40 protein-coding genes (2 of these 40 running past the window's edge) are annotated in these 57,671 nt (G+C 58.3%); 24 read left to right on the top strand and 16 right to left on the bottom strand.

The genetic code is table 11. The annotated features are described in order from the left end of the window. Window positions 1-1,187, bottom strand: partial view of an extracellular solute-binding protein gene (locus G1C97_RS02950; protein WP_169240463.1) — the 5' portion only. 1,069 nt of this gene lie to the left of the window's left edge; only the first 1,187 of its 2,256 coding nucleotides appear in the window; its start codon is at window positions 1,185-1,187; its stop codon lies off the left edge, out of view. A 189-nt stretch (window positions 1,188-1,376) separates the two neighbouring features. Here G1C97_RS02950 and G1C97_RS02945 point away from each other — a divergent pair, with 189 nt between their 5' ends. The 3 genes from G1C97_RS02945 (at window position 1,377) to trpD (ending at window position 6,357) form a co-directional block, all read left to right on the top strand. Continuing rightward, window positions 1,377-3,392 (top strand): glycosyl hydrolase 115 family protein, encoded by a 2,016-nt coding sequence (locus tag G1C97_RS02945; protein WP_169240462.1) that lies wholly within the window; start codon window positions 1,377-1,379, stop codon window positions 3,390-3,392. Between the two features lie 180 nt (window positions 3,393-3,572). Next, window positions 3,573-5,138 carry an MFS transporter gene (locus G1C97_RS02940; RefSeq protein WP_169240461.1) on the top strand — a complete coding sequence of 522 codons (1,566 nt, stop codon included), beginning with the start codon at window positions 3,573-3,575 and terminating at the stop codon, window positions 5,136-5,138. Between the two features lie 172 nt (window positions 5,139-5,310). After that, entirely contained in the window at window positions 5,311-6,357 is a 1,047-nt protein-coding gene (gene trpD, locus G1C97_RS02935) for an anthranilate phosphoribosyltransferase (protein WP_169240460.1), read from the top strand. Window positions 6,358-6,366: 9 nt separating this feature from the next. Here the strand turns inward: trpD and G1C97_RS02930 are convergent, their stop codons facing one another. After that, window positions 6,367-7,611 carry a LacI family DNA-binding transcriptional regulator gene (locus G1C97_RS02930; protein WP_169240459.1) on the bottom strand — a complete coding sequence of 415 codons (1,245 nt, stop codon included), beginning with the start codon at window positions 7,609-7,611 and terminating at the stop codon, window positions 6,367-6,369. Between the two features lie 36 nt (window positions 7,612-7,647). On the opposite strand from G1C97_RS02930, the gene G1C97_RS02925 reads away from it, so the two are divergent. The 5 genes from G1C97_RS02925 (at window position 7,648) to G1C97_RS02905 (ending at window position 14,405) form a co-directional block, all read left to right on the top strand. Continuing rightward, on the top strand, window positions 7,648-9,195 hold the full coding sequence (locus G1C97_RS02925) for an MFS transporter (RefSeq protein WP_169240458.1): 1,548 nt from the start codon (window positions 7,648-7,650) through the stop codon (window positions 9,193-9,195). 109 nt (window positions 9,196-9,304) lie between these two features. After that, complete coding sequence (locus G1C97_RS02920) at window positions 9,305-10,858, top strand: glycoside hydrolase family 28 protein (RefSeq protein WP_169240457.1); 1,554 nt, start codon at window positions 9,305-9,307, stop codon at window positions 10,856-10,858. Window positions 10,859-11,044: 186 nt separating this feature from the next. Further along, window positions 11,045-11,977 (top strand): carbohydrate ABC transporter permease, encoded by a 933-nt coding sequence (locus tag G1C97_RS02915; protein ID WP_335341324.1) that lies wholly within the window; start codon window positions 11,045-11,047, stop codon window positions 11,975-11,977. 55 nt (window positions 11,978-12,032) lie between these two features. Continuing rightward, on the top strand, window positions 12,033-12,962 hold the full coding sequence (locus G1C97_RS02910; RefSeq protein WP_169240456.1) for a carbohydrate ABC transporter permease: 930 nt from the start codon (window positions 12,033-12,035) through the stop codon (window positions 12,960-12,962). A 129-nt stretch (window positions 12,963-13,091) separates the two neighbouring features. Continuing rightward, window positions 13,092-14,405 carry an ABC transporter substrate-binding protein gene (locus tag G1C97_RS02905; RefSeq protein ID WP_169240455.1) on the top strand — a complete coding sequence of 438 codons (1,314 nt, stop codon included), beginning with the start codon at window positions 13,092-13,094 and terminating at the stop codon, window positions 14,403-14,405. Between the two features lie 39 nt (window positions 14,406-14,444). On the opposite strand, the gene G1C97_RS02900 is transcribed toward G1C97_RS02905, so the two are convergent. Beyond that, a complete protein-coding gene (locus tag G1C97_RS02900) occupies window positions 14,445-15,080 on the bottom strand; it encodes a hypothetical protein (RefSeq protein ID WP_169240454.1) in 636 nt (211 codons plus the stop codon). 50 nt (window positions 15,081-15,130) lie between these two features. On the opposite strand from G1C97_RS02900, the gene G1C97_RS02895 reads away from it, so the two are divergent. Beyond that, window positions 15,131-15,850: a lysophospholipid acyltransferase family protein gene (locus G1C97_RS02895; RefSeq protein ID WP_169240453.1), complete on the top strand. Its 720-nt coding sequence runs from the start codon at window positions 15,131-15,133 to the stop codon at window positions 15,848-15,850. Window positions 15,851-16,052: 202 nt separating this feature from the next. Here G1C97_RS02895 and G1C97_RS02890 read toward each other — a convergent pair whose 3' ends face one another. After that, complete coding sequence (locus G1C97_RS02890; RefSeq protein ID WP_169240452.1) at window positions 16,053-18,218, bottom strand: Stk1 family PASTA domain-containing Ser/Thr kinase; 2,166 nt, start codon at window positions 18,216-18,218, stop codon at window positions 16,053-16,055. A gap of 200 nt (window positions 18,219-18,418) precedes the next feature. Then, on the bottom strand, window positions 18,419-19,501 hold the full coding sequence (locus tag G1C97_RS02885; RefSeq protein WP_169240451.1) for a polyprenyl synthetase family protein: 1,083 nt from the start codon (window positions 19,499-19,501) through the stop codon (window positions 18,419-18,421). A 200-nt stretch (window positions 19,502-19,701) separates the two neighbouring features. On the opposite strand from G1C97_RS02885, the gene G1C97_RS02880 reads away from it, so the two are divergent. From G1C97_RS02880 to G1C97_RS02870, 3 genes are all read left to right on the top strand, one after another. Continuing rightward, window positions 19,702-20,379: a DUF4192 domain-containing protein gene (locus G1C97_RS02880; RefSeq protein WP_169240450.1), complete on the top strand. Its 678-nt coding sequence runs from the start codon at window positions 19,702-19,704 to the stop codon at window positions 20,377-20,379. A gap of 179 nt (window positions 20,380-20,558) precedes the next feature. Further along, window positions 20,559-21,956: an RNA polymerase sigma factor gene (locus G1C97_RS02875; protein ID WP_169240449.1), complete on the top strand. Its 1,398-nt coding sequence runs from the start codon at window positions 20,559-20,561 to the stop codon at window positions 21,954-21,956. A 66-nt stretch (window positions 21,957-22,022) separates the two neighbouring features. After that, window positions 22,023-24,395, top strand: a complete 2,373-nt coding sequence (locus tag G1C97_RS02870) for a DNA gyrase/topoisomerase IV subunit B (protein ID WP_169240448.1) — start codon at window positions 22,023-22,025, stop codon at window positions 24,393-24,395. Between the two features lie 65 nt (window positions 24,396-24,460). On the opposite strand, the gene G1C97_RS02865 is transcribed toward G1C97_RS02870, so the two are convergent. After that, window positions 24,461-26,059, bottom strand: coding sequence for an alpha/beta hydrolase (locus G1C97_RS02865; protein WP_169240447.1), 1,599 nt, complete (start codon window positions 26,057-26,059; stop codon window positions 24,461-24,463). Between the two features lie 179 nt (window positions 26,060-26,238). Beyond that, window positions 26,239-27,669, bottom strand: coding sequence for a DUF4153 domain-containing protein (locus tag G1C97_RS02860; RefSeq protein ID WP_169240446.1), 1,431 nt, complete (start codon window positions 27,667-27,669; stop codon window positions 26,239-26,241). Window positions 27,670-27,892: 223 nt separating this feature from the next. Between G1C97_RS02860 and G1C97_RS02855 the strand changes: the two genes are divergently transcribed. The 3 genes from G1C97_RS02855 (at window position 27,893) to G1C97_RS02845 (ending at window position 35,279) form a co-directional block, all read left to right on the top strand. Next, a complete protein-coding gene (locus G1C97_RS02855; protein ID WP_169240445.1) occupies window positions 27,893-29,089 on the top strand; it encodes an MFS transporter in 1,197 nt (398 codons plus the stop codon). A 179-nt stretch (window positions 29,090-29,268) separates the two neighbouring features. Continuing rightward, window positions 29,269-30,231, top strand: coding sequence for a ribokinase (locus G1C97_RS02850; protein ID WP_100495468.1), 963 nt, complete (start codon window positions 29,269-29,271; stop codon window positions 30,229-30,231). Window positions 30,232-30,380: 149 nt separating this feature from the next. Further along, window positions 30,381-35,279, top strand: a complete 4,899-nt coding sequence (locus G1C97_RS02845) for an Lhr family ATP-dependent helicase (protein ID WP_169240444.1) — start codon at window positions 30,381-30,383, stop codon at window positions 35,277-35,279. Between the two features lie 61 nt (window positions 35,280-35,340). Here the strand turns inward: G1C97_RS02845 and G1C97_RS02840 are convergent, their stop codons facing one another. The 6 genes from G1C97_RS02840 to G1C97_RS02815 all read right to left on the bottom strand — a co-directional run bounded on the left by G1C97_RS02840 (window position 35,341) and on the right by G1C97_RS02815 (window position 42,789). Then, a complete protein-coding gene (locus G1C97_RS02840; RefSeq protein WP_169240443.1) occupies window positions 35,341-36,006 on the bottom strand; it encodes an O-methyltransferase in 666 nt (221 codons plus the stop codon). Window positions 36,007-36,081: 75 nt separating this feature from the next. Then, window positions 36,082-37,062 (bottom strand): succinate dehydrogenase/fumarate reductase iron-sulfur subunit, encoded by a 981-nt coding sequence (locus G1C97_RS02835; protein ID WP_169240442.1) that lies wholly within the window; start codon window positions 37,060-37,062, stop codon window positions 36,082-36,084. A 119-nt stretch (window positions 37,063-37,181) separates the two neighbouring features. Continuing rightward, window positions 37,182-39,053 (bottom strand): FAD-dependent oxidoreductase, encoded by a 1,872-nt coding sequence (locus G1C97_RS02830; protein ID WP_169240441.1) that lies wholly within the window; start codon window positions 39,051-39,053, stop codon window positions 37,182-37,184. A gap of 41 nt (window positions 39,054-39,094) precedes the next feature. Further along, entirely contained in the window at window positions 39,095-40,594 is a 1,500-nt protein-coding gene (locus G1C97_RS02825) for a DNA-processing protein DprA (protein WP_417852201.1), read from the bottom strand. A gap of 119 nt (window positions 40,595-40,713) precedes the next feature. Then, window positions 40,714-42,246 (bottom strand): YifB family Mg chelatase-like AAA ATPase, encoded by a 1,533-nt coding sequence (locus G1C97_RS02820; RefSeq protein ID WP_169240440.1) that lies wholly within the window; start codon window positions 42,244-42,246, stop codon window positions 40,714-40,716. Window positions 42,247-42,276: 30 nt separating this feature from the next. Next, on the bottom strand, window positions 42,277-42,789 hold the full coding sequence (locus G1C97_RS02815) for a YraN family protein (protein ID WP_169240439.1): 513 nt from the start codon (window positions 42,787-42,789) through the stop codon (window positions 42,277-42,279). 238 nt (window positions 42,790-43,027) lie between these two features. Here G1C97_RS02815 and G1C97_RS02810 point away from each other — a divergent pair, with 238 nt between their 5' ends. The 6 genes from G1C97_RS02810 (at window position 43,028) to G1C97_RS02785 (ending at window position 49,160) form a co-directional block, all read left to right on the top strand. Continuing rightward, complete coding sequence (locus G1C97_RS02810) at window positions 43,028-43,774, top strand: response regulator transcription factor (protein WP_169240438.1); 747 nt, start codon at window positions 43,028-43,030, stop codon at window positions 43,772-43,774. Beyond that, a complete protein-coding gene (locus tag G1C97_RS02805) occupies window positions 43,771-45,186 on the top strand; it encodes a sensor histidine kinase (protein ID WP_169240437.1) in 1,416 nt (471 codons plus the stop codon). The genes G1C97_RS02810 and G1C97_RS02805 overlap by 4 nt, the downstream gene beginning before the upstream one ends. 153 nt (window positions 45,187-45,339) lie before the next feature. Further along, window positions 45,340-46,083 carry a hypothetical protein gene (locus G1C97_RS02800; RefSeq protein WP_169240436.1) on the top strand — a complete coding sequence of 248 codons (744 nt, stop codon included), beginning with the start codon at window positions 45,340-45,342 and terminating at the stop codon, window positions 46,081-46,083. 30 nt (window positions 46,084-46,113) lie between these two features. Further along, the gene (locus tag G1C97_RS02795; RefSeq protein ID WP_169240435.1) at window positions 46,114-47,301 is read left to right on the top strand and encodes a biotin/lipoyl attachment domain-containing protein; all 1,188 of its coding nucleotides are present in this window, start codon (window positions 46,114-46,116) and stop codon (window positions 47,299-47,301) included. 1 nt (window position 47,302) lies between these two features. After that, window positions 47,303-48,004, top strand: a complete 702-nt coding sequence (locus G1C97_RS02790) for an ATP-binding cassette domain-containing protein (protein WP_169240434.1) — start codon at window positions 47,303-47,305, stop codon at window positions 48,002-48,004. Continuing rightward, on the top strand, window positions 47,997-49,160 hold the full coding sequence (locus G1C97_RS02785; RefSeq protein WP_169240433.1) for a hypothetical protein: 1,164 nt from the start codon (window positions 47,997-47,999) through the stop codon (window positions 49,158-49,160). Before G1C97_RS02790 ends, G1C97_RS02785 begins: the two co-directional genes overlap by 8 nt. 136 nt (window positions 49,161-49,296) lie before the next feature. On the opposite strand, the gene G1C97_RS02780 is transcribed toward G1C97_RS02785, so the two are convergent. Further along, complete coding sequence (locus tag G1C97_RS02780) at window positions 49,297-50,169, bottom strand: pyridoxamine kinase (protein WP_100495528.1); 873 nt, start codon at window positions 50,167-50,169, stop codon at window positions 49,297-49,299. A 387-nt stretch (window positions 50,170-50,556) separates the two neighbouring features. On the opposite strand from G1C97_RS02780, the gene G1C97_RS02775 reads away from it, so the two are divergent. From G1C97_RS02775 to G1C97_RS02765, 3 genes are all read left to right on the top strand, one after another. Continuing rightward, window positions 50,557-51,870 carry an O-acetylhomoserine aminocarboxypropyltransferase/cysteine synthase family protein gene (locus G1C97_RS02775; RefSeq protein WP_169240432.1) on the top strand — a complete coding sequence of 438 codons (1,314 nt, stop codon included), beginning with the start codon at window positions 50,557-50,559 and terminating at the stop codon, window positions 51,868-51,870. Window positions 51,871-52,284: 414 nt separating this feature from the next. Then, entirely contained in the window at window positions 52,285-53,202 is a 918-nt protein-coding gene (locus tag G1C97_RS02770) for an ABC transporter ATP-binding protein (protein ID WP_169240431.1), read from the top strand. Window positions 53,203-53,221: 19 nt separating this feature from the next. Then, window positions 53,222-55,882, top strand: coding sequence for an ABC transporter permease (locus G1C97_RS02765; RefSeq protein ID WP_169240430.1), 2,661 nt, complete (start codon window positions 53,222-53,224; stop codon window positions 55,880-55,882). A gap of 140 nt (window positions 55,883-56,022) precedes the next feature. Here G1C97_RS02765 and G1C97_RS02760 read toward each other — a convergent pair whose 3' ends face one another. Together G1C97_RS02760 and G1C97_RS02755 are read right to left on the bottom strand one after the other, a co-directional pair. Further along, window positions 56,023-56,775 carry a response regulator gene (locus tag G1C97_RS02760; protein ID WP_169240429.1) on the bottom strand — a complete coding sequence of 251 codons (753 nt, stop codon included), beginning with the start codon at window positions 56,773-56,775 and terminating at the stop codon, window positions 56,023-56,025. 104 nt (window positions 56,776-56,879) lie between these two features. Continuing rightward, window positions 56,880-57,671: the 3' end of a sensor histidine kinase gene (locus G1C97_RS02755; protein WP_169240428.1), read on the bottom strand. 1,728 nt of this gene lie beyond the right edge of the window; the window shows 792 of its 2,520 coding nt (coding positions 1,729-2,520); the start codon falls outside the window, past its right edge — the gene reads right to left on this strand; its stop codon occupies window positions 56,880-56,882.

The raw sequence follows: 57,671 nt of genomic DNA, 5'->3' as shown, positions 1-57,671 counted from the left end.
CAATACAACGCCAGCGTGTTCTCCTGGGTGCGGCCTTCAATCGGATCGATGACGATATGCGGATGTGTGCGCATAAACTCATTGATGCGCGGCATGGTTTCATTGAACGCATTGGACAGCACAGTAAGCACAATGGTGTCCGTGGAGCGCCTGATCTCCGCATATGGGCCGAGTTTCATAGTAGAGCGCTTGTGCGTGCTGATTGAGTCGCGAGACTTGAACGAGGCGTCCAGCACGATGGGCGCTGGGCGCACGAAGGTGTTGCGCACTGCGTTTATCAGAGCATCTGTAGCGCTGGCAGCCACATGGTCCTCACGCATGTCGATGGTGGCGAGTGAGGGTGTGAGCAACGAGCCCATCTGCGTATTGTCGAATCCGATTACGGAAACATCTTCCGGAATGCGTAATCCGTTGCGTCTTGCGGATGCGATGAAGCCTGAAGCCAACGCATCGTTGAAGGCGATAACGGCATCGGTCGGGTGAACGAGGTACTGTTCCACGGCCTTTGTGCCGCCACCAACATTCGGGTCACATTCTCTCACCACGCGGTAGACCATATCGTAGCGGAATGCCGCGGCGCGAATATAGCGACGGCGGTACTCGTTCGCCCATGAACTTGCTGGACCGGACAGATAGGTCAATGAGGAATGGCCTGTTTCTTTGAGCCGGCGCACCGCATCATCCACGGCCCGAGATACGTCCACTGTGACACTGGGGAGCCCCGGAATCGCCCTGTTGAGCAATATCACCGGTCGGACCAAGGCAAGGCGACGGATATCCGGCTCGCTCAGTCGTGGTGAAATCAATGCCACACCGTCTGCATTGCGCATGGCGTAGGACATCATTTTTCGCTCTTCAGCGGGTGCCTCATTGACGTTCAATGTGATGAGGCCATAGCCTTTCGACTCCAGCCGGCGCTGCATGTCGCTGATGACGTTCGCATACAGCGGATTGGTCAATGTGGGGACGATGGCCGCCAACATTCCCGTGGCGGGCAACGCTTCGGCGGAAGAGTCGGAATCGCTGATGGTCAGATACCCGAGTTGCTCGGCGATGCGACGAATGCGGAATTCGGTTTTGGCGGCCACCCTGCCTGGTTGATTGAGTGCGCGGGAGACCGTAGAGGGGTTGACCCCGGCTTCCCGGGCGATGTCGTAGATGGTGGCTTTATGCTGCGGCTGCGCCATGGTCGGACTTCCTTTCAGCGGCATTGCCTAGGCGAACAAGCATTCGGCAATATTATGGCAACCTTTGGCAACAAGCGCAATGGTCTTGCCGAGATGCACGAACATGAATCATGTCAGCAATGCGAGGCGCGTGGAAGCGCTCAACATCGCAGAAGCAAAAAGCAACAGACAAGTTCACTTGGAGGAACCATGTCTATTTCCATCACAGCCACCACGAAGGTTGTGGGCGCGGCGCCGTCCAAAGCCGTGGCGTTTGCGGTCGAGGACATCGAGCGTGACCTGAAAGCAACGGTGCTGCCGTCCGAACGGCAGGGTGCGAACATCGTGCTGGTTGAAGGACCCCATAATCCGGAAACCTATGAAGTGCGTGTGTCGGACGGCAATCTTGAGATTCATGCCGGTGACGACTTCGGGTTCATCTACGGTCTGTATGCGGTCAGCCGCGAAGTGCTTGGCGTCAAGGATTTTTGGTTCTGGAACGATCAGCGTTTTGAGCCGGCGCCCAGCATCGAAGTCGCCGATGATTTCGCTCTGACCAGCAAGCCGACCGCCGTCAAATACAAGGGTTTCTTCATCAACGATGAAGTGTTGTTGGAAGACTGGAAATTCGACAACGATTCAGACAAGACATGGCGACTGGCGTTCGAAACCGTCTACCGTCTTGGCGGCAACATGGTCATCCCCGGTTCCGGCCAGCGCGGTGAGCCGCATCTGAAGCTCGCCCAAGACATGGGCTTCTACATCAACCAGCACCACGCCTGCCCGCTTGGCGCCCGCATGTTCGCCGCCGCCTATCCGGGCGTGCAGCCAAAGTGGCCTGAAGAGGAACCTCGTTTCGAAGCCTTGTGGCGTGAGGCCATCGAGGCGCAGAAGGGCAAGCGCACCGTGTGGACCTTGGGCTTCCGAGGACAGGGCGATCAGCCGTTCTGGAACTTCGACCCGCGTTACGCCACCGACGAGGCTCGCGGCAAGCTGCTCTCCGAGATCATCCAGCGCCAATACGACATGGTGCAGGACGCCGACCCGGGTGCGCAATGCTGCATCTACCTGTATGGCGAAGCCATGGAGCTCTACCGCGCAGGAGTCCTGACCTATCCGAAGCAGGTCGCCAAGATCTGGGCCGACAACGGCTTCGGCCGCATGGTCTCCCGTCGCCAGGAAAACAACAATCCGCGCGTGCCCGCCATGCCCACCAACGACGGCGACAACGGCATCTACTACCACGCCAGCTTCTACGACCTGCAGGCCGCCAACCACACCACCGATATCACCAACGATCCGCGTCTTGTGTCCAAGGAACTGGAGAACGTGATCGTCAACGGTGGCGACGACGTGTGGATCGTCAACGCCTCCAACATCAAGCCGCATGTCTACTTCCTGAACTTCATCGCCGCCATCTGGCGCGAAGGCAAGATCGACTTTGAGAAAGTCGCCAAGCAGTACATCGCCGACTATTACGGCGAAGAGAACGTGGATGCCGTCTTCGACCTGTACGAGGAGTACTGGAAGGTCGCCGTGCAGTACGGCCCGAACTGGGACGACCATGCCGGCGAGCAGTACTTCAACCATGTGCCGCGTATGCTCATCACCCAGTGGCTACGCGACAAGCAGGCCCCCGCACAGGATCTGCGCTGGATGCATGACGGCAAGAACCTCAAGGAACAGATCGAGTTCTACCGCAATCTCATCGCTCCGGCCGTCAAGCGTTACGCCGATCTGGCCGACAAAGTGGAACTTGCCGCCATCTCCGCCGAACTTCGGGGTGAGGAGGACGCTGCAGAGCTCATTCGCGACTCCATCGGCGTGGAAGTCGGCATCTACGAGCATTCGGTGGCCGCATCCGTGCATGTGTGCGATGCATTGCTCGCCGGATACGAGGAAGACTGGCAGCACGCGTTCTACGATGCCGGACTCGCGGCCGAGGAATTCACCGCCGGCGACCATGCGATGCGTGACCGCGAACACGGCAAGTGGGAAGGCTTCTGGCGCAACGACTGCCTGACCGACATCAAGCAATCCGCATGGGTGTGCGAGCAGCTCATGGGCTACCTGCGTTGCGTGGGCGACGGCCCGCACTACTACCAGTGGTTGCGTGATTTCTGCTACCCGGATTGGGAAAAGAACGTGTTCGTCATCATGAACATGGAAAACCACCCGACCGACCGTGAGATCTTCGCCGCCATGAAGGCCAAGTGGGACAAGTAGCGTCCAGACCATAGTCCCCTCTGATGAGGGGCGCAGCGGATGGGGGAGTCCCATTCAACGATGTGAGACTTCCCCGGAATCACACTTCCCTCTCCGGTTTCTTGCACACAGAAGCGGAGGAGTAAGAAAAAGAAAAACCGGACTTGGATTCCAAGCCTGGATGGAGAAAGGAATGCTGTAATGTCACAGCAGACAGCAGCTCCCGAGGCTAAGGCGCCTCAGGGACGCAAGATCAAGCTCATCAACGCGATCGGATACGCGTTCGGTGATTTCTACGGCGGCGGCTTCGGCCAGATCGCCACATTCCTCACCTTGTTCTGGACCACATTCGCCGGACTGAAGGTGGCGCAGGCCCAGTCCATCGTCGGTATCGCGACGATGCTCGCCGCATTCTCCGCCCTCATTTTCGGCACGCTGTCCGACAACTTGTACAAGTGGAAGATCGGCCGCAAGTTCGGACGCCGTCGCTTCCTGATCCTGCTGGGCGTGCCTGTCCTGCTGGTCACCATACTCATGTACGTTCCGGGCCTGCCGGTATGGGGATACTTCGTGGTGTACGCGCTGTGGATCATCGCCAATCAGCTCATCATGACCCCGTACTCGGTGCTTCCGAACGAGATGACCACCGATTTCAACGGCCGCACGATGCTGTCCACCACCCGCATGCTGTTCTCCGGCATCTCCACCGCCGTGATCCCGCTGGGCGCTGCCGCGTTCCTCAAGGCGCTCGGTGAGAAGCAGAGCTCGTCCTACACCATCGCCATGGGCTTCTTCATCGTGCTGTTCGCGGTGTTCGTGTTCATCGCCTACAAGTCCACCTGGGAGCTGACCCCGGAGGAGGCCGGCTTCGACGAGGCGGCCATCGAGGCCGAGAAGAAGGAGCCGTTCAACTTCGGCAAGTGGCTCAAGGGCGTGGGCGACATCTTCGTAGGCTATTTCTCCACCCTGCGCAACAAGACCTTCCGCAAGCACATCCTCATCTACCTGCTCGGCCAGTCCTTCTTGGACATCTTCGGCCAGGTGTGGCTGTTCTTCGTGCTCTACAACCTCAACAAGCCGGTCGCCTTCGGCACCGCCCTGCTCGGCATGGCCCTGATCGGCGAGCCGCTCAAGCCCGTGTTCGGCTGGATCTTCTCCAAGCTCGGTCCTCGCAAGATGTTCTCCCTGAACTTCGCCGGCGCCATCCTCGGCCTTCTTGGCCTGTGGGGCCTGTGGCAGACCGCCTCCCAGAACAACACCGCCGTCTGGAACACCGCGCTGTACGTGGTCATGGTCTGGTGGCTCATCTTCCGCGCCATGACCTGGTTCATCCCGTGGAACGTGTTCCCGTTCATCCCGGACGTCGACATGATTATGGCCGGCGAGAACCGCGGCGGCCTGTACATCGGCTTCCAGCAGTTCGCCCGCAAGATCACCGCCGGCCTGTCCGCCATGGCCTGGGGTTGGTACCTCGGCGCCAACGGCTTCGTCGAGACCGCCTTCAAGGCCGGCAAGCCGCAGCCCGAGCAGGCCGTGAACGCCATCGGTACCGTGCTGGTGTGGTGGATCATCGCCGGTCTCGCCGTGGCCTGGATCATCTCCTTCACGATGAAGCTCGACAAGAAGACCGACGCCGTCCTGCTCGCCGAAATCGACCGTCTCAAGGCCGGCGGCAAGAAGAAGGACGTCGATCCCGACACCAAGAAGGTCGTCGAGCAGCTCACCGGCATCAAGTACGAGCAGTGCTGGCCGCAGACCACCGAGTGAATTTCGATGACTGCTGATTGCTAGACAATCGCTGAATGAGGCTCTCCTCTCCACCGGAGGAGAGCCTTTGCCTCATTTTGCAATATGGAAGTTTGCGTCTCGAGAAACGTATGGCCATTACAATGAGCCGCGTTACTAGCTATCGGGCGCTAATGTGCGTCAAGGAGGAACAATGGCAGAGATCACATGGAAGTCGATTCTCACCAAGCTGGTCGGGGGAGACCACCTGAGCGCCGAGGAATCCGAATGGTTCGTGGACGATCTGATGAAGGGCAACGCGAACCCGGCCGCCGTGGGTGCCGCGCTCGCCATGCAGCAGCAGCTGGGCCTGACCGCCGAGGAGGTGTCCGGCGCCGCCAAGGCCATGGTCTCGCACGCCATTCCGCTCAAGGTCTCTGGTGAGACCACGGACATCGTGGGCACCGGCGGCGACGGCTTCGCCACGGTGAACCTGTCCACCATGGGTTCCGTGGTGGCCGCCGCGGCCGGCGTGAAGATCGTCAAGCACGGCAACCGCGCCGCCTCCTCGAAGTGCGGCGCCGCCGATGTGCTCGAGGCGCTCGGCCTGCCGCTGGACCTCAAGCCCGAAGCCGTGGGCGAGGTCGGCGACGAGGTGGGCATCACCTTCGCGTTCGCCCGCACCTTCCACCCGGCCATGCGCTTCGTGGGTCCCGTGCGCGCCGCGCTCGGCATCCCGTGCGTGTTCAACGTGCTCGGCCCGCTGACCAACCCGGCCAAGCCGGCGCACGTGGCCATCGGCTGCGCCAACCGCGCCATGAGCCCGATCATGGCCGCCGCCTACGCCGCGGCCGGCCAGTCCGGCATGGTCTACACCTCGCACGAGGGCATGGACGAGCTCGCGCCCACCGGCCCGGTCTCCGTGTGGGAGATCCGCGATGGTAAGGTCACCGAGACCGATTTCGACCCGACCGTGGATCTGGGTCTCGCCAAGATCGACGTCGCCGACCTCAAGGGTGGCGAACCCGAGGTCAACGCCGCCGCCTTCCGTGACTTCCTGGCCGGCAAGGACGTGCCGTCCCGCTCCACCGCGCTGCTCAACGCCGCCTCCGCCATCGTGGCCGACGGTCATCTGGTCGGCGAGGGCACGCTCGCCGAGCGCTTCGCCGAAGGATACAAGATCGCCGAAGATGCCGTCGACTCCGGCAAGGCCGAGGCCCTGCTGAACAAATGGATCGAAACCGCCAAGTCCAAGGCATGATTGACCCGCTTAAGACATTGACAGGCTTATTCCTGCACATGATATGCAGGAATAAGCCTGTTTCGTTTCGTGGCTATGGAGTGTCCCCGTCGCACTGTCTGACGCTGATGTCAGTGTGCTCGTGCTCATGGCTTTTGTGGCGTGGATGCTGCCACGCTCGATGAACATCGCCTGTTCCGTCACGGTTTGCGCCCCGCCCATGTTGGAGCGTCGTATTCTATGTAGCAGCAACTGGGCGGCGTTGTGGGCGTTCTGCTCCACCGGCAGGTGAATCGTGGACAATGTTGGATTGGTGAATGCGGACATGGGAATGTCGTCGAATCCAACCACTTTTACATCGGCTGGTATATGCATGCCATTGCCTTGCGCGGCAGCCATGAAACCGATTGCCATGATGTCATTGAAAGCGAACAATGCATCTGTGGGATGCCTGAGGAATTTGCCGATGGCTTTGAATCCGCTTTCCATGGTGGGCTGAGTTGCTTGAATATGCGTTACCGACATACCCAGATGTTTCGCCTCATGAACGATAAGGTTATGTCGATTGCTGTCGGACCAAGATGATGAAGGCCCGGCTAGATACGTGATGGTGGATACGCCTGCAACCTGCAGAGAAAGCACCGCCTGGCGTACGGCATTCCGCGTATCGGAAAGCACTTGATCGATGCCTGGCACGGATCTGTTGATTATCGTCAGCGGCATGGTATCGGCGATTTTATGCAGTTCCGCTTCTCCGGTTCTGGGGGCGATGAGCACGGCTCCGTCAATCTGTTGCATCCACACGTTGCTCAGCAACTTATGCGCAAGCATGTTCTCCATGGTGTCTGAAACGATGACCGTGTATCCATGGGAGGCCATCACGTTCTGCACCACTTTGATGCAGGTCGATTGGAATGGATTGGCGATATCCGGTGCAACGACCGCGACCAAACCGGTACGTTGCGTTGATATGGTTGCGGCGGCCGAATCATCGAGCTGTCGGATTCGCTTGGGTGTATCGTAGCCGAGCCGTTCCGCGACGGACCGGACGTTGGCGATGGTGACGGAGGATACGAGTCCCGGCCGGGACAGGGCCCGTGACACCGTCGCTGGGCTGACGCCGGCCTCCTTGGCGATGTCGTAGATTGTTACTTTCTTGTGCATCACTAGTTGATTATGATTTGTAATGAAACTTTTTGCAACAAAAAATGCGGGCGCGCGATTCTTGCGAGACTGATCGTGTTCTGATTCACAGAGGATTCCACACAGTGTCAATGAAGTTGTGGGGAATCGAAAGAGAAAGAAGCAATCATGTCTCAGGCAATCAGTGCGACCTTGCCGCGAACGCGCAAGGTCACCATCGGCAGTGCGCTTGGCTACGCCATCGGTGATTTCTACGGCGGCGGCTCCACCACTCTGACGGGCACGTATCTGGCCCTGTTCTGGACCACGTTCGCCGGACTGGACATCGCCCAGGCGCAGAGCATCATCGGCGTCGCCACCATCGTCAGCGCCGTGTCGTCCATCATCTTCGGTTCCCTGTCCGACAACTTCTATCGCTACAAGCTCGGCCGCAAGTTCGGTCGTCGTCGCTTCTTCCTGCTGCTGGCCTCCCCGCTGGTGCTGATCACCTCGCTGATGTGGATTCCGAGCCTGCCGTTCGTTGCCTACTTCGCGCTGTACACGCTGTTCATCGTCGTGCTGCAGATGTTCCTGGTCTCCTACTCCTCGCTGCCCACCGAAATGACCAGCGATTACAACGGACGTACGCTGCTGTCCACCGTGCGCATGATCGTGTCGGGCGTCTCCACGGTGGCCATCCCCGCGGTCGGCGGATGGATGCTGTCGACGATCGGCGAGGACAGGGCCATCTCCTACCAGACCTTCGCCATCGGCATCACGGTGCTGTTCGCCATCGTCCTGTTCATCGTCTCCCGCACCACATGGGAGATGACGCCGGAAGAGGCCGGATACGATGTCGCCAAGATCGAGGCCGAGCAGAAGCAGCCGTTCAGCTTCTCCCGCTGGTGCAGGAACGTCGGCAAGCTCGCCGTGGACTACATCTCGACCTTCCGCATCTCCTCGTTCCGCAAGTTCATGGGCATCTACCTGCTGAGCCACTGCATGATGGACATCTTCGGCCAGACCTTCGTGTTCTTCGCGATCTTCTGCTGGGGCAAGAACACGGCCTTCGCCTCCATGCTGCTGTCGTTCGCCGTCATCGCCGAGTTCTTCAAGCCGGTCTGGGGCCTGCTGTTCGCCAAGATCGGCCCCCGCAACATCTTCCAGCTCGCCTTCGGACTGGGCATCGTCGCGCTCGGCGGCCTGTTCGCCACGTGGAAGCTGCAGCCCACCATGGATGACGGGCAGTTCGTCGTGGTGGCGATCGCCGCCTGCATCTTCTGGTTCATCGCCCGCGGCCTCATCTGGTTCCCCTGCTGGACGGTCTTCCCGTTCATCCCGGATGTCGATGAGATCGTCTCCGGCAAGAACCGCACCTCCATCTTCACCGGTTCCACCTACTTCATCGCCCGCATCCTGAAGGGCTTCGTGTCCATGGCCATCGGCGGCTATCTCGCCTATGTCGGCTTCGATTCCAAGGCCTCCACCGCCAGCGCCGGCGTGCAGAACGGCATCGTGTTCGTGATGATCGGCTGGACGGTCATTGGTCTGGTGCTCTCCTGGATTATCGCCCTGACCTTCAAGCTCGACAAGCGCACCGACGGCATCCTGAACAACGAGATCAACCGTCTCAAAAACGGCGGCAGCAAGGCCGATGTGACCAGCGAGACCAAGCAGGTCGTGGAAAGCCTCACCGGCGTGCCGTACGAGAAGTGCTGGCCGCAGGCACAGGCCTGACCTGATACCCAGGTGGCGGGACCGTGAGTCCTGGCGGTGCATCCCGCGGACGGAATGGTCCCGCCACCTTTTTCATATCATTGACTCATCGTGATGAAGGAATGAAATCATGACAACCGATACCCATGAATTCGACCACGACATACTGGTCACGGACACCACACTGACCGTGTGGCGGCTGCTGCCCGACGACGCGACGCCCGACCGTCGCTTCCATGTGTCCCTCGACGGCGGTGAGCCGGTGGAACTCACCCTGACGCATTACACCTTCGAGGATCTCGAACCCTCCAGCGCGCATACGGTGGAGGTCGGCTATGACGCCGATGGCTCCGGACGATTCGTGCCGCTGCTGACGGAGCATGCCGTCACCGCCCCCGTGAAGCAGCGCCTTGACGTGAGCCAGCCGCCATACAACGCCGTGGGCGACGGCGCCACGCTCAACACCGCCGCCATCCAGCGCGCGCTGGACGACTGCGACGCCGAACATCAGGTGGTCATCCCCAAAGGCGTTTTCCTCTCCGGCGCCCTGCGCCTGCATTCGAACACCGAACTGGTCATCGAACATGGCGGCGTGCTGCAGGGAAGCTCCAACCCGGCCGACTATGAGCCGCGCATCTGGAGCCGATTCGAAGGCATCGAAGGGGAGCGGTATTCCAGCCTGCTCAACATCGGCGTGCTCGACCATTCCTCGTCGTACAACTGCGAGAACATCGTCATCCGCGGCCATGGCTCCATTCTCGGAGGCGGCGTGGAACTCATGCAGTCCACCATCGACCAGGAAATGGAACGGCTGAAGGACCAGCTGATCGCCCTGGGCGACAGGATTGCGGAGTTCGAGAAACCCACCACATTGGCCGGCCGAGTGCGTGGTCGCCTGATCAATGTGTCCAACGGACGCAACATCGTCATCAGCGGCCTGACCGTCGGCATGGGCCCGGCATGGAATCTGCATTTCGTGTACAGCGATCACGTCACGGTCTCCGACTGCACCTTCGTCTCTCGCGCCGTGTGGAACGGCGATGGCTGCGATCCCGACTCCTCCACGAACGTCGCGGTGTTCGGCTGCGCGTTCGAAACCGGCGATGACATGGTGGCCATCAAATCGGGTCGCAACCCGGAGGGAAACGTCATCAACCGTCCCACCGAACACGTGCGAATCTTCGACTGCAATTCGTTGTTCGGCTGGGGCATCGCCATCGGCAGCGAGATGTCGGGAGGCGTGAGCGACGTGGAGGTCTGGGACTGCGACATGTCCCGCACCGCCTATGGTCTGGAGGTCAAGGCCACGAAGAAGCGCGGCGGATATGTGCGCGGCGTGCGCATGCGCCAGTGCAGGACCTCTCGCATCATGATTCATTCGGTGGGGTACAACGACGACGGCGAGGGTTCCGATGTGCCGCCGGTGTTCGAGAACATGGAATTCCGCGATGTCCATCTCCTCGACCGGTTCGACCCGAGCACGGTGTCCGGTGGTTCGATCGGCGATATCGACTGCGACATCGATGTGCAGGGCTTCGACGTGCCCGGATACGAGGTGCGGAATGTGGCGTTCCATAACATCGGCTTCACCATCGCACCGGACCGCAAGACGTCGGATGAGGACCATATGAGTATCCGTCTTCGCCACACCAGGAACGTCGTGTTCGACGATATCCAGTCTTGAGCGGCATCGCGAAGTCACTCCGGATTGCATTGCCAATGATGCCGTGATTCCATGAGAGGGATTGTGGCGTCATTGGCATGACTCTATGAGTGCAACTTTGGCAACAAGTGGCAACGCTGGATATTGCGGCGGTAGGCTATGACGCAGATTCGGCCGATGACGGCTTAGATTCGTGGGAGGAACATCGTGAGTTCGTTTTCGGAATTCGGCTCGCTGGTCAAAAACCGGCATAAGCCGAAAGACAAGCCGACCGACACCAAGGTGGCATTGGGCTTTCTGGCACCATGGCTTATCGGCGCGATATGTCTGAGCCTGATTCCCATGGTGTATTCCCTGGTGATTTCGTTCACCAAATACAACATGATCAAACCGCCTCAATTCGTGGGGCTCATGAACTATCGGCATATGCTTGCCGATCCTCGATTCATGAACTCGCTTACGGTCACGTTGGTGTATGTGATAGTGTCGGTGCCGTTGCAACTCATTGCCGCATTGGCTCTGGCGGCATTGCTAGATCGCGGCATGCGCGGGCTTTCTTTCTATCGTTCCGCCTTCTATCTGCCGTCCATGCTCGGCGGCTCGGTAGCCGTGGCGGTGCTGTGGAAGATGGTGTTTGGATCGGATGGTCTATTCAACGCGTTCCTGGGATTGTTCGGCATCGATACCGCTATGAGCTGGATTGCGAACCCGGACACCGCCAACTGGACGTTGATCGCGCTGCACGTGTGGCAGTTCGGCTCCCCGATGGTGATCTTCCTGGCCGGTCTGCGCCAAATTCCACGTGAACTCTATGAGGCGGCCAGCGTGGACGGTGCCGGCAAATGGCGTCAATTCCGCTCGATCACCTTGCCGATGCTCTCTCCAATCATCTTCTTCAACTTGGTGATGAGCATTATCAACTCATTCCAAACATTTACGCAAGCCTACGTGGTTTCCGGCGGCACCGGTGGCCCCAGCGACTCCACGCTGTTCTACACGCTGTACCTGTACCAGCAAGGTTTTGCTTCGCTGCGCATGGGATACGCCTCCGCGCTGGCATGGATCATGGTGGTGATCGTGGCATTGCTGACGGGAGTCAATTTCGCTCTATCAAAGTTCTGGGTGCACTATGACGACTGATACCATGACAACGAAAGCCATATTCAATCCTCCTGAATCCGTCAAGAAAGGGACCATGCATGATGTGCGTGATGATTTGCGTGCGCAGCAGCGTCAGCGGGCGTATGCGGAACTTGGCTCGCAGCGTGGCCTGAACGGGAACAGCAAGCGCGCCATATCGCGTGTGGTGGTAAGCGTCGTCAAGCAGGTCGTGGTGCTGCTGCTCGCGATCATCATGCTGTATCCGATTTTGTGGATGATCGCCAGCTCCCTGCGCCCGCAGGATGAGATTTTCACCAATATGGGGCTCGTGGTCACCAAACCGGTCTGGCAAAACTACGCGGCTGGTTGGAACGCGTTGAGCTACCCGTTTGGCCGTTACATTCTGAACTCGCTGATCATCGTGGTGTTCGCCATCATCGGCAATATTCTCACCTGTTCGATGGCGGCATACGCGTTCGCGCGACTGAACTTCCGATTTCGTGGGGCGCTCTTCGGCTTCATGCTGCTGATGCTTATGGTGCCGATTCATGTGATCGTGATCCCGCAGTACATTATGTGGAATTCATTGCATCTCATCAACACATTCGTACCGTTGATCCTGCCGAAGTTCCTCGCGATGGATGGGTTCTTCACCTTCCTCTTCTACCAGTTCTTGCGTGGACTCCCACGCGATCTGGACGAGGCGGCGAAGCTGGACGGCGCCGGTCACATCCGTATCTTCTTCCAGATCCTGCTGCCGCTTATGAAACCGGCCATCGGCACCTGCGCGGTGTTCACCTTCATCTGGACGTGGAACGACTTCTTCAGCCAACTGCTGTACCTGACTAAGCCAGATATGTACACCGTGCCGATCGCCCTGCGTACGTTCATCGATGCGCAATCCCAATCCAGCTACGGCCCGATGTTCGCGATGAGCGTGGTCTCTTTGATTCCGTTGTTCCTCGTGTTCACGTTCGGCCAGAAGTATCTCGTTCAGGGTATCGCCACAACCGGAGGCAAGTGATGGCGGAAAACATGGATGGAGCGTTATCTGCGTTGCGGTCTCCTCGACGTACCTTTGTACGCCTTCGTCGCCGCGCCTTGATTCCGCACGCATCCATGTTCCCGGCTTCCATACGGAGGAAGAATTGATATGACGCGTATATGGAAGAAAGCTTTGGCAGCTGGATTGGCTGCAGTGACGTTGTGGACCACCGCTGCATGCGGCAGTTCAGTTGGTACCTCTGATGTGCCGGTCGTGCCGGCCGAGGGTGATGTGACCATCCGCCTCAACTGGTGGGGTGGTGACGCTCGCATCAAAGCCACTGAGCAGGCGGTTAAGGGTTTCGAAGCCGAGCATCCGAACATCCATGTGGATATGGAGTACTCCGATTGGACCGGCTACTGGGATAAGCTCGCCGTGCAATCCGCAGGCGGCAATGCGCCCGACGTGATGCAGATGGACCAGCTCTATCTTGCGTTCTATGGTTCGATGAATGCTTTGCTGGACATGAACAAAGCGTCTCAATATCTTGACTTGAGCCATATGGATGCGGACACCCGCAACACGGGCAAAGTCGATGGCGTGCAGGTGGCGGCACCCGCAACCATCGCGCAGTTTGGCGTCATCGTCAACAACGACATTCTGAATGAGCTGGGTGTTACCATGCCCGATACCGATACGTGGACCTGGGATGATTTCGAGCAGGTAGCTCAGGAAGTCACCCAAAAATCCGGCAACACATTTATTGGCTCCATTTTCATGAACAACAGCTACGGACTGGAACTTTGGGCACGACAGCACGGGGAAAGTACGTTTGATGGCAATAAGGTGAGCATTTCACCTGAAACCCTGGCTTCGTTCCTTGAGAAACCGGCGGATTGGGCCAAGAATGGCATCGAAGGCAATGCCGAACGTTGGAGCGAAAACGTCACGGCCTCCATGAACGACACTGATTTCGGCAAAGGACGTCAGGCGTTCATGCTGACCCAGGCCACGCAGATCACCCCATACGCGCAAGCCGCGGGCAATCCTCACATGACGCTGGTGCCATTGCCGCAAATCAATCCGGGGGAGAAGACCATGTACTTCAAGAACGGCATGTATTGGGCGATTTCCTCTGGTTCGCAGCACCCCGCTGAAGCCGCCATGCTGGTCGACTATCTCATCAACGATTCGAAAGCCGGCACAATTCTTGGCACTGAACGTGGCATCCCCGCCAATAATGACATTCGTGCCGCGCTCGCCAAGACAGCCACTGGAACAGACAAACTCTCGCTGGATTTTGTTGATGAAATTCGTCCGACGGTAGGTAAAGCCCCGGCAGTGGTACCGAATGGCGCATCCGAATTGGATAAGACCATCGTGCGCTATCAGCAGGATGTGGTTTTCGGCAAACGCAAGCCGCTGGAAGCCGCCAAGTCAATGATCGCCGAACTGCAGGAGTCCATCGACTTCAATTCGTGAGGCCATATCCCTCTGCTTCTTATGCAGAGGGAAAAGGTTTCACACGCGTGCGCCATCATCGAAGTAGCCGCCCTTGTCTCCGGGGCGATTGCTGCGATTGAGCGCCTTGATGATGAGCCCACCCAGTCCAAGCACTGTGCAGATGCCAAACGCGATGTTGAGCAGTGCGCTGAGCACCGGAATCCCGTACAGAGAAGGAATCAGCACCATCACCGCAGTGCCGACCACCCCGATGATCAACAGTGCCACAAGCAATATCGTAGACTGCTTGACCGGTCCGATTTCCGGGTCCGGGGCAGTGAAGCCACCGTCATCGTAACGGTCCATCACCGCGTTGGTGTCCAGCCAGCTTGATCCCGTAAAATCGCGCGGGCCGGGTCGTGCGTCGTCGGTGAAGGCACCCATGTCAAGATCATTGATGGACAACAGCGCCTCTTTGTCCCGACGTTTGGCTTGCTTCTCGAATTTTTTGGCTTGCCTCGATGAGGCCACATCGTTGAGGTCGGCTTCATGCTCGGCTTGGAATGCAGCCCACGCTTCGTCCAGATTGCCTAGGCCGGCGGAAGAGTTGGATTGGGTGGGTGACGTATTGCTGGAGTTCTTGGAGGTCGCGCCATCATCCGGCGTCGGTGTTGCCGGCTCGTCTGCCGCATTGGTATTGTTGAGGTCAGTCATATAGTCCACTTTAATCTGATGCCCTAAACCGCGCAGGGAGGGAACGCCAAGTGCTGTACTGGTTCTTCGTCAAAGTCTTCGGTCCGATCGCTCGTCATCGTCTCGGCCCCACGGTTTCCGGCCTGAACAACGTGCCTCGTACCGGTGGCGCGATTATCGCCGCCAACCATCTGGCGGTGATCGATGATGCGCTGATCCCGATCACCTGCCCGCGCATGGTGCATTTCATGGGCAAAGCCGAATATTTCGAAGGCAAGGGATTGAAGGGCAAATTCAAGAAGTGGTGGTTCACCTCCGTGGGCGTGTTCCCGGTGGATCGTTCCGGTGGCAACAAGTCGCTTGGTGCGCTTGAGCATGCGCGCGAGATCATCGAGGCCGGCCATCTGTTCGGCATTCATATCGAGGGTACCCGTAGCCCTGATGGCCGTATGTACAAGGGGCACACTGGCGTTGCTCGACTGGCTTTGGAAACCGGTTGCCCGATTGTGCCGACCGCCATTATCGGCTCCGACAAGCTCCAGCCCATCGGCACCTCCATTCCGAAGAAGGGCAGGACCCAAGTGCTCTACGGCAAGCCGATCGCCGTGGAAAAGAAATCTGCCGAGGAAATCACCCATGACGATCTGCGTGAATTGACGGACCGTGTCTCTGCTGCGATTCAGGCCATGAGCGGTCAGGAGTACGTGGATGAGTACGCGCAGAAAATCAAGGCGCAGTTGAAGGAAGAGGCAGAGCGTCAGACCGCGGAAAACAATACCGAGGCGCACTGAGCTTCAGTGTTCCGAATCTGCTCTGAGCATTCTCGGGGTGTCCTCGGTCATCGATTGATGTAAATAAGTGGGTTCGCATGGCAGTTGCATGCGAACCCACTTGCGTACTTGCCTGACGTTCGTTGACTTGGTATGAGTGGTGTTTGAGCATTCGACGAATGACAATACTCACGGGATCACCGGGTCATAGCCCCGTCCTCCATCAGAAAATCGACGAATACATTTTCAGCGTAATGGCCGTGGGATTGCCGTTCGCATCGCGTAGACGGACCACCGTGCCTCCTACAGGATTCTGGGAAGCGACTGTTTTATCTTTGGACGAATCCACTGTGATCTGCGATTCGACACTTACTGTGAAGCCTAGTTTCTCCAGTGCCGCTTTGGCTGTGGACGCCTTTTGACCCACGTAGTTCTCCAACGTGATGGTCTCGGGACCTTTGGAAATGACCACATCCACGCTGTCACCCCATTTGAGCTGCGCTCCAGCCTCCTGAGAAGTGGAAATGACCTTACCGGCGGCGATTTTATCATCATATTCTTCGGTGATATTCGCCGTAAGGTTGAGCTCCTCAAGCGCGGACTGCACCTCATCCTTGGTCATGTCTGTCACATTCGGCATCGTGACCGGCTTGGGCCCCTTGCTCAGGGTGATGGTCACGTCGCTGTCGTGTTTGAGCGTAGTACCAGGGTCGGGGGAAATGGTCAGTGCGGCGCCTTCGGGAACATCCAGCGAATAATCGTCTTTGCTTGAATCGTGAGTGACCTTATCGAATCCGGCCTTCTTCAAAGCATTCAGCGGATCCTTGCCGTTGGCGGAAGTGGCGTCAAGGATATCGGAGGGAATCGTGGCCATGCGCACGCCCTTGGACACCACCACCGTAAGCTGCTGGTCGCTGCGTCTTCCGATGTGAGTGCCAACATAGGCGTCTGCGGCATCCACGGAAGCGGAGATGACATGACCTTCGGCCACGGTATCGCTGTAATCCTGCGTCATCGTATAAGGAACGCCTGCGGTTTTCAGCAGACTTTCGTAGGTAGCCCAATCAGCACCGGTCAATGCGCATTCGGTGTCGTCTGCCGCACAGCTGACATCCTCAGGTTGAGGCACGCTCCAATAGCTACCTGGACCGGCGAACCACCACCATGTGCCGCCGCCTGCCGCCAAAGCGATAATCAACAGTACAGTCAGCGCGATAACGAGCGGTTTTCTGTTGTGCTTACTGGGCTTTTCTGCGGACTCTCCGTCAAGGTGGACCTCTGTCGGAATTACCGTGTCGGTCGGCTGGTCGCTGACCGCAGTCGACTGTGCAACGCCCATGACCTGTGTGCGTTCGGCTTGCGTCTCCAGCGCCGTCGTCGGGGCGGCGGGCGGTGCCGGAGGCATGGCTGAAGTGGGTGCAGGATTGTCCGCGATATGCGACGGGTGCACGGACTCGCCGATTCTGCCTACCAAAGCCGGTGCCGTTGCATCGGTACGATCGGAGATTTCGGATTCGGCATGAAGCCGGTACTGCCATGCTTCCAGCGGCAGTTTTGCGGCAATCTGTCGCAGCTCCTCAGCCGCCGTCATACCGTCGGCCGGCCGTGCCTCGACCTGACGGGCCGTCAGATGGGAGACGAATGCGGCAATGGACGGGTCTATGCCCGTACACACCGTAGATACCGGGGGCACGTCCTCATGAACATGCTTGAATACCAGTGTGACTGGATTGTCGGAATCAAACGGCACTTTTCCGGTAAGCATTTCCCAAGCCATGATGCCCACCGAATACAAATCGCCTTGAGGCGTGGCCTGATTGTGCTCGATCATTTCAGGAGCCAGATAGGCGGCGGTGCCGAGCAGCATCCCGGTGGAACTCAGCGTAGCCTGGCTAGCCGCCTTGGCAAGTCCGAAATCCGTGATCTGCACATGACCTCGGTCGTTGAGCAGAATGTTCTCCGGCTTGATGTCCCGATGAACCACGCCTATGCGATGGGCCGCGGCGAGACCATCCAACGTCTCTGCGATGACGCGCACCGTTTCGCGTACGGAGAAGGTGCCCTGCAGGTTCATCTCATGTCGCAGATTGACGCCATGCACATACTCCATGACCAGAAAGTCAAGCCCGTTATATTCACCGGTATCGTATACCTGCACGATATGAGGATTGGCTATGGCCGCCGCGGAATTGGCTTCTCTGCGGAATCGCTCGACGAATTGATCGCGATGAGGACCTTGAGCGAGCTGCGTGTGCATGATTTTAATCGCCACAGTGCGGCCCAAACGCTCATCGACAGCCTCATATACGGTCGCCATGCCGCCTTCGGCGATGTTGCGCACAATGCGGTAGCGTCCCTCAATCAACTGCGTGGGCTCGTTCTCACTCATGGTTGTTCTGCACGGTTCCTTTGATGATGTCTAGACATCGTTCAGTCTACATTGGCCCGGCTACGCGGACGAGGACTTCCGGATGAGGAAGGATAGGGACGACCTGTGAAAAGAACCGGGCGGGCGGAGACGATTGTTGCGTGTCTTCGCCCTACGAACTACTCCGTATCACGACGATGCTTTCTCGTGATTTCACGCGGCTATCGCAATTCCTGAGGAATAAACTGCGCGCAAGCCTCGGCAAGTCGTCGGCGTGCACCGGAATCAAGATTCAGCTCGTCGAGGGCTTGCCGGGTCTGCTGCCACAGTGCGCTGATGCGTTGTTTGGAACGGTCGATGGCACCGGTGCTGTGGAACAAGCTGATGGCGCGAGACACTTGCGATTCATCGCGTCGCTCGGCTTCGAACATGGCGATGAGCTCATGGCTGTCCGCGTCGCCGGCCGCAGTTAGCGCATCGGCCAGCAGCACGGTGCGCTTGCCTTCGCGGATATCGCCTCCGACGGGCTTGCCGGTATTGCTGCTGGAGCCGACGACATCGATCAGGTCATCCGCGAGCTGGAAGGCGAGTCCGAGCGGACGGCCGATGGCCATGGCCTGGCTACGCGCCTTGTCCGGATCGACTCCGCAGGCCAGGAACGCGAGCAGCAACGGGGCGATGGTGGTGTAGCTGGCGGTTTTCCAGCGAAACACGTTCAATGAAGCATCCGCCAATGCCTCAGGGTCGGTAAGCGGAGTCATCTCGACGCCAAGATCAAGTACCTGTCCGATTTCGACCTCATGTTGCATGGTGAGGAACGCTTCGTCTATGGCATCGGTGTTGCACAGCTGCCGGGCGGCGCGGCGGGCGATCTCGATGCATACGGTGGCCAGAATGTCGCCCAGCATGAGTCCCAATCCTCGGCCGATGACATTGTTGCCAACCGCCAGTTCGAGCGCACGATGCGCTGAAGGCCTGCCGCGCCGCAAATCGGATTCATCGATGATGTCGTCATGAACCAAGGCTGCGGTCTGAAAGATTTCTATGGCGCAAGCCAGATCGAGCATGGCGGTGCGCTGTCCGGTCTGGGTAGGCTCCGCTATGGCATCGAATGCGGCCATGGCCAATAATGCGCGAAGACGTTTGCCTCCCTCGCTGGAGGTTGCGGCCTGATCGATGACCTTATCCAATACCGGTTGCACGGCCGGGCTCACCACATCGGTAGCCGGGGCGGCAACCGTTTCGAGAGCAAGCTGACGGATGCGCGGTTCGATGGTTTCGCGATCGCAAGTTGTTGTCCACATGCCTAATAACTTATCCACAGGTTTTGAAGAACACAAGAACATTGGAATGGCAAGGATGCGAAGCTCGCTCCACATAGGCCGTTTTCCCCTCGATGCGAGGCGGCAATCGTGCATAGTGGAGAGTCAATGCCGCAGCCGGCGGCGTGGCGCGAATCGAATGCGATGCAAGAGCGCGCGACAACCAGTCAAGGAGGACGATTATGTATGCCGAACGATATGCGGCGCCCTCGGTCGAGGAACAATGGCAGCCGGACTATGAAGACCAGTGCACGATGGAGCGTCTCGCGATGAAAGCCGAGGCATTTCACAACAACCGCCTGGCCCGGGGCATACGTAGGGCCAACGAGGAATGGATTTCCCAGCCGCTTGACGACTGGCTGGAAGGTCTCGGACAAGATGGCATCCTCTTGAGCGCGGATGTAATGGAAGCATTCGTAGTGGGCATGCAGGAAACGCTGTCGATTCGTGACGCGCTCATCCTTTCTCTGGTGACTGATGAACAACATTGCCCACGAGCCCAGCTTATGGATTTCGCCACACGACCGCACGCGGCACGCACGAAAAAACGGATGGGGCAACTGCTGACCGAGGCCTTTGAGAATGAGGCGATCAGACCGGATGAGCAGCGATGCCGTCGGGGAGTGGCGATGCTATTCGAGATGGTGCATGCCTATCCGTTTGCTCCCGCCTGTATTCAGCCGTTGGCGGTGATCGCATATGCCCTATGGTGGTTGGGGGATGCGGAATCAACGGCATATGCGTTGCAGTGCCTCCTGCTTGATCAGGAATGTTCGTTGGCGGCAATGGTGTTCTCGGCCAGCGAACGTGGAGTCAGACCTGCATGGTGTTCCAGAAAAAGTGCCATGCCGTTGGAATGACACGGCCGACGGTCGTGTCTGGCCTTGAGCAAAACCGGGTTGTTCCAACACGATTTCTGGCCGATACGGGAATAATCGTCCTCGGAAGGTGGTTTACTCGCATAGTTGACGATTTGCCCTTGCCAGAAGTGTGCCCTTGTGGTATACGTGCCAACGGCAAGAGATCAGAAGGAGCAGTTTTGGCCACGAAGGAAACGACGGCAACCAAGCAGACGGTCGAGTCCAGCGAGGAGACCGACAGCAAGAAGAAGGCCAGCGCTTCGACATCCGCACGTAAAACCGCTGCGAGGAAGAAGTCCGCCGAAAAGACTGCGAAGAAGACGACGCGTAAGTCTGCCGCGAAGAAGACCCAGGACGATGAGGCGCTTAAGGATGTGCTCGACGAGAGCGAGGACGACCTTGACGAGGACGCTCAGGTAGATGACGAGGACCTTGACGTCGATGACCTGGACGAGGACATCGACGATGTGGATGACGTCGATGACCTGGACGAGTCCGAGGATGACGACGAAGACGTTGAGGATGACGACGAAGACGAGGATGCTCCCAAGGCGCCTGAGGCTCCTAAGGAAAAAGGCGCTTACGTGGTCTCCGATACGGATGATGACGATGAGAACATCATCCCCGCCGGCAATCCGAAGCGTCGTGTGATCGCCGCCGGCGCCACTGCCGATCCAGTCAAGGACTATCTCAAGCAGATCGGTCGCGTGAGCCTGCTGAATGCCGAACAGGAGGTGGATCTTTCCGAGCGCATCGAGGCGGGCCTCTACGCTCAGCACCTGCTGGACACCCAGTCCGAAGGCATGGAGTTCAAGCGCAAGCGTGAGCTCAAGTGGGCTGCCGCCGACGGCAAGAAGGCCAAGGACCATCTGCTGGAAGCCAACCTGCGACTTGTGGTCTCGCTGGCCAAGCGTTACACGGGCCGTGGCATGCTGTTCCTCGACCTGATCCAGGAAGGCAATCTGGGTCTTATCCGCGCCGTGGAGAAGTTCGATTGGAAGAAGGGCTTCAAGTTCTCCACCTACGCAACTTGGTGGATCCGTCAGGCCATCACCCGAGCCATGGCCGATCAGGCACGCACCATTCGCGTGCCCGTGCACATGGTGGAAGTCATCAACAAGCTTTCCCGTGTGCAGCGCCAGATGCTGCAGGACCTTGGCCGTGAGCCTACGCCGGATGAGCTGGCCCGTGAGCTGGATATGCCGGTGGAGAAGGTGCAGGAAGTGCAGAAGTATGGTCGCGAACCGATCTCCCTGCATACCCCGCTTGGTGAGGATGGCGATTCCGAGTTCGGTGATCTGATCGAAGACACCGATGCCATCGCGCCGTCCGACGCCGTGGCTTTCTCCCTGTTGCAGGAACAGTTCAAGCAGGTGTTGGAAACCTTGTCTCCGCGTGAGGCCGGTGTCATTAAGATGCGTTACGGCCTTGAGGATGGGCAGCCCAAGACACTGGACGATATCGGTCGAGTGTATGGCGTAACCCGTGAACGTATCCGTCAGATCGAATCCAAGACCATGTCCAAGTTGCGCCACCCGTCTCGTTCGCAGACGCTGCGTGACTTCTTGGATCAGTGATCGGCTGCTTGGCTCTCCTCCCTCAAGAGGGGAGCCAAGATGGTATTAGAGAGAATATAAGGATTTATGGCCACAGAAGAATACGGCGCGAAGGATCTTGCCGTCCTCGAAGGTTTGGATGCGGTACGTAAGCGTCCGGGCATGTATATCGGCACCACCGACTCGCAGGGTCTTATGCACTGCCTGTGGGAAATCATCGACAATTCGGTGGATGAAGCCCTAGCCGGATATTGCAACAATATCGTCGTCACCCTGCACACCGACGGCTCAGTGGAAGTCGCGGATAATGGACGTGGCATTCCGGTCGACAAGGAGCCCAAAACCGGTCTGTCCGGTGTGGAAGTGGTGCTCACCAAACTGCATGCCGGTGCAAAATTCGGCAATTCCTCATACAACGCCGTCGGCGGCTTGCATGGTGTGGGCTCCTCGGTGGTCAATGCTTTGAGCTCCCGATTGGACGTCGAGGTGGATCGAGACGGCAAAACCCACCATATGGCGTTCCACCAAGGTCATCCCGGTGTGTATACGGATGCCGATCCATCCAATCCATCGCCTGATGCTCCGTTCAAGCGCACGCGCAAGAACCGCCCCACCGAATTGGAAATCATCGGTTCGGTAAGTCCCAAAACCACCGGTACGCGTATCCGTTACTGGTATGATCCGGAGATTTTTAACAAGACGGCCGCTTTCTCATACGAGCAGCTTGTCGATCGTGTGCGCCAGACCAGTTTCTTGGTCCCTGGATTGAAGATCACGATTGTAGACGAGAATGTGCCGGAAGCGGCGCATGACGGTTCCGGCAGTACCTCTGTTCTGGACACTGCACAGGACTTCGAATCCTCATCGACCGTGCAGGATGCGTCGATTTCGACCGAGACGCAGGCTGAATCCGGAGCATCGGAGGAATCGGACGATCCGCTGGCCGGTTTCGTTGCTGTGGGCAATGACGTTCGTTCCGCATCCCCGGCCTCGGCAATATCTGCCGAAGAGGATTTCACCCCTACTGCCGAGGCTCCCATGGTCGATGGCGCGTTCGGTGAGCAGCCTGCCCATCCTCGCACTGTGGAATTCCTGCACACCGGCGGCGTGAAGGATTTCGTGGACTTCCTTTCTCATGGCGAGCCGGTTTCCGATATCTGGCACATTCAAGGTGAAGGCGTCTACAAAGAGGAGACTCAGGCAGTAGGCGCTGGCGGCGAATTGCATGCTCAGGAAATCGAACGCACCTGCGGCATCGACATCGCCCTTCGATGGGTGAACGGATACGATACGGTGATTCGCAGCTTCGTGAACATCGTGGAAACGCCCGGCGGCGGTACTCACGTGGATGGTTTTATGAATGCCATCACCAAGCAGATTCGCAAAGCCGTGGAAGACAACGCCCGTAAGCTGAAGGTGAATCTCAAGGATTCCGCCATCAGGGTGGAACGCGATGACATCCAGGCCGGTCTGGTAGCTGTAGTCACTGCCCGTGTGGCTGAGCCACAGTTCCAAGGTCAGACCAAGGACGTGCTCGGCACCGCCCAGGTCAAGCCGATCGTCACCAGACTCACCGACAAGCAATTCGGCGAGATGATCACCGGCTCCAAGCGCGGATACAAGGACCAGTCAGCCCGCGTACTGGAGAAGATCGTGGGCGAGATGCACGCCCGTATCCAGTCGCGTAAGGCCAAAGAAGTTACGCGCCGCAAGAACGCGCTCGAATCCGCATCCATGCCGGCCAAGCTTTCCGATTGCCAGCCGGGCAATGATGATGTGGCCGAACTGTTCATCGTGGAGGGTGATTCCGCACTCGGTACGGCCAAGGCTGCGCGCAACGCCGGATTCCAAGCGCTGCTGCCGATTCGAGGCAAGATTCTCAATGTGCAGAAGGCGTCCATAACGCAGATGCTGGCCAACAAGGAATGCGCCGCCATCATTCAGGTGGTGGGAGCCGGTTCCGGCCAAAGCTTCGACATTGAGCAGTCACGCTATCACAAGATCATTATGATGACCGATGCCGATGTGGATGGTGCCCATATCCGCATCTTGTTGCTCACGCTGTTCTACCGGTATATGCGTCCGCTGATCGAGCACGGATACGTGTATGCGGCCGTGCCGCCATTGCACCGCATCGCGCTGACCGGATCACACAAGGGGGAATACATTTATACGTATTCCGATGATGAGTTGGCGGGCAAACTGGCCGAATTGGATCGCAAGCATATCGGCTACGCGGATGACATTCAGCGCTATAAGGGCCTGGGTGAGATGGACGCCGACCAACTGGCGGATACCACCATGGATCCGCGCACGCGCATGCTTCGCCGTATCCGTATGGAAGACGCCGCCCAAGCCAGTGAGATTTTCTCGTTGCTGATGGGCGACGAGGTGCCTCCACGCAAACAGTTCATCGTGGACAATGCGGACGATTTCGACCGTTCAAAGATCGATACGTGATGATTGACGCGTAATACGGATATGGGGGCGGATCATGCATGGGCATGGTCCGCCCCCGCCGATAGCTATCGTCCGCAAGTCGCATCGCTGCTGGGCACTTCGCCGTCAATCAGATAATCATCCACGATATCGGCCACACAGGAGTTCGTATACTCGTAGGCGGTATGTCCCTCGCCCTTGTAGGTGAGCAGCACGCCGGACTGCAGCAGTTTCGCCAAATTCACCGCAGACTGATAAGGCGTGGCGGGGTCTCCTGTAGTGCCCACCACGAGAATCGGCGAGGCTCCGGGTGCGGAATAGTCCAGCTGCTTGATTTGGGAACGATCCTGTTGCAAGGCTTCGCAACCGATGTTGCCGTATGCCATGAATCGGCCGAAAGTAGGAGACTTCTCCTTGAGCTCCTTGGCGATGGCCGTCTGCTTGCTCATATCCGAGGTGGGCGGGTCATCCAAGCAATTGACCGCCAGATTGGCTTCCATCGAATTGTCGGTATAGATGCCATCTTCATTGCGTCCAAGATAGGCATCCGCCAAGAGCAGCATGGTGTCCGCTTTGCCGGTGTCTTTGAGTTCTTGGAATGCTTGGGTGAGGTACGGCCAATTATCTTGGGAGTAGAGCGGCATGATGATGCCGTACATCATGGTGATGCCGTTCACCGTTTGGCTTGTGGAGGTGGGCCAAGGGTCGGTGTCCGCCCGTGTCAGCCATGACTGAATGATCGTGGTCGCGTCACTCGTCTTCATGCCGGTGAACGGGCAGGAATCATCGTTGTCGATGCAATCGGCAAGATATGTGGCCAGTGCGTTTTCGAATCCTACAGCCTGTTTCACAATGGAGGTGGTGGCATCCTCCTGTGGATCGATAGCGCCATCGAGCACCAGTCGTCCAGTTTGTTTCGGGAACATGGCGGCATACGTGGAACCGATGTAGGTGCCGTAGGAAAAGCCGAGATAATCAAGTTGGTCCTCGCCCATAAGCGCACGCATCAGATCCAGATCGTGGGCTACGGACTGTGTGTCCACGTGGTCGATGATGGTGCCGCTGTGCTCCCGGCATGAATCGGCGAACGTGTTCGCGAGCTTACGGCTGGAATCAAGGTTGTCTGAGGTGATCGGATCGGCGAGAAAATACCGATTCAGCAATTGGGAATCGTCACCGCAGCTGATGGGTGCGGAATCGGCTACGCCACGTGGATCGAAGCCGATGATGTCGTAGTCTTCGCGCAGATCATCGGTGGCGGTGTACTCGATGAAATCCTTCAGCCAGTCCGCGCCTGAAGCGCCCGGGCCGCCGGGATTGATGAACAGATATCCTTTGGAATCATCGCCTTCGGCGTAGTGAACGGCCAAATGCAGTTTGATGGTTTCGGATGAGGGGTCGGACCAGTTGGACGGCGCTTTGATCGTGGTACAGGCATCACCCTGATCGCATGATGTCCATGTGTATTGCTGCGTATAGTACGAGTCGAACGCGGCGCTGACTGAATCAGGGCGTGCTGAGGGCTGTGGGTTGGATTGTCTTGCATGGGGGCCGTAATCGTCGTGACGGCTACTACCTGCGGTCTGGACCAAAGTGGCAATACCCCGACCGATGCCTACCAGAATACCGATGTTGAGTGCGATGGCCACCATCACCGTGATGAGTATCACCAACCATGTCGGCATCTTGTTGCGCTGCGGTGTAGGAGGTGCTGGTGCAAGGCGTGATTCGGGTCCGGACGGTTGTCCGTAATATGGGGGAGCGGGGTACGGGGCAGACGGTTGTCCATAGCGTTGTTCATCTGGACTGTGCTGTTGCGAATCGAATGGCGGATATGGAGGCTGCTGCGGCTGCTGTGGCGTGCTCATGCACCCAGTCTAGCGTTCCATGTCGCAATTACCCAGTCCGGATTGGTCATGCCCAACCCAAGCCACCAGACCAACAGCAGAACGAACGAGATGGTCAGCAGCGGCAGACGTTCGCGAAATAGCCGGACGAGCGCAAGCGTCAACACTAATGCCAGCAGCAGGATGAAGGTGAGTGACAGCCATCGAAGCCAGGTCATGCCATAGGTGTTGATATACAGACCGAGGCGTGTTGTCGCGGAGACCAGCATCACGCCGGTTGCGGCGACAAGGCCGATTTGCAGGGTCAACAGGGGTTTCGTGCGCGGCGCGAAGGTAAGCACCAGTCCGAAGCCGGCGAGATTGAGTGTAGCCACGAACAGGAGTTGGAAGAAGCCTTGGCGGGCGTATGAGGCATAGGTATATCCATCCGGCAATCCAGCTCCGGCGAACAGGAATGTGAATTGGACTGCGCAGAACACGGCATACAAGGCGAGTACCAGTCCCAGCACGGTGGTGGTGATGATTGGATCGAATGCTTTGCGGGTCTCTGCTTCGCGTAGCGCATGAAGTTCCGGCTCTCTGGTGCGGGTTTCCACACTGGCGAGCAGTGAGAACAGAAATGGTGCAGGAATCAACACCGCAGCTGTATGGACAAGCAACTGGGTGAAATCAATATGGTCGAACAGGTGGGTCACGCCGTAGGAGAACACCTCATCAGCCTGCATGAGCAACGGTATCAGCAGACAGAACATCGGCAGACTGATGAGCAGGGCAATGCCGATTTTGCGCACGATGGTATGGTTGCCTTGCTTGGGGCCGGTATCGTCGGAGACGGCCATATCAATGCATCGTGAACAGGTTTCGACCAATAGCGACCAATGAGTGAACAGGCTGACGGTCCATCCCATTGTCCAATTGGCCATAAGTCCGGCTGGGTGCCGAGGGTGATATGCGGTGCCGGACAATTGCAGAAAGAGCATGAGCAGCGCCGGCAGCACCGTATATCCGGTAATGGCCGCATACCAGAAGTTCGCCGTGAGTGCTGTGCCATTGACCCATAGGTAGGCGAGCGAAGCGTTGTGGGCGAACATCCAGCCGATGCAACAGGCTGTGGCGGCACCTGTGAACCACCACATCGGATTGCGCCAAGCCCGTTTGACGAATAGTGCGAATCCGATGACGAGGATAATCAAACAGAGCGTCGCCCATGGGAACCACGCCGAGAATGCCGGGGTGTAGAGGAATCGCGGAACGTCGATGATCAGTCGATCAAAGGCAAACGGTATGGCCAGTGATGCGGCTGACAGCGCGATGGCGCGACCTGGGGTGAGTCTGGAACTTGCCGATGACGGGGAAGAGGCATGACGCAAGGAGATTGTGCAACTTGCGGTTGTGCTTGCAGCAGTTGGATCGGGCTTGGGAGCGGATGAGGCACTTGGTGTAGTCATATCTGCATCATAAGATATCGAAAAACGATATGAGAATATCGAAAAACAATCTTTTACCGAATGTACATATCGTAAATCGATATGCTGCATGACGGCGCGGGTCGATATCGACGGTCGGCGATATTTACGTTCGTCCGCGTGTTGTTAGTGACCATTGGGTAATCTGATGACATCGTTATCACAGCGTAGTTTGCGATTGATAGGAAAACCAAGGAGTGTCGCTATGGCCAGTCTGTTGCTTGCCGTGATTTATATTGCGTTCATCAGTTTGGGGTTGCCTGATGCGCTGCTCGGCGCGGCTTGGCCCACCATGAGCCAGGATCTTTCCGTGCCGGTCTCCTGGGCGGGTGGCATCTCGGCGACGATTTCCATGTTCACCATCATCTCCGCACTGCTTTCGGATCGTATGACGCTTCGATTTGGCGCGGGGCGCGTCACCGCCGTTTCCGTAGCGTTGACTGCCATGGCGTTGGCTGGGTTTTCCATCGCTCCTAACTATTGGGTGTTGATGCTCATTGCCGTTCCCTATGGTTTGGGTGCGGGCGGTGTGGATGCCGCGCTCAACAACTACGTGGCCGTGCATTATGAAAGCCGTCATATGAGCTGGTTGCACTGCATGTGGGGCGTGGGTGCCTCGATCGGCCCGTACATTATGGGATTCGCGCTCTCGGGCGGCCAGGGTTGGCCGTGGGGATATCGATACATCGCCATTCTGCAGGTTGTCCTGACGGTAATTCTGGTACTCAGCCTGCCGCTGTGGAAGTCGCGTAGGCGTACGGCGGTGGAGATTGAGGCCGACGCGGCGGATGCCGTGAGTCACGGGGAAGGTGCCGGACGCAAGCCGCTGGGGGTTGCCGGCGTACTCGCCATCCGTGGTGCCAAAGAGATTCTCATCATGTTCTTCTGCTATTGCGCCATTGAAACCACGGCAGGCCTGTGGGCTTCCAGCTATATGGTGCTTCATGGCGGCGTCGATAAGATCACGGCGGCCAGCTGGGCCAGCCTGTTCTATGTGGGCATCACTGTAGGCCGTGCGCTTTCCGGATTCCTGACCATGAAATTCGCTGACCCGGCGATGATCCGTCTCGGTCAGGCATTGGTGCTTGCCGGCATCGTTGTCATGCTGGTGCCGTTGCCGCATCATCTTGGTGTCGTCATAGGCTTGGTGGTGGTGGGCCTTGGCTGTGCGCCTATCTACCCGTGTGTCATCCACTCCACGCCTGACTATTTCGGCGAAGAGAATTCCCAGGCCATCGTCGGTGTGCAGATGGCATGTGCGTATATGGGCTCGTTGATAATGCCTCCGGTGTTCGGCGTCGTCGCCCAGTATGCCACCATCGCGCTGTATCCGTGGTATCTGCTGCTGTTTCTGATGCTGATGACGGTTATGCATGAGCGGTTGCGCAAGTTGCGCGGCTGATTGCACGCGGGGCTTCGTGTGGTTTTGCGCTGTTTTTGTGTCGCTCCGGCGGACTGCGGCTTTGTGGTTCATGAGGCTTTGATGCCTTGATACGGCATGGTTTTTGTGGTGGATTCCAGCTTTGGGCCCGCCGCCTACTATGCTTGACGCCCATGGAGAATAGTGAAGATCATGAACAGATGCCCGAGCCGGTGCGGGATCGATTGAACGTATTGAAGAAAGCGCCCGGTTCGGTGATCGTTGTAGGGTCGATGAACGCCGATTACACAGTGACTGCCAAGCGACTGCCGAAGCCGGGTGAGACCGTCAATGGCGGACCTATGAAGGTGCTGCCGGGCGGCAAGGGGGCGAATCAAGCTTCCGCTGCGGCGAAGCTGGGTGTGTCCGTGCGACTGCTCGGTGCCGTGGGCGATGACGCAAATGCTGATTTTCTGCTCAGCAAGCTGGATGAGGCCGGTGTCGATACCGCTGACATTCTGCATGTCGAAGGTCCTAGCGGCACCACGCTGATTACGGTCAGCGCCGAAGGGGAGAACACCATCGTATATTCGCCGGGATCCAATGCCAAGGCGAGTGCCGGATACGTGCAATCGCATCGTGCGACCATTGCGGAATGTGCGGTGCTTGGTCTGTGTCTGGAAAGTCCGATCTCTACGGTGATCGCCGCGGCGCAAACCGCGCACGACGCCGGCGTGACGGTGTTGCTCAACGATTCGCCGTTCATGGATGAATTGCCGCATGAGCTGGTGGAGGCCACCGATATCCTGCTCGTCAACCAGCATGAAGTGGCTCAGCTGCTTGGTCTTCCGGATGATGATGTGGCTGAGTTCGACTGGTACGAGGTTGTTTCTCGATTCACCGACTATGGTTTCGATCGCGCTATCGTTACTCTTGGCGCGTCCGGATCCATCGTCATCGAGGATGGCCGTTGGCATCGTGTCTCGGCCGTGCAGGTGAACGCTGTGGACACCACCGGCTGCGGTGACTCCTTCATGGGTACCGTGCTTGCCAGCCTTGCCGCCGGATATACATTGCTGCAATCCGCGCAAATCGGCTCCTATGTCTCCGCATATGCCGCCACCAAACTTGGTGCGCAGTCGGCGTACGGTACCGCGGAGGAGGTTATCAGCTATTTCAGCTGATATTTCGTTTCATCGCGGGGCGATTCCATGCAATGAATCGTCATGGAACGCGGATTCGGCTCCCCTCTCAGAGGGGAGTTTTTCGTATCAGCCCTTGTGGTTGCAAGGCGTTTCCTCCGTTGTTCGCCCAGCCCGCTATAATCGAACATATGTACGAAAGTTTGCGTTTGTTTGCCGAGCCTACCCGCTTGTGGTTCGAGCATGTCTTCGGCAAGCCTACCGACGTGCAGGATCAGGCGTGGCCCGCCATCCGTTCCGGTGGAAATGTACTGGTCATTGCGCCTACGGGTTCCGGCAAGACGCTCGCCGCGTTTCTTTCGGCCATTGATCGGCTGATGACCGAGCCTCGTCCGGCTCGCGGCCGCAAGGGTGTGCGCGTGTTGTACATATCTCCATTGAAGGCTTTGGCTGTGGATGTTGCCAAGAATCTCGAACAGCCGTTGGCGGGCATCGCCGCGCAATGCGAAGCGAGTGGAGTCCGGGCTCCTGCCGTCACCATCGCCATCCGGTCTGGGGACATTACTGCGCAAGAGCGGCGTCGGATTGCCTCGCGCCCGCCGGATATACTCGTCACCACTCCCGAATCCTTGTATCTGCTGCTGACCTCGAAAGCCAGTCGGATCCTGTCCACGGTAGACACGGTGATCATCGATGAGATTCATGCTGTCGCAGGTACCAAACGCGGGGCTCATCTGGCCGTCAGCCTTGAACGATTGGAAGCATTGGTGGCTGAATCATGCCGACGTGAGGCGCTGGATGTTTTGGCAGGTGACGATCGTCTTGCCGAGAAGAAGTGCGACTCTGCCGGAAACATGGCAGACAGTGGGCAATGCCATCTGCAACGTATCGGGTTGTCGGCCACGGTAGATCCACCCGCGGAGGCCGCGCGATTCCTTGGCGGGGATCGTCCGGTTGCCATCGTCAATCCGGGCGGACGTCCTGCGATGGATTTACGCATGGTCGAGCCGTTGGAGAACATGCGTGATGTGCAGTCCGTCAATGTCATGAGGCGGGCAGGTGGGACAGATGCCGAACAATCCACTGCTCATATCAGTGGCGTCACACCAGCCATGCAACGGCTTGCCGAACGCAAGGGACTTGTCGAACCGGCTTCGGATTCCTCCGCGATTGTCGGCGCGCGCGGCGACCGTACGTCTGGTTCCATCTGGCCGGTTGTGGAACGCAGCATATTGGATGACATTCTCGCTCATCGCACCACGTTGGTGTTTGTGAATTCGCGGGGTGTGGCCGAAAAACTCACGGCGCGCCTCAACGATATGTATGCGGAAAGCCGGCACGGAGTCGTGGGGCATGCGACAGATAACGGTACCGGCCCAGGTGAATGTGATGGCGATGCGCCGGGCATCACATCCCCCGAAGGCCGGGAACGCTTCGCGGTGCATTATGATGCCGTGGTCGGTTCCACCACCATGCTCGTCGGCTCGCATGAAGGCGATGACGTCATTGCCATGGCCCATCATGGTTCGGTTTCCAAAGATCGACGCAAGATGATCGAGGAACGACTCAAACGAGGTGAATTGCGTTGCGTGGTGGCCACGTCCAGTCTCGAACTCGGCATCGATATGGGCTCGGTGGATCTGGTGATTCAGGTGGATACGCCATTGTCCGTCTCCTCAGGGCTTCAGCGTGTAGGGCGTGCCGACCATCAGGTGGGCGGGGTATCGCACGCGCTGTTCTACCCGTTGACCAGAATGCAGATCGTCACCAGTGCGGCCGGTCTGGAATCGATGATCGCAGGGCGTCTTGAGCCACTCGTCATTCCCCGTAATCCATTGGACATTCTGGCCCAGCAGACGGTTGCGGCAGCGGCCATGCATAATCTCAATGCCGACGATTGGTATGACACGGTGCGTCATGCCGCACCGTTTACGGCGTTGCCGCGCGATATGTTTGACGCTGTGATCGGCATGATGTCCGGCGCATACAACACGGAGGATTTCTCCGCATTTCGGCCACGATTGATGTGGGACAGGGAAGACGGCGTCATTTCGGCACGTCCCGGAGCGCAGAAGATCGCGGTGACCTCCGGAGGCACGATTCCCGACCGAGGTTTGTACACCGTGGTGCTTCCCGAGGCGGATGCCGGCAAAGGCCAGCGCCGCGTAGGCGAACTGGACGAGGAAATGGTCTATGAGTCGCGTGTGGGAGACGTCATTACGCTTGGCACCTCCACGTGGCAGATTCAGGAGATTACACGTGACCGCGTGGTAGTGACTCCGGCTCCTGGTCGAACCGCACGTCTGCCCTTCTGGCACGGCGAGGGCGCTGGACGTGATTACGGCTTCAGTCTTGCCATAGGACGATTCTTGCGTGAAGCCGCAGCTGGTCTTAATAAGGATGGTGAATTCCATGCCGCAATCGAACAGCGTCTGCGCAATGATGGCCTTGACAGCAACTCCATTGCCAATCTCGCCCGCCTGCTCTCCGAGCAGCGAGCCGTCACCGGCATAGTGCCTGATGATCGCGTTCTTGTGGTGGAACGTACTCGTGATGAGGATGGTGGTTGGCGCATTGTGCTCCTCAGTCCTTTCGGGCGGCGCGTGCATGAACCATGGGCCATGGCCATCAGCCGTAGGCTCAGCACGCGATACGGATTCGATGGTCAGGCATACGCCGCAGACGATGGCATCGTGATTCAGCTGCCGGACGGCGAAGGACATATTTCCGCCACTGATCTGCTCTTTTTCGATCCTGAAGATCTCAGAGCGGATGTGGAACGGCAAGTAGGGGAGTCCGTGCTGTTCGCCTCCCGCTTCCGGGAGTGTGCCGCACGATCGTTGTTCATGCCGCGCTCCGATCCCGGACGTCGCGTACCGCTTTGGCAACAACGTTTACGCGCCGCGCAGTTGCTGCAGTCCGCTCGCAGTACCAAGAACTTTCCGTTATTGATGGAAACCGCACGCGAATGCCTTCAGGACGTCTATGACATGCCAGCCTTGAACGAAGTGATGACCAGACTGCAGACCGGAAACATCGTGGTCAAGGACGTGGAGACCGAATCGCCTTCGCCGTTTGCCGAGAACACGCTCTTTGGATTCGTGGGCGCGGTGATGTACCAGTATGATCAGCCGCAGGCCGAACGCAGCAGCCAACTGCTGTCGCTCGATCCTCAGGTGCTTGAGCGGTTGCTTGGCACCACTGATATGGCCCAGATATTGGATCCTGATACCATCCGCGAAGTCGAACAGGAACTGGGTGAACGCACTTTTTGGAATGAACTTGCAGCCGATGATGTGACCGGTCGTGTGACTCGATATGCCAAAACCCATGGTCCCTTTGTCGTCGAACAGCTCATGACCGACCTCGGCATCAATGCCACGGACGCCGTGCATGCCTTGGACGGCCTCGCTGCCCGGGGAGAGCTCTTGCATGGCCATTTCGTCGATGCCGGCGAGCAATCTGCCGCACCTGCCATCGGACAGCCTGTTGAGCAGTGGCTGCACAGGGAGGTGTTCCGACGTATCCGTTCGCGTTCGCTGTCCAAGGCTCGCAAAGCCATCAAACCGGTGGAGCCGAACGCATACCAGATGTTTCTGCTCGATCGGCAAGGCGTAGGACCGGTGGGCGGAGAGCGATATGAAGGCGTGGACGGGCTTATGCGTGTCATCGAGCAATTGGAGGGCATCGCATTACCGGCCTCGCTCTGGGAATCGGCTGTGTTTCCAGCGCGTGTACGAGATTACCGGCCGGCGTTGCTGGATGAATTGCTCGCGTCAGGCGACGTGGTATGGGTCGGTTCCAAAACGGGTGCCACCGGTGCGTTGGAAGCAGGGGAAGTGGCATTTCATCCGTCGGATTCCATATTGCTCACCGACTTACATACGGTGCGGAAGTCCGGTGCTTCTGCTTCGGTGTCCTCGACCACCATGCCTGAATCGATTCTCAGGGCTTTGCGATCCGGAGGCGCTTTTCATGCTCGTCAGCTTATGGACGCTGCGAAACGCATTTGGAATGAGACCGCTGAACCAGATATCAATCCGAAGACAGGAGAGATCGTTCCCCAAGAATGGAGCGAGCGGCAGTACAAGGATGCTCTATGGAGTCTCGTCTGGCAAGGGATGGTCACCAATTCGAGTTTCGTTCCTCTGCGCGCCGTAATAGCGGCAGGACCGGGGAGCCGTCGTAAGACTACGGTCGTGCGCAGACGCGGAAGGATTACGCCGATTCGACGTACGACTACAGACACGGCGTTGTCTGGTCTATGGTCGTTGGTGGCTGCGGACGTCTCGGAGATCGATGATGCAGATGCAGCCGGCATACGTGTCAACGATGATCTGCACGACGCCGACATCGGCAGCTCAGTGAGACATGACGGCAGCGGCGAAACATCGACGGTTTCTCCGCTGCACGCGCAGGTACGAGCTGAGTGCGTCTTCGCCATGGTGGAAGCGCTGTTGGACCGTTATGGCATTATCGCTCAGCCATTGGTTGACCAAGAGAACGTTCAGGGGGGATATTCGGCGCTGTATCCGGTGCTGAGACAAATGGAAGAACACGGCAAACTCGTGCGCGGCATGTTTGTCCGTGGATTTGGTGCGGCGCAGTTCGCTGAGCGTGAGACCGTGGATGCTCTGCGACATCCATCGGAACATCATGGTCGATCAGCGGTGGCATTAAGCGTACTTGATCCGGCGAATCTGGCTGGTTCGGCGATCGCATGGCCATCTGTCGCTCCCAATGCCGTCAAGCCGGTCAGGCGGGCCGGAGCTCTAGTGACGTTGGATGCACAAGGGCCTGTGATATATGCGACGGTTAAGTCCAAGCATTTGATCGTATTCGAGCAATCGCTGACTTGCAACGGGAACGATGAGCAGCCTGCACAATCCGATGCAGTCTCGCCGGATGCGGCGGATGACCGGTTGCGTCATGCCATTGCCGAACTAGCGTACGCCCTGCAACGGCATGAGTCCGGGACAATCACCCTATCGGATGTGAATGGTGAACCGTTGAACTCCCGTCACCCATTGGCGCGGTTGCTCCATCAAGCGGGATTCACTCCCGTACCTCAGGGAATGCGTCTGTACTAGACAAGATGTGTAGGACGAGATGACAGGCGCGAGATACGGCAACATGCAGCAGGAGTCTCGCTTATCGCTTGACGGCGATAAGCAGACCAGTGCCATCCGGTGTGAGCGTGGAATCGAACTGCTCGTCCGACTCCACCGCAGCCAGCAGTTCGCGCATGGCCACGGCTTTGGCGCTACGGTCAGCGGCATTGAGCATGCCGCCATGTTCCGAATTCAGTGCCAACGCATCAGTGAAGACTATGACACCTCGATCGCGCAGTAGACGGGAGGCCTGAGCGAAAGTGGCGGCATAGTTGTCGGCGTCGCCCGCCACAACAATCAGGTCGTAGTCATTGGCGTTCAGTCGAGGCAAGAAGATGCGGGCGGGTGCATTCACGGCGCGCAACGTAGTGTCCGTGGAGTCCTGCAGGGATGCGAATGCCTTACGAATCAGCATAATGCCCTGTGCCGTGGAATCGACAGCGGTGAGCAGTCCTTTACCATCCAACGATTCGGCAATTTGCAACGTTTCGACCAACGAACCTGTGCCGACGACAATTACCGATGACGCTCCGGACATGCGCACCAACATGCCAAGTAAGCGAGCCTGAGCAGCCGAACCCTGAAGCTGACCGGATTCATCCGCGGCGATGCGGGCATCGGACAATGCATTGGGTTCAAGCTCTCGTGCGTGTGTTTCGGTGAATTCCCAAGCCTTGGCGATATTCGTATACTGCGACCTGTCCATAACCTGCTTTCCTTCTCTCTGGCCGTCTTCGGCTGCTTCGACGATTCTTATATGCGCTAATGAATGTACGAAGCCTCAGCGTTCTCGCACCTTGGCAACGATTTGCCACATTTCCTCGCCCACATCGATACCGCGCGGGCAGTGCCGGGAGCATGCGCGCACCGACTGGCATGCCGCCACACCATCCGCGGTGTCGATGGCGTCCATACGTTCCATGGCTTTGTCGTCGCGTGAATCATTGATGAAACGAGAGGCCCAGATCAAAGCTGCCGGACCGATGAATGCATCGCCTCCGGCGAATACCGGGCAGGCACCTTCACATACGCCGCATGCAATGCAGTTGCTCAGTGTTTCGTATTTGGCCAACTGCTCGGGATGCTGCAGATACTCAAAAGCATCTACCTTGCCTTCACTGGTAGTAGCCAGCACGCCATCCGCCTCAAGATACGGGGTAAGCCTCCTGATTTGATCGAGCATCGGATCGATATCGGCGATCAGATCGCGTTGCGGAGGAAAACCGGGAAGGGCAGCTAGTTCGATAACACCAAGTGAGCCGTTCTCTTCAGTCGTTTTGGACTGTCCGGATTGAAGAGAACCGTCGTCTTCATGCTCGCCCGTACCGTTAATGGCGTCTTCGGTTCCACTGCCGGTATGACGGAATCCTTCGTCATCCACTTGCGGCAGATCGGCGGGTTTCTTGGCCCAATCACGAATGGTGGCCGTACATAACAACGTTGGGGTGCCGTTGATCGATACGGCGTCTGAACCGCACATGCCGTGCCCGCACGAGTAACGGAAAGCCAGCGTGGGATCCACCGTGCGTTTGACGGTCAAGAGACAATCAAGCACCGTGTCTTCCGGCCGAGCGGGAATCGTATACTCCTGCACCCACTGCTTGCCGCGTGGACGGCGGCGCGCTGCAGAATCCGAGCCTCCTCCGAACGGAGAGCTTTTACGGGCGAACGGGCTGCCCCCTCGTGCGCGTTCGGCGCGTTCGGTGCGCGGCGTGAAACGATGCACCTGCAAGGTAACCGTCGTGTTGTTCGCCTCAGCCATCAATCTGCCTCCATGAAACAGTCAACATCGTGTTCAATATTAGCCAACCTATTGTGCCACAAGCTCTAGGCGGAGCCAGGCATTGCGATTTTGCTACGAAGAGCCGCCCGGAGCGGCGTTCAGTATTCGCGCTTCTTGGGCGGATAGTCGGTGATAACTACCGGCTGCAAGACAACTGCGCCATCGGTGGCAATCATGGAATGTGCCAGGAAATGCTCGTCGTCGCGCTCCGGGAAATCAAGACGCTTCAAAGAGCCGCGTGATTCCTGACGCGCTCCGCTGGCCTTCAGCATGACTTTTGCGAGTTCGATGAGGTGCCTTACCTCCCAGATAGCGGTAATCTCCTGATTGAACACGGCAGTGCTGTCATGGGCATGCAGTGCTTTGGCCGCGGGCTCCAGCTCTTCGGCGATTGTGGACAGAGCGGCGGCGATGGTGTCGGCGCTGCATCGAACGGCAAGCGCGCGATCCATGACCGAGCCGAGCCGGGCCATAAGTTGGTATGGGTTGGTGATGCCGGAATCCGTATCAGTTGCTGCGGCTGGCGCTGAACCGTTGAGTAGATCATTCAGCTCGTCACTGCGTCGTGCTGCAGCCTGATCGGTCGCCTTGGCCAGTGATTCATCGGCTGATTCGTCTGCCATGGGGGAGTCCACCGGATTGTTTGCGATACGTGCGGCAAGTGTGCGGCCGGCACGGGTGCCGAACAGGCATGCGTCGAGCAATGAGTTGCCGCCGAGGCGATTGGCGCCATGCACCGATACGCAGGAACACTCGCCGGCGGCGAACAGACCATCGACAAGGGTGCGATGTTCATCGCCCCATCGGTATACTTCACCGTCGGTGGTGATGGGGACACCGCCCATCGTGTAATGCGCAGTCGGCTTGATCGGCACCCAATCCTTGACGGGATCGAGGTTCGCATATTGTTCGATGGTCTCAACCACTTGGGGCAGGGCTTCGGCCATGCGTTCGGGGGTGATTCCAGTCATATCCAGCCATACGCAGTCCTTCGGACCATTTGGGTCTTTAGGATCGGGTACGCCTCGACCGGCGTCGATTTCCGCCATAATGGAACGGGACACCACGTCTCGGGCGGCCAGATCCTTATGCTCGGGGGCATACCGTTCCATAAACGGTTCGCCGTCGGCATTTCTCAAGATGCCGCCTTCGGCGCGTGCGGCCTCCGAAAGCAGAATGCCGGTATGCGCCAGTCCGGTCGGATGGAATTGCACGAATTCGATGTCTTCCAGCTGCAGTCTGGCATCGAGCACCAACGCCATGCCGTCGCCGGTGAGATCCCAGGAGTTGGAGGTGGTGTGGAACAGACGTCCTGCGCCACCTGTGGCAATCAGCACGTTGCGTGCATGAACGGCCTGCGTCTTGCCGGAATGGGTGTCCAACGCCACGATGCCGGCGACTCGGTTGCCGTTTTCATCCAACACCAGATCGGTTACATACCATTCTTCGGCGAATGCTACGCCTTGGGCTACGCATTGCTGCCAAAGGGTGTGCAGAATCTGATGGCCGATACGATCGGCGGCGTATGCGGCACGCTTGACTGGTGATCCGCCGAAATCACGGGTATGGCCACCGAAGCGTCGCTGTGAGATATGTCCGTCTTCAGTGCGGGAGAACGCCACGCCTTGACGTTCCAGATTGATGACGGTTTCCGGCGCATATTCGGCAAGAAGTTTTGCGGCATCCTGATCGACGAGCCAATCGCCGCCCTTGATGGTGTCGTAATAATGCCAATGCCAATCGTCGGTCTCGATGTTGCCAAGGCTCGCTGCAATGCCGCCTTCCGCAGAACCGGTATGCGAGCGCAGCGGCTGCAATTTGGAAACCACGAGGATTTTTGGCTCGACGCCCTGCTCCTTCAGATCCATGATTTCGGGGGAGCGCAACAGCCCCAGTGCCGCGGACAGGCCGGCTGCTCCGGCGCCGACGATAACCGCATCATACATATCTTCCAAACGTTTCGGACTCATGGGTTCGATTCTCGCACACCCGGCGAACAGGGTCGAAGCAGCTATCGCACATGCGAACTGAGTTTGAATATTCCTGCCTTTCGTTCCACTACGCCTCGAAGCTCTAGGCCGCCAAGCAACTCAAGCACTGCGCTGATATCCGGGATATCGTCCGGTGCGAATTGTCGTGCTTCGCGCAGAAGCGCGTCCGGCGTGACATTGAGATGCTTGTTGCTGCACTTGCGCATCAGTGCCACCATCAACTGATCTGTCTCCGGCAGGTCGCGAACTTTGATTTCTGCTTGCTGTTGTGCCTGGCCGCGCGACGTTTCGCGAAGATCCGGCATACTGCGAGCGGACTTCCCTCGTGCCGGTTCCCGTTGGACTGCATTCCGTGGAACTGGTTCGGAACAGCTCGCTTCGGTGCCAGAAGCTATAGGAGCTATCACGTCGGAAGCTGACGCGGCAGAAGCCTGCATGATGGAGGTCCCGGCTGATGGCGTCGCGATTGTTTGCCTCGTAAGGGAATCTTCGCCGGTCATGCTTGCAGCTGCATCGCTTTCGACCGTGTTCGGCTGTGCCATATATGGGGGATGCGCTTCATGCCATATCTCTTCGATATCGGACAGGGAGCGCAGCATCATGGCTTGATGATCGTCGATCATCTTATTGCAGCCGGCATTATCTGGCAGATTGATGTTGCCGGGCGCGGCATACACTTCGCGCATGAGTTCGCATGCCCAGCCAGCTGTATTCAGTGCGCCGGAACGAAGCCTTGCCTGTGCCACAACCAGTGTGCTGGACATCGCTGCAATGATGCGGTTGCGCAACAGAAAACGACGGGCTTCCGGAATGGTGTCCGGACACAATTCGCTGATCAGCGCTCCGTGTTGCTCCTCGATACGTTCAAAAAGAGTGTGGTTGCGGGCGGGGCCGATATGGTTGAGGCCCCCGGCGAACACGGCGACTGTGGTGCCGATGTGCTGCGATGACTTGCCGAGAGTTGCGTTCAATGCGCCCCAGTGTGCTGCAGCGTCCGTTCCCATGGCTCCTCCGGATACCACCAGATGCCCTCCGGCTGCAGCGCGTTCGGCCACGCTGCCGGCAATGTATCGGCCGTATTTGGTCACATCACGTGAACCGACTATGCCAATCGGTTTCGGACAGCTGACCAAGGCTGCGGGATTTCCTTTGATCCATAGGCATAACGGAGGCGCCCAATCTGCCCGGATTGACAGATCATTAAGCTGGGTAGGCCAGCAAGGGTGGCCGGGGGCGATGAGATGCTGCGTGCCGTCCATCGTAAACCAATCGGCCAATTGCGTGATGTTATGCGATGGCAGATTCGACATGCGATTATGCCAAGCAGCCACTGTGCGGCGGAATGAGCACATCGCTTCCAAGGAAGCTTTGCGCCCCCAACGAACAAGTCCTTGCGCGAACATGCGATCCAACTGCATCAGTGCTGGTTCGCGGGAGGTGTCCGAGCGGTCGGGGTGCGACTCTTCCAATACGCGCCATAACGCTTCGGCATTAGGGGCGCCTTTGAGCGTGGCGAACATACGGACGTCCGAACCGTCCAAGCAAAAGGTGAGTGCAGCGCGATGGAGCGCTTCCCGAGAAGGCGGCGTCACGGCATTGATATGTAGCGGCTCCATAGCAGGGTATTCTGTGCAGCTGGTCATGTCATCCTCGTTCTCATTTCGATGCCTTGATGGACGTCTTGTGTGGAGGGAGAAGTGCGGCCGGCTAGGTCGGCGAAGGTCCATGCGAGCCGCATGGCTCGGTCTGCGCCCCGCAAGGTGATTCGATATGAGGCAAGCGCCTGATTGACGAGTTCCATGGCCTTCAGCGATGTATTGGCATGAAGCCAGGTGCCGGACGCCTGGGCATTGCAAGTCCAGCCTTGTTTGCGGAAACGGTCTTTGGCGGTGTTCCGCGCATGCGTAACCCGTTGACGGATTACGGCGCTGGTTTCTCCGGGCGGTTCGTTGGCCACGGCGATACGCGAGACCGGCGGCACTGACAGTTGAATATCGATACGATCCAGAATAGGACCGGAGAGACGTGAAAAATATCTGATGCGGTCCTTCTCCCGACAGCTGCATCGTTCGCCGGTGCCGTAATAGTAGCCGCATGGGCAGGGGTTGGCGGCCATGATCAGTTGGAAGGACGCAGGATAATAAGTGCTTCCTTTCGATCTGGACAATGACACATATCCTGATTCCAAGGGTTCGCGCAACGTCTGCAGAGATCGTGCGCTGAACTCGGGTGCCTCATCTAGGAACAGTATTCCGCGATGCGCTCTGGTGATGGCTCCGGGCGTAGCGATTCCGCTTCCTCCGCCAACCAGCGCGGCGGTGGTTGCCGTATGATGCGGGGCCTCGAACGGAGGAAGATCGGTGATGCCGTATTGCGGTAATGTGCCGCATAGGGAACGGATGGACGCCACCTCCAACTGTTCCGATTCGGCGAGCGGGCACATGATGCCGGGCAATCGTGCGGCCAACATGGTTTTGCCTGCTCCGGGTGGGCCGGTCATGATGAGGTTGTGACCGCCGGCTGCGGCCACCTGCAACGCCCATTTGGCATGATCCTGCCCCAGCACTTCAGCCATGTCGTTGGCATCGATGGTTTTCCCACAGGATGATAGTTCGGGGTTCTCGTCTGACAGTTGCGTATCCGCTATGGTGTAGGAGGCTTGGCCGCCCATCAGCTCTATGAGTTCTCCCACGTGACGGATGCCGATCACGTCCAATCCGTCCAGCATGTTGGATTCCTCAAGATTGCGGTAGGGGATAATCATTTTGTGTATGCCGTGTGATTGTGCGTGCAGCATAATCGGTAACAAACCGTGAATCGGCAGCACGGACCCATCGAGGTTGACTTCTCCGAGCACAATCGTATCTTCCAGACTGTTGTGTCCTATGGTGCCGGACGCGCATAATACGCTTGCGGCGATGGCCAGATCATGCGAAGACCCTCGTTTCGGCATGGCGGCGGGGCTCATGTTCACGGTTACGCGGGTTTGCGGCCAACTGAATCCCGCGGCCTGGCACGCTGACCGCACTCGTTCGCGAGCTTCGGCAAGCGAGGCGTCAGGAAGCCCGATGATGGAGAAATACGGCAGACCGTTGCTGACGAAGGCCTGAACCTGAATAACAAAGGCTTTCAATCCGATCAACCCGACGGATAATGCGCTACCTATTGCCATGGCGGACTCCTTTGGTGAACAACCGTGCGGTCAGAATGCATTGACGATATGGCGGATCGTCGGATGCTCCATGCCGAGTGCGATGGTGACCACATCGAATCGGACATGGTGATGAGATACACGGTTGCGTCGGTCTAGTAGCCATTCGCAAGCGGCTCGGCGTAAGTTGAGCTGCTTGCTGTGTGTGACGGCTTCCTGCGGCGCGCCATAATGCGCGGTGCGCCGGGATTTCACTTCCACGAACACCACCGTGAGTTCCGGGGTGAGCATCACGATATCCAGTTCTCCGTAGCGCGTATGCCAGTTGCGGCTCAATACGGTCCATCCTTGTGTCTGCAGCCATGCGGCAGCGTATTCCTCGCCAAGAGCGCCGAACTGTTTGGGCGTCAGTGAACGATCCTCCAACCGGCCCGCAAGTTTCTCGATCGGTGGGATTTCCGAAGTGGGCAGCGCAGCAAAAGCCGGCTGGCAAAATTCCTGACCAACAGGTGGGTGAACGGTTTCCTGTGCTTGGCGCGTCTTCGCCGATGTAGCAGTGCTCATGGCTCAACTGTGCGATACGGCACGTGTGCCGCACAAGCGAAATCGACCAATGTGGATCCAGTGACGCAGTTCGGAGTGTTGTGGACAGTGTGTGGATGGAATGCCGGTTATCCACCGATTGTTAGGACGGTATGCATTTGTAGTCCTATGGATGACAGCGCCGACTATGCCGCCGTTTGCGCTGATGCTACGGTATCGGTTAGCAGGGGTGGCGTCGAAGCTGCAGGGGGCGAGCATCATGGACGGTCGAGAGCGAGTATCCGATCAAGCGGCAGCCAGCAGGGTGACGGCCAATGCTGATGACCGACCGGATAGTCGACCGGCATGGCGGCTTATGCGTCCCATCGTCACCATAGGACTTGTGGATAATGATGCTTTCGCGCTCGCCTTCCTTGAACGCTCCATTGATGAACTCATGCCGGAAGCACGTGTCATCTGGAAAACCACATCAGGCAGGGACGCGGTCGCCCGTTGTCTCGACCCGCGCCAGAGTCCCAATGTGCTGCTTACCGACATGTCGATGGACGAACTTTCCGGACTTGTGGTGTGCAAAACCATCCGCATCAAAACCGCTCGGGTCATGATTCTGGCCGTCACCTCATTCTCGTTAACCGTGTATTCCGCCAAAGCCGCTGCGGCCGGAGCGCAAGGGATAGTGCCCAAATCGGTGGAGACGCCTATCGTCGAAGCAATTCGTGCGATTGCTGCCGGCGGCACATGGGGTCAAGGATTTGAAACCGCAGCAGCGGCGTACGCCCGATTGCATGGACAGCATATACCGCGCCAATTCCTTCTTTCCGATCGGGAAGCCGAGGCCATGAACTACTGTTCCAGAGGATTTTCAACTGAACAGATCGCGGCGGAAATGCGGATCAATCCTTCCACTGCAAAAACTTTTCTCACGCGTGCCATACATAAGCTCGGCGCCACCTCTCGTGGAGCGGCCGTGGCCTTATGGACCGGCGCTTCGCAGGAGGGGCGATGAACGACACCTCGGCCGGGAATGAGACCGGTGAAAAGCCGGAGTCGAAGTCGTTGCGCGGATTACGTGAGTCTGCATCGTCTGACGTGGGCTCACGGTGCAATGCTGGGTTGCGCCATGTGGTCCATTGGGGTCGGGAGCATTGGTTCCGTATTGTCATTGCGACATTCGTACTTGCCATCACCTTGACGGAGTGGACGGTCATCCCTCCGGTCCATCCGCCGAATTATTTCTTCTCGCTGATGTCGGTCGTCGCTATCATACTGTCGCCGTTCATACCCAGGATCTCCGGATGGCTGATCATCGTCACCGTGATAGCCAGATTGCTCGTGCCTGACCTGTCCGGTCCGAATCCGCTATGGGCGGCATATCTGGCGCTTGCCATCATCGGCTATGACAGCGCGATTCCAGTGGCGATGGCCGCGTTGCTCACGGTCACACTTGCCGAATGCGTGCCAGTGGCCTTGAACAGGTTTAATGCGCTTTCCGCCACATGGATCGGCATGGTCAACTACAGCGGCATGTTCACGCTCGCCACGATGGCAGGTATGTCATTCCGCTGGCGCAAACAACGTGATGAGATTCGCGAACAGGCCATGGCTCTGGAACGCAGACAATGGCAGCTGGATACGTTGCAGCGCAATACGCGTCTGGCCTCTCGCATCCACGATTCCGCCAGCGGCGGTCTATCGTACATCGCATTGACTGCGCAGCGTGAGCTTCGGCGCATCGGTGATGACCCGTCGCGTCTCGCAGAGCGGCAGGATTGGCGATTCATCAATGATCAGGCCCTGTCCGTGCTCGATGAGATCCACCATGTCATCGATTTGCTTGAACAGCCGCAATCGTCTGGCCGATCGTCGTCAGATGGTCCCGATGAATCCGATGCTATGGATTCCACCATGAATCCAGTCGTAAGTTCCGCCTCGAAAGCTTTGCCGACATTTCCAGTCTCCAGTGGCGCTGCATCCAATCGATGGGCCAAGCTCCAGTCGGCAGTGAGACAAGCGCGCGCCAGACTCATGCATCTGGGATTTACCGGCACCATCGAAATGAGAGGCAGCTTATCTGATGAGTGCTCGGACGAATCAGTTGCGGAGGCTGCCAATTTGCTCAGTGAACTCGCAGCCAACATCACTCGGCATATGAATCCTGATGATGGAAAATACTACTGCGTCATAACGTTAAGCAATACCGTTCTTGAAATCATGGAAACCAATCCGATAACCGTGCGAGGCAGCATAGGACGAGCCCATAATGACAAGACGACGGATATGCTCAAACCGCATGGCAGTGGGATCGCCATGCACCGGCGTATGATTCGCAGTCTCGGCGGAGAGCTCAACATCACGACTGAGGACGACGATTGGATACTCTACGCGCGTATTCCCTGCATACCGGGAATACGTCGGTGACGGTGTCCATGCATGGTGAAGACACGGTACTTTTTGCCATTGTCACGTCAGGGCATGGTTGGAGCCTGGCTATGCCATGTAATCTCTGCGGCTACACAAGCCTGATGATTCCCATCGAAATCTGTTTATGCTGATACAGACAGGGAGGTCGTTATGGTTGGTTGGGGAACACGCAGGAACCGTCATATACAACACGATGTTCGATATGCGCTTGCACTGCTGATATCCGTATCCTTGATCACGGTGTGTGCGGCCTGTGGCTCGCCGTCAAGTACCACGGCGAATGGCAATGCTGCGCAGTCCAATGCAGCCGCCTGCAAGGCTCCGGATTTCGCCGGTCCATTCGCCAACGAATTCCAAAGCGCCTACGAGCAATCCAAAACCGACTTGGCCAAACGGATTCTAGCGGATTGCCGGATCACCGATGCGGAACTCAACGAGATCTTGGACGTTCAGAACGACTGCTTGGCGCCATACGGATTGGTTGCCACGAAAGGCCAGCTCGCCCGTTTGCGGGACAGTGCTTTGACCGACGATGAGATGAACCAGAAGAACACGGAATGTGCCGAAAAGACCGATCTGTGGAATGTCGAAGCGCTGCATGACGAAATACAAGGCAATCCGGGCAACCTCGACACCGAAGCGTTTCAGAAGGCGGCATATCAATGCCTCAAACAACGTGACCTGTTACCCAAACCGTTGAGTGAGCAGGAATATCTGGCGATGGAAGTCAGCAGCACGGACAGTGAGACGCGGATAGAGGAGAAGACCCGCAAATGGAACGAGTTCTACAGCATGTATATGGAATACAACGAAGACGGCAGCAGGAACCCCGACTACAACGCCGATAAGGCCCAGCAGTTCTGGGCCTGCCAGCAGGATCCGTTGCACCAATAGCAGTGACCTCAAACGAATGGAGCAAACGCCATGATTCAGGGAAGCAAGGCGGCAGCCAGAACCGTGGCATTCCGTAAAGAACGTAGGGCCTCACGCAATGGCGTGGCGATTTCCATTGTGATATTGCTGGCGCTGGTAATGCTTGCCATGGGCGTGAGCGCAGGGTTCCTCTTGACCCGCTCCAAGATTCCGCCTTCACTGGTTTCCAGTACCGAAGCCAGTACGGTGAAAGTGGCGGTCACCCAGTTCGACGACTCGCGCTCGGTCGCGTTGACCATGAGTTTGGGAGAATCCTCAACGGTCGCTTCACCGACTTCCGGTACCGTCACAGGTATTGCCGTGCGCGCGGGCTCTCCGATAGCATCCGGGCAGGTGATATTCGATGTCGATGCCACGCCGGTCATGGCATTGCATACCGATGTGCCGCTGTACCGTGAGCTCAAAAGTGGTATGCGTGGCTCGGACGCCGCAGGGCTCAACGCCGCGCTGCGCAGGCTCGGCTACAATGCGCCGGACTCGGATTGGATGACCTGGGATACCATCACCGCATACAATGCGCTCGCGCAATCCGTCGGTGCACGACAGCTGAGCCGTGACACCGGCTGGACTATCGACCCCAGTTGGTTTGTATGGTTGCCTGCCGACTCGGTGACCGTCAAACAAACCTCCATTGCCGTAGGCCGGCAAGTTACGGCCGGTCAGGACCTGTTCACCACGGCCGCAATCCCGCTCAAAGCCACATTGCCTGCCGCCGCTGCAGATCTTGTAGCGGGGGAGCGCGTGATTACCATCGGCGATCAGACGTTCGATGTGCCGGCTGATGCCAAGGAGCTTACGGATACGGCAATGCTGACGGCGATTAATAATTCCGTGGCATTTCGTATGGCTTCGCTTGGTTCGGATTCCGGCGGTGCTCTGGCCTCCGGTGGTACTTTGGCTGGGGGCGCCGCAGGCGCTTCCGCTGGCGAAACCTTAAGCGTCTCCTATGACTGGAGATTGAAGCAGCCGTTGACCGCGCTCAGCGTGCCGCCTTCCGCCGTATATGATGCGGCTGCCGGCTCGGGTTGCGTCAGCGTTGATGCGACGCCCGTGCAAGTGTCGATCATCGCATCACAGCTCGGTAAGACGATGGTCAGCGTAAGCGAAAACCAGACGTTCGACCATGTGGACGTAACGCCGCGTACCAACGAACACTGCACAGCCCAAGGCGGTGCATGACATGGCCGCCCGCAAGGTGATACTCACAGACGTAGGGCACAGTTTTGACCGTACCGGCGAAGACATGCTATTCCGGCATGTGACCATGACGCTGCTGCCCAAGCATGTATACGCGCTGACCGGACCGTCAGGTTCCGGCAAATCCACGTTGCTGTCCATCATCGCCGGATGGGTCACACCGGTCACCGGTTCGGTGGAGCGCATCGATTGCGGGCGCGTGTGCTGGGTGCTGCAGAACCCTCATGGTGTGGCAAGACGTTCGGCCATCGACCATGTGGCCTTGCCCCTCATCGCGCGAGGAGAACGTCGGCGGGAGGCCGAAGCCCATGCAATGGAACTGCTCGAAGGGTTCGGTTTGGCGGCTTTGGCGCGCAAACCATTCCGCGACCTCTCCGGCGGCGAGGCGCAACGACTGATGCTGGCTCGTGGAGTCGCCTCACATGCCGGGCTTTTACTGGTTGATGAGCCGACCGCACAATTGGACCTCAACACCGCCGCCACGGTCAACGAACATCTGCACAATCTTTCAATGAGTGGAGCCATCGTGGTGGTAGCCACCCATGATCCCCGCACGCGCGATGCCTGCACCGACCTGATTGATTTGCGCGACTGGCAGAGCGACCATCCCGCACAAGTGGCCAAGACTGTCGTAAATCCTGCGCATGCCGAGCCAATTGAACAAGGCGGTGAGCATCATGAATGAAACCAGCCACCGGCCTCGCATGCGTCTTGCCGGCATGCTGGGGGAGGCATGGCGTGACCTCATCACCGGCACCAGTCACGCGTGCGCGCTCGCAGTAGGACTTGCATGCCTGATTGTGTTGCTCGCCGGTGCCGATTGGCTTACCATCTCCGGAATACAGAAGCAAACCGATGAATACGTGGCATCAGGCGGCTCAACCTGGATATTGGAATATCCCAACCATATCGATGGCGCGGCCTGTGACCGTCTCATCTCATTGGATGGGGTCGAAGCGGCCGGGGCAGTACGTCAATCCGAGAACAAGCTGGCGTTCGCGGCCCTGCCCTCCACGAGTGTGCCGTTGTATGAGATCACTCCAGGTGCCGCCAACGTATTCATATTGAGCGCCACCGGCACACAATGGAGGAATGGAGAACTCCAAGAATCCGAGAGCGCGCCGCCGAACGGGGGAGGCGCGTTGCTATCCAGTGAAGTGGCGAAGCCATTTCAAGTCCAATCCGGACAGTCGTTGGTGCTGAAGGACGGGCGCATCCTCGATATCGCCGGTGTATTCGACTGGCCGGACGACGGCAGAAAATCCGGCTTCTCCTATGCCGTATTGACCCCGGTGCCGGCCGACCCGAGTGTGGCTTTCGGCCAATGCTGGGTGCGTGCATGGCCGCAAACCGACAACATCGAATCATTGCTGCGCTTGGCCAGCGATGGTACCGCAAACGTAACCACAGCTGAGCGCCCGCAAATTCACAAGCTCAACACCACCAAAGGCAGCGAATTGGACAGTGCAGTGTCGTTTGAATCAAGGCTGACCGCTTATGTGCCGTGGATTGCTCTCGCAGTGGCGTCGATTTTGGGTTTCGGCGCTACGCGTATGCGCAAACTGGAAATGGCGTCGGCGCTGCATTGCGGCGTACCGAAAACTGCATTGTTGGCGCAGATCGAGTCCGAAACACTGGCATGGACTTCGGCTGGCATGGCAATGGCAAGTCCATTGCTGGCCTTGGTATGGCTTGAGAATCGTGGAGATGAAGCCAGGGCCCTCATGAACACACTGTTTCGTGTGCCGGTCGCGGCCGGCGTCGGAGGATTGTTGGGCGCATGTGTGGCGGTGCTGTTGACACGCGAAAACCATCTGCTGAAATATTTCAAGAACCGGTGAAATGTGATTGCGCACGTGCCCACGGCATAAGAAAACTCCCCAGATAAACCCCAGCCGATCGGTAGTCTGAAAACAATTCAGGGCGAATCGCCGGCAGGATTCAACTAAGGAGTTTGCAAGTACGACTGTTGTTCGTTTACTTCACCAGAGCGGTAAGCTCGCCGAGGTTCAGTTCGAAGCTCACACCACGCTCCTCGAAGTTGGGCTGGTGACGGGTGCTCTCCATCGCGTGACGGACGAATTCGCCGGCAATCTCAGCGGACTCGGCCAGACCCTTGCCGGCCAACACCGCACCGCACAGCGCAGAAGCGAACGCGTCGCCCGTGCCGTGAATCATGTACGGCAGCTTGTCATGCGCGAGCTCGATCTTGTTCTCCGCGCCGGTTTCGGCGCTGGCCACATAGTTCACGATCTTGCCGTCGCCATGATCGATGCCCTTGAGCACCACGTTCTTGGCGCCGAGCTTGAGCAGGGCATCGAGCAGATCGGTCACCGAGGCGTCATCCAGATCCTGACCAGGGTAGTCACGCTTGGTAAGGATAGAGGCCTCGGTGAGGTTCGGCATCAGCACGTCAGCGCCGTCCGCCAACGCGCCCATCGCCTCACACAGCTCCGGCGTGTACGTGGGATACATCTGACCGGCGTCGCCCATCACCGGATCCACCAGACGCAAAGCCTTCGGATACTCGCGGTACAGGCGCTGGATAATTGCCACCTGATCGGGGGAGCCCAGGAAGCCGGAGTACACGCCGTCCAGGTCCACGCCCTCTTTCTGCCATGCGTCAAGGTATCCGGAGAGGATGTCAGTGGTGTCGTGGAAGGTGAACACCTCGTACTTGGTGTGCGCCGAGAACAGAGCGGTCGGCACCGGACACACATCACAACCCGCTGCCGAGAGAATCGGGATCGCGGCGGTCAGCGAACACTTGCCGTAGCCGCACATATCATGCACGGCAGCCACACGAGGAATGTACAACGGATCGCGATCGTACAACGTAACGTCAGCCATGAACTACTCCAATCATCAATCGACAAACCAAGTGCCAATACAGGCAACAGTGCAGAGCGTAGCCCAATCAACGAATCGACCATGTAACGCAATCCACATTTCGGGTCACGGGACTGCAAACGCATGCCGCACAAAACTGTCGGGCCGCATCTTCGGTCGGCGTGTCGCATGGATTCCGGCTGTGTATTTGCCGATGACAACCTCGTGAAACCCCAATGATCTCAACGTGTTATAAGGGTCTATAGGCAACCCCGATAACGTGTGGCTTGCGGTGCGCGGTGCCGCGCGCGTACCTTCATAACCAACACCTCGCCAACCGCCGAACACGGCAGGCGGGTGGCAAGGAAAAGAACCTCGCGACCAAGCACAACCAGCAAGGAGCACATCATGGCCGAGAACAAGAAGTACCGTTTTGAAACCCTGCAGCTGCACGTGGGCCAGGAGCAGGCCGATCCGGCCACTGACTCCCGCGCAGTGCCGATCTACGCCACCACTTCCTATGTCTTCCACAACTTCGATCACGCCGAGGCTCGTTTCGGCCTTGCCGATCCGGGCAACATCTACGGCCGTCTGACCAACTCCACCCAGGGTGTTTTCGAAGACCGCATCGCCGCCCTCGAAGGTGGTACCGCAGGCATCGCCGTCGCATCCGGTGCAGCGGCCGTCGAATATGCCGTGCGCAACATCACCCAGTCCGGTGACCACATCGTCTCCTCCAAGAACATCTATGGCGGTACCTTCAACCTGCTCAAGCACACCCTGCCGCGCGATGGCATCACCACCACCTTCGTCGACCCGGAGGTTCCGCAGAACTTCGAGGACGCCATTCAGGAAAACACCAAGCTCGTCTATTTCGAGACCTTCGGCAACCCGAACGCCGATCTGCCGGACTTCGAGGCAATCTCCGCAATCGCGCATAAGCACCATCTGCCGGTGATCGTCGACAACACCTTCGCCACCCCGTACCTGTTCCGCCCGCTGGAGCACGGCGCGGACGTGGTGGTTGAATCCGCCACCAAGTTCATCGGCGGCCACGGCACCACGCTTGGCGGCGTCGTCGTCGAGGGCGGTAACTTCAACTGGGCTGAAGTGCCGGGCAAGTTCCCGACCCTGACCGAACCGGATCCCTCCTACCACGGCCTGAACTTCTATGAGGCTCTGGGCGGCACCGCATTCGTGACCCGTATCCGCGCCATCCTGCTGCGCGACACCGGTGCCACCCTGTCTCCGTTCGCCGCCTTCCTGCTGCTGCAGGGCACCGAAACCCTGTCCCTGCGCGTTGAGCGTCACGTCCAGAACGCACTAAAGGTTGTCGAATACCTGCAGACCGTGCCGGAAGTCGAGTCCGTCTCCCACCCGTCCATCGAAGGCCGCCGCGACCACGCCCTCTACGAGAAGTACTTCCCGAACGGCGCCGGCTCCATCTTCACCTTCGACATCAAGGGTGGCAAGGACGCAGCTCGCGTCTTCATCGACAACCTGCACCTGTTCTCCCTGCTCGCCAATGTGGCTGACGTGAAGTCTCTGGTCATCCACCCGGCATCCACCACCCACTCCCAGGAGACCCTGGAAGAGCTGGAGGATCAGGGCATCCATCAGGGCACCATCCGCCTGTCCATCGGCACCGAGAACATCGAGGACATCCTCGATGACTTGAAGGGCGGCTTCGAGGCCGTCCGTGCTTCCGGCTTGGCCAAGTGAAATTGGCGGGAAGGTTAACGGCTCGCTGAGAAGGGGCGCGATGCTGATGGGGTGCATTGCGAATCATCGAGTCGTATGGGGTGCCTTCCACCTGATAGCTTGACCCAAGGAGTAGGAAGCCCGCGCTGACGTCATGCAGCGCGGGCTTCCTTGTCGTTGTTCCGTGTTTTCGCGAATTTGTCTCGCTGACCGCTGCTCAGCGAGACAAATTCGCGAAAACACGGAACAACTCGATCCTGAAAGGGAAGACAATCGGGGCTTTCTGTTTCTTGTCGTCTCTCATCCTGAAGGATGAGGGGCGCTGGACGAGAACTCGTTCAATTCAGTCTGGCGCACGATGGGGCGCGCTCACGTTTCTTCATAAGTTGGAATCACCATCCGGGCATAAGGCTCGGTCAATTATGGAGAGACATCATGAACGTACAGAATTCAGCCGCACCCGTGATCGCATCGCGTGGTGCTGCCATCCAAGCCGTTGACTTGGTCAAGGATTATGGCACCGGAGCCAGCATCGTCCACGCTTTGCGTGGCGTAAACGTCAGCTTCGAACGTGGACGGTTCACCGCCATCATGGGGCCATCCGGCTCCGGCAAGTCCACGCTCATGCACACACTCGCAGGTCTTGATGCGGCTACCGGCGGTCATATCCTCTTCGACGGCGCGGACCTGACCCGCATGAACGACAAGCAGCTCACTTTGCTGCGCCGTCACAAGATCGGTTTCATTTTCCAGAGCTTCAATCTGCTGCCCATGTTCAGCGCCGAGCAGAACATCCTCATGCCGCTCACCTTGGCCGGTGAGAAGCCGGACCGCGCATGGTTCGACCTGCTCGTGGAGACGTTGGGACTCAAGCAGCGCCTGAACCACCGTCCCACCGAATTATCCGGTGGACAACAACAACGTGTGGCCATCGCCCGCGCCCTGATCACCAAACCCAAACTCGTCTTCGCCGACGAGCCCACCGGCAACCTTGACTCCGTCTCCAGTGCTGAGGTGCTTGGGTTCCTCAAGCGTTCGGTCAATGAACTGGGACAGACCATCGTCATGGTCACTCATGATGCCGTGGCCGCCTCCTACGCGGACCGCGCCATCGTGTTCGCGGACGGACGGATCGTGGCAGACGAATCGCGTCCTACCGTGGAAGCCATGAACCATCTGCTGATGGCCGAACGCGAGCGTGCCACACGTGCCGCCGTCACTTCCACCCGCGCGGATAAACTCGCCCGACTTGCTGGAGTGAATGGGCCGGTTCATCTGCCGATCACCGATGACGTGCTGCAGGAGACGGGCGGTGCCCGTCACGCCGCACCCGTGGCCCGCCATTCGCGCTGAGATACAGGAGCGTAGTCACATGTTTTCCAGCACATTGAATCTCATGAAGAAAAACGTCCGGATGCTCATTCCGGCCGGCATCGCCGTGCTCATCGGCACTGCGTTCATCGCCTCCACATTCCTGTTCGGCAACGCCATGAACGACTCCCTCATCCGTCAGCAGACCTCCATCTATGCCGGCGCGGACGCGATGGTCCTGTCTGACCTACCCGAACACCCCACCGACGCGCAGACCAGCGAAGCATATTCACGTACCGTAGCCGACTATCATCTCGACCGTATGCGCGCTATCGAAGGCGTTAAAGGTGTGCGTGCCATCACCGCCGCCAATATCCGCTTGTCTAACGGCACCCGTCACGCCACCAGTTACGCCATCAACACGGGTGAGGCGAAACTGCTGCCTGTGACTGTCACGCATGGTGACCGGCCCGCCGATAACCGTGAGATTGCCCTGCCTGAAGGTATTGCCGAACAGCTCGGCCTGCGTGTGGGGGATACGGTGCGAGTCGCCTCTCGCTGGAATGCCGCTGGAAGTCAGGATTCCGTTGAAGATGTCGAAGCGCGTGTGACGGGCCTGACCGATGACCCCAACGGTGCTTACGCATATGACGGTGGTGCCGCCATCCTTTCCGACGATCTCATGGCTTCGGTCAACGGTGTCGCCGACTTCAATCAGGTCAACGCCACCTCCGTCTACCTTGACCTCGACACCCGAGCCGACACGGCCGCCATCGACCGTCTCCTGCCCCGATACAGTCGGCTTGTGGACCGCAGCGAGGCCGACCGGCTCGCCGTGGAATCCCTCAGTGCCAACGGCACCAGCGTCGTCACTACGTTTCTCATGAGCTTCGGCGTGCTTGCCCTGCTCGTCGCCGCGCTTGTCATCGCCAATACGTTCCAAGTGCTTGTCGCTCAACGTCGACGCGTGCTCGCCCTTCTGCGCACCATCGGTGCCGACCGTCGTCAACTGCACGCTTCCGTCTTATGCGAAGCCGGAATCCTTGGCCTCATCGCATCCTTGCTCGGCGTCGCGCTTGGCATCGGGCTCATGGCCCTACTGTGCGCTACCGGTGTCATGAAAACCACCGGCGTGTCCATGCGTCTCATCATTACCTGGCCCGTCGTCGCCGTACCCGTCGCTTTCGGCCTGCTCATGACCGTCATCGCTTCCCTCGGCCCCGCGCGCGCCGCCACCGTCGTCACCCCGCTCGAAGCGCTGCGCCCCATTGAACTGACTGAGACCGCCCGTCGCGGACATATGCGCGCCATACTTTCCATCCTCATGTTCGTCATCGGCATTGCGCTATGCGCGTTCGGCGCATGGCAGATGCACCTGTCCGCCATCGGGCATGAATCCCTGAGCGACGATCATTATCCTGCGCTCCTGCTCGCCACTATGGGCGGATGCGCGCTTACGTTCATCGCACTCGTCGTCTCTGCCGTCTACTGGATGCCAGCGCTCATGCGCGGTGCCGGCATGCTTGCCGCCAAAACCGGGCCCAGCGCCGTCATTGCTCACGCCAACGTCCAAAAGAACCCACGTAGGGTCGCCGCCACCGGTGCCGCACTCCTCATCGGTGTCACACTCGTCTCCACCATCGCCACCGGTGCTGCCAGCGCTAAAACCACCATGGCCAACGCACTTTCCACCCGCTACAGCGTAGACATGATCGCCACCGGTACCGGCATGACTGAAGAGCAGACCAGCCAAGTGCGCCATGTTCAGGGCGTCGAACGTGTACTTGACGCGCCAACCGCCCTGCATCACCTCACCGACGACCAAGGTCATGATCTCAGCGTCCTGCTCGTCGGCATCCCTGACCTTGACAGTCTCTCGAAGGTCATGCACGCCGACTTGACCGGCATCACCCTGACAGACCGCGATGTCCTTATGCCCCGACGTGCCTTGAGCGGCGCTGACATCGATTTCGACCGTACTCACACAGCCGATTTCACCGCCGACGAGAGCACCGCGGCTACCGACACCGACACCACCGCGGCCACAGGCACGTCCGGACCAAACTACACCGTTATCCAAGCCGATTACCGTCGCGTCTCCTCCACCTATGACGCCGTCGCCTTCGTCACGGTTAGTCACTTTACTGACGGCGACCTGACCGAACAGGGGCGCATCCTTCTGATGACCGCCAACCCCGACGCCAACCACAACGGTGTTGGCGGCATCATCGACGGTGTGCGCGAAGCCTTGAATGCCATCCCTGACGCTAACGTCACCGGGCCCATCGCCGAGCGCAACATGTGGGATACCGCCATCAACGCCATGATGGCCCTGCTCGTCGGCCTTATCGCCGTCGCCGTACTCATCGCGCTCATCGGAGTGGCCAATACGCTCAGCCTGTCCGTCATCGAACGCACCCGCGAATCCGCCACCCTACGTGCTATCGGCATGACCTGCGGCCAATTGCGTCGATCCCTCGCCGTGGAAGCGCTCCTACTTGCCGTCGTCTCCGGACTTGCCGGCGTCATCATCGGCACCCTGTTTGGATGGCTCGGCTCCTATATGGTGTTCAGCCTTTACGGCACCGTCGCCATGCCTTTCGAATGGAAGATCAATGGCACCGTCCTCGCCGTGGCTGCGTTGGCCGCCCTTCTGGCCAGCATCCTACCCGCGCGCCGCGCCGCGAACACCCCGCCTGTTGAGGCGCTCGCCGAAGCCTGACGACGGTAAAGTTCAAAGGGATGGCCTGCACGTCGTAATGCGCGACGTGCAGGCCATCCCTCGTTCAAACAGTTTGTCTTGACGGACATACTGGCATATTGACGTACTGACTATTGGCCTGACTATTGGCCTGTACACAGTCACACCAATCGATTGTCATATGCAAAAACAACGGCTTGCACGCGGTCTCGGGCATTGATTTTAGACAGAATGTGCGCCACATGCGTCTTCACCGTGGGCAGGGAGATGAACAGCTTGTCCGCAATCTCCTGATTGCTCAGTCCATGAGCGATCTCCACCAGCACCTCGCGTTCGCGGTCGGTGAGCAGATCCAATTCCGGATCGGTGTAGGTCGGCTGATCGTGAACTTTCGTACGGGGCTTCGATTCCGGGATTCCGCCGGAGGTATTGTCGGCGACGTAGCCGTCCTGCATCATCTTCTCGATAAGTCGTTTCGTGGCGGACGGAGCGATAATCGCATTGCCGTTGAACACTGTACGAATTGAATTGAGCAGCGTCTCCGGTTCTGTGTCCTTTAAAAGGAATCCGGATGCTCCGGCGTTGATCGCCGCCATGACATATTCGTCCAGGTCGAACGTAGTCAGGATGATCACGCGCGTGGTATGGGGGAGTGTTCCCCCGGGCACCGAGGTAGTGATGCGTCGTGTGGCTTCGATGCCGTCCACGCTTGGCATACGCACGTCCATCAGCACCACATCGGGATGCAGAGATTCAGCCAACGCCACAGCCTGTGCGCCATCGGACGCCTGTCCGATCACGTCCATATCCGGTTGCGAACCGATCACCATAGCGAATCCGGCACGAACCAGTTCCTGATCATCTGCGATAACCACACGAATGCCGTTGCTGTTGGTGCTGTTGTTTTCATTCATGTTTTCTACTCTATGTCCTATTCCCATAGAGCTCGGCGCATCGATACCCTGAATAGTCCCTGAAAAATTCAGCGGACAGGTCAAGCATTGAAGCGTGTCGCTAGTTACGCACTTCGCTTGGCCGTATGCATTTGACTGTCCAACGATGTGGCGGGAGCCAGTTGCATTTGCGGCTGCATGCCTTTGTGCTGTTCGTCGCTGAAACCGGTCTCGCGCAGCACTCTCAACAGTTCACGCATATGGGCCAGCGCCGCACGTCCGCGCGTGCCGATCGCCGCGAACGAGTTCGCGATCTGTGTGCTCTCGGGCGTAGGGGAGGCGTTTAACATGGCTAATCCGTCGTCCGTCTGCATGATCACCGATTCCAAAGTGGTCATCACTTCGGCCTGTATGGCAGCTCCTATGCGTTCGCGCTCTAGGTTTGCCGCAAGTACTTTCTGGCGTTCCTGCTCGGCACGCAATGCCTCTTCTCGTTGTTGCAATACCAGCGCGTTCGCGCCGCGTGAGCGGGTCCAGCGGGCGGCGGCGATACACGCAAATCCGATTACCATCACCATGCCTGCCGGGACCAGACCGTGGAGGATAACGGTCCATGCGGCTGGGGCATTTCGTCCTGGGATAATCAATTGAGCCACGATATGCCATAAGTCGGTCCCATTCCATCCAGCTGCCATTTTGACGCCGAACGTCCAAGAATCGATTGCCATGGCCATGCACACCCAGCGCCATGCCCGCTCGCGGCCGTACAGTACGGCGGAATATACGGATACCAAGGCGAACATGTTCACGAACAGACCATTGGCAGGCATGATGGAGGAGGGGAGCAAAAGCTGGATGAACGACACGACCGCCATCGACAAGGCGCTTGTCTCGGGAAAACGACGGCGGAACGCCAG

Source organism: Bifidobacterium olomucense (assembly GCF_012932375.1).
GTDB classification, from domain to species: Bacteria; Actinomycetota; Actinomycetes; order Actinomycetales; family Bifidobacteriaceae; genus Bifidobacterium; species Bifidobacterium olomucense.
The sequence above is the reverse complement of the archived record's forward strand: the minus strand, read 5'-3'. Positions and strand labels throughout refer to the sequence as shown.

What these genes read in the sequence shown, in the direction of transcription:
- G1C97_RS02765 (WP_169240430.1), top strand. Translation starts at nt 53,222, where the DNA reads ATGTTTTCCAGCACATTGAATCTCATGAAGAAAAACGTCCGGATGCTC.
- G1C97_RS02825 (WP_417852201.1), bottom strand. Translation starts at nt 40,594, where the DNA reads ATGTTCGCCACGCTCAAAGGCGCCCCTAATGCCGAAGCGTTATGGCGC.
- G1C97_RS02900 (WP_169240454.1), bottom strand. Translation starts at nt 15,080, where the DNA reads ATGACTGACCTCAACAATACCAATGCGGCAGACGAGCCGGCAACACCG.
- G1C97_RS02865 (WP_169240447.1), bottom strand. Translation starts at nt 26,059, where the DNA reads ATGCCGACATGGTTGGTGATACTCATCACGGTGATGGTGGCCATCGCA.
- G1C97_RS02940 (WP_169240461.1), top strand. Translation starts at nt 3,573, where the DNA reads ATGTCACAGCAGACAGCAGCTCCCGAGGCTAAGGCGCCTCAGGGACGC.
- trpD (WP_169240460.1), top strand. Translation starts at nt 5,311, where the DNA reads ATGGCAGAGATCACATGGAAGTCGATTCTCACCAAGCTGGTCGGGGGA.
- G1C97_RS02850 (WP_100495468.1), top strand. Translation starts at nt 29,269, where the DNA reads ATGCCCGAGCCGGTGCGGGATCGATTGAACGTATTGAAGAAAGCGCCC.
- G1C97_RS02780 (WP_100495528.1), bottom strand. Translation starts at nt 50,169, where the DNA reads ATGGCTGACGTTACGTTGTACGATCGCGATCCGTTGTACATTCCTCGT.
- G1C97_RS02760 (WP_169240429.1), bottom strand. Translation starts at nt 56,775, where the DNA reads ATGAATGAAAACAACAGCACCAACAGCAACGGCATTCGTGTGGTTATC.
- G1C97_RS02815 (WP_169240439.1), bottom strand. Translation starts at nt 42,789, where the DNA reads ATGAGCACTGCTACATCGGCGAAGACGCGCCAAGCACAGGAAACCGTT.
- G1C97_RS02840 (WP_169240443.1), bottom strand. Translation starts at nt 36,006, where the DNA reads ATGGACAGGTCGCAGTATACGAATATCGCCAAGGCTTGGGAATTCACC.
- G1C97_RS02885 (WP_169240451.1), bottom strand. Translation starts at nt 19,501, where the DNA reads ATGTGGACAACAACTTGCGATCGCGAAACCATCGAACCGCGCATCCGT.
- G1C97_RS02800 (WP_169240436.1), top strand. Translation starts at nt 45,340, where the DNA reads ATGGTTGGTTGGGGAACACGCAGGAACCGTCATATACAACACGATGTT.
- G1C97_RS02795 (WP_169240435.1), top strand. Translation starts at nt 46,114, where the DNA reads ATGATTCAGGGAAGCAAGGCGGCAGCCAGAACCGTGGCATTCCGTAAA.
- G1C97_RS02790 (WP_169240434.1), top strand. Translation starts at nt 47,303, where the DNA reads ATGGCCGCCCGCAAGGTGATACTCACAGACGTAGGGCACAGTTTTGAC.
- G1C97_RS02810 (WP_169240438.1), top strand. Translation starts at nt 43,028, where the DNA reads ATGGACGGTCGAGAGCGAGTATCCGATCAAGCGGCAGCCAGCAGGGTG.
- G1C97_RS02830 (WP_169240441.1), bottom strand. Translation starts at nt 39,053, where the DNA reads ATGAGTCCGAAACGTTTGGAAGATATGTATGATGCGGTTATCGTCGGC.
- G1C97_RS02820 (WP_169240440.1), bottom strand. Translation starts at nt 42,246, where the DNA reads ATGGCAATAGGTAGCGCATTATCCGTCGGGTTGATCGGATTGAAAGCC.
- G1C97_RS02920 (WP_169240457.1), top strand. Translation starts at nt 9,305, where the DNA reads ATGACAACCGATACCCATGAATTCGACCACGACATACTGGTCACGGAC.
- G1C97_RS02905 (WP_169240455.1), top strand. Translation starts at nt 13,092, where the DNA reads ATGACGCGTATATGGAAGAAAGCTTTGGCAGCTGGATTGGCTGCAGTG.
- G1C97_RS02910 (WP_169240456.1), top strand. Translation starts at nt 12,033, where the DNA reads ATGCATGATGTGCGTGATGATTTGCGTGCGCAGCAGCGTCAGCGGGCG.
- G1C97_RS02775 (WP_169240432.1), top strand. Translation starts at nt 50,557, where the DNA reads ATGGCCGAGAACAAGAAGTACCGTTTTGAAACCCTGCAGCTGCACGTG.
- G1C97_RS02890 (WP_169240452.1), bottom strand. Translation starts at nt 18,218, where the DNA reads ATGAGTGAGAACGAGCCCACGCAGTTGATTGAGGGACGCTACCGCATT.
- G1C97_RS02945 (WP_169240462.1), top strand. Translation starts at nt 1,377, where the DNA reads ATGTCTATTTCCATCACAGCCACCACGAAGGTTGTGGGCGCGGCGCCG.
- G1C97_RS02880 (WP_169240450.1), top strand. Translation starts at nt 19,702, where the DNA reads ATGTATGCCGAACGATATGCGGCGCCCTCGGTCGAGGAACAATGGCAG.
- G1C97_RS02835 (WP_169240442.1), bottom strand. Translation starts at nt 37,062, where the DNA reads ATGGCTGAGGCGAACAACACGACGGTTACCTTGCAGGTGCATCGTTTC.
- G1C97_RS02855 (WP_169240445.1), top strand. Translation starts at nt 27,893, where the DNA reads ATGGCCAGTCTGTTGCTTGCCGTGATTTATATTGCGTTCATCAGTTTG.
- G1C97_RS02805 (WP_169240437.1), top strand. Translation starts at nt 43,771, where the DNA reads ATGAACGACACCTCGGCCGGGAATGAGACCGGTGAAAAGCCGGAGTCG.
- G1C97_RS02860 (WP_169240446.1), bottom strand. Translation starts at nt 27,669, where the DNA reads ATGACTACACCAAGTGCCTCATCCGCTCCCAAGCCCGATCCAACTGCT.
- G1C97_RS02770 (WP_169240431.1), top strand. Translation starts at nt 52,285, where the DNA reads ATGAACGTACAGAATTCAGCCGCACCCGTGATCGCATCGCGTGGTGCT.
- G1C97_RS02870 (WP_169240448.1), top strand. Translation starts at nt 22,023, where the DNA reads ATGGCCACAGAAGAATACGGCGCGAAGGATCTTGCCGTCCTCGAAGGT.
- G1C97_RS02845 (WP_169240444.1), top strand. Translation starts at nt 30,381, where the DNA reads ATGTACGAAAGTTTGCGTTTGTTTGCCGAGCCTACCCGCTTGTGGTTC.
- G1C97_RS02925 (WP_169240458.1), top strand. Translation starts at nt 7,648, where the DNA reads ATGTCTCAGGCAATCAGTGCGACCTTGCCGCGAACGCGCAAGGTCACC.
- G1C97_RS02785 (WP_169240433.1), top strand. Translation starts at nt 47,997, where the DNA reads ATGAATGAAACCAGCCACCGGCCTCGCATGCGTCTTGCCGGCATGCTG.